The sequence below is a fragment of the Streptomyces sp. NPDC037083 genome, assembly GCF_055606485.1.
The window spans coordinates 1-57,671 of the sequence record NZ_JBVJSQ010000012.1; the positions used below are offsets into that span (position 1 = coordinate 1).

At 72.0% G+C, this 57,671-nt stretch carries 41 protein-coding genes, 6 tRNA genes and 1 riboswitch (1 of these 48 running past the window's edge); of the genes, 19 read left to right on the plus strand and 28 right to left on the minus strand.

Annotated features, from left to right (window positions below):
* Positions 1-432: 432 nt before the first annotated feature.
* Positions 433-999, minus strand: a complete 567-nt coding sequence (locus ACZ7DE_RS28475; RefSeq protein ID WP_470766090.1) for a MarR family winged helix-turn-helix transcriptional regulator — start codon at positions 997-999, stop codon at positions 433-435.
* Positions 1,000-1,148: 149 nt separating this feature from the next.
* Here ACZ7DE_RS28475 and ACZ7DE_RS28480 point away from each other — a divergent pair, with 149 nt between their 5' ends.
* The gene (locus tag ACZ7DE_RS28480; protein WP_470766545.1) at positions 1,149-2,432 is read left to right on the plus strand and encodes an MFS transporter; all 1,284 of its coding nucleotides are present in this window, start codon (positions 1,149-1,151) and stop codon (positions 2,430-2,432) included.
* Between the two features lie 95 nt (positions 2,433-2,527).
* On the opposite strand, the gene ACZ7DE_RS28485 is transcribed toward ACZ7DE_RS28480, so the two are convergent.
* From ACZ7DE_RS28485 to ACZ7DE_RS28495, 3 genes are all read right to left on the minus strand, one after another.
* Complete coding sequence (locus ACZ7DE_RS28485; protein ID WP_470766092.1) at positions 2,528-3,325, minus strand: class I SAM-dependent methyltransferase; 798 nt, start codon at positions 3,323-3,325, stop codon at positions 2,528-2,530.
* 83 nt (positions 3,326-3,408) lie between these two features.
* On the minus strand, positions 3,409-5,061 hold the full coding sequence (locus tag ACZ7DE_RS28490; RefSeq protein WP_470766094.1) for an ATP-binding SpoIIE family protein phosphatase: 1,653 nt from the start codon (positions 5,059-5,061) through the stop codon (positions 3,409-3,411).
* A 282-nt stretch (positions 5,062-5,343) separates the two neighbouring features.
* Entirely contained in the window at positions 5,344-6,723 is a 1,380-nt protein-coding gene (locus ACZ7DE_RS28495) for an NAD(P)/FAD-dependent oxidoreductase (RefSeq protein ID WP_470766096.1), read from the minus strand.
* Positions 6,724-7,104: 381 nt separating this feature from the next.
* On the opposite strand from ACZ7DE_RS28495, the gene ACZ7DE_RS28500 reads away from it, so the two are divergent.
* Both ACZ7DE_RS28500 and ACZ7DE_RS28505 read left to right on the plus strand, forming a co-directional pair.
* The gene (locus ACZ7DE_RS28500; protein ID WP_470766098.1) at positions 7,105-7,869 is read left to right on the plus strand and encodes a TetR/AcrR family transcriptional regulator; all 765 of its coding nucleotides are present in this window, start codon (positions 7,105-7,107) and stop codon (positions 7,867-7,869) included.
* Between the two features lie 267 nt (positions 7,870-8,136).
* Positions 8,137-10,089: a sigma-70 family RNA polymerase sigma factor gene (locus tag ACZ7DE_RS28505; protein ID WP_470766100.1), complete on the plus strand. Its 1,953-nt coding sequence runs from the start codon at positions 8,137-8,139 to the stop codon at positions 10,087-10,089.
* On the opposite strand, the gene ACZ7DE_RS28510 is transcribed toward ACZ7DE_RS28505, so the two are convergent.
* A complete protein-coding gene (locus ACZ7DE_RS28510) occupies positions 10,076-13,741 on the minus strand; it encodes an AfsR/SARP family transcriptional regulator (RefSeq protein ID WP_470766102.1) in 3,666 nt (1,221 codons plus the stop codon). The genes ACZ7DE_RS28505 and ACZ7DE_RS28510 overlap by 14 nt on opposite strands.
* 179 nt (positions 13,742-13,920) lie before the next feature.
* Positions 13,921-16,041 (minus strand): asparagine synthase-related protein, encoded by a 2,121-nt coding sequence (locus tag ACZ7DE_RS28515; RefSeq protein ID WP_470766104.1) that lies wholly within the window; start codon positions 16,039-16,041, stop codon positions 13,921-13,923.
* A gap of 705 nt (positions 16,042-16,746) precedes the next feature.
* Between ACZ7DE_RS28515 and ACZ7DE_RS28520 the strand changes: the two genes are divergently transcribed.
* From ACZ7DE_RS28520 to ACZ7DE_RS28535, 4 genes are all read left to right on the plus strand, one after another.
* Entirely contained in the window at positions 16,747-18,171 is a 1,425-nt protein-coding gene (locus tag ACZ7DE_RS28520) for an MFS transporter (RefSeq protein WP_470766106.1), read from the plus strand.
* A 138-nt stretch (positions 18,172-18,309) separates the two neighbouring features.
* Positions 18,310-19,527, plus strand: coding sequence for an L-2-hydroxyglutarate oxidase (gene lhgO / locus ACZ7DE_RS28525; RefSeq protein WP_470766108.1), 1,218 nt, complete (start codon positions 18,310-18,312; stop codon positions 19,525-19,527).
* Positions 19,528-19,835: 308 nt separating this feature from the next.
* Positions 19,836-20,678, plus strand: a complete 843-nt coding sequence (gene trmB, locus ACZ7DE_RS28530; protein WP_470766110.1) for a tRNA (guanosine(46)-N7)-methyltransferase TrmB — start codon at positions 19,836-19,838, stop codon at positions 20,676-20,678.
* A 49-nt stretch (positions 20,679-20,727) separates the two neighbouring features.
* Positions 20,728-22,254, plus strand: coding sequence for a PrsW family intramembrane metalloprotease (locus tag ACZ7DE_RS28535; protein WP_470766112.1), 1,527 nt, complete (start codon positions 20,728-20,730; stop codon positions 22,252-22,254).
* A 137-nt stretch (positions 22,255-22,391) separates the two neighbouring features.
* Here ACZ7DE_RS28535 and ACZ7DE_RS28540 read toward each other — a convergent pair whose 3' ends face one another.
* The 4 genes from ACZ7DE_RS28540 to ACZ7DE_RS28555 all read right to left on the minus strand — a co-directional run bounded on the left by ACZ7DE_RS28540 (position 22,392) and on the right by ACZ7DE_RS28555 (position 26,392).
* Positions 22,392-23,336, minus strand: a complete 945-nt coding sequence (locus ACZ7DE_RS28540) for an aldo/keto reductase (protein WP_470766114.1) — start codon at positions 23,334-23,336, stop codon at positions 22,392-22,394.
* A gap of 268 nt (positions 23,337-23,604) precedes the next feature.
* Positions 23,605-24,627: a M23 family metallopeptidase gene (locus tag ACZ7DE_RS28545; protein ID WP_470766115.1), complete on the minus strand. Its 1,023-nt coding sequence runs from the start codon at positions 24,625-24,627 to the stop codon at positions 23,605-23,607.
* Positions 24,628-24,636: 9 nt separating this feature from the next.
* Positions 24,637-24,803, minus strand: a riboswitch (cyclic di-AMP (ydaO/yuaA leader).
* Between the two features lie 327 nt (positions 24,804-25,130).
* Positions 25,131-25,204: transfer RNA gene (locus tag ACZ7DE_RS28550), tRNA-Met, on the minus strand.
* Positions 25,205-25,264: 60 nt separating this feature from the next.
* On the minus strand, positions 25,265-26,392 hold the full coding sequence (locus ACZ7DE_RS28555) for a dihydrofolate reductase family protein (RefSeq protein ID WP_470766117.1): 1,128 nt from the start codon (positions 26,390-26,392) through the stop codon (positions 25,265-25,267).
* 98 nt (positions 26,393-26,490) lie between these two features.
* On the opposite strand from ACZ7DE_RS28555, the gene ACZ7DE_RS28560 reads away from it, so the two are divergent.
* Both ACZ7DE_RS28560 and ACZ7DE_RS28565 read left to right on the plus strand, forming a co-directional pair.
* Entirely contained in the window at positions 26,491-27,051 is a 561-nt protein-coding gene (locus ACZ7DE_RS28560) for a MarR family winged helix-turn-helix transcriptional regulator (protein WP_470766118.1), read from the plus strand.
* 258 nt (positions 27,052-27,309) lie between these two features.
* Complete coding sequence (locus ACZ7DE_RS28565; protein WP_470766120.1) at positions 27,310-27,951, plus strand: GTP cyclohydrolase II; 642 nt, start codon at positions 27,310-27,312, stop codon at positions 27,949-27,951.
* Here the strand turns inward: ACZ7DE_RS28565 and ACZ7DE_RS28570 are convergent.
* The 9 genes from ACZ7DE_RS28570 to ACZ7DE_RS28610 all read right to left on the minus strand — a co-directional run bounded on the left by ACZ7DE_RS28570 (position 27,929) and on the right by ACZ7DE_RS28610 (position 38,464).
* The gene (locus ACZ7DE_RS28570) at positions 27,929-28,612 is read right to left on the minus strand and encodes an NUDIX domain-containing protein (protein WP_470766122.1); all 684 of its coding nucleotides are present in this window, start codon (positions 28,610-28,612) and stop codon (positions 27,929-27,931) included. The two genes, ACZ7DE_RS28565 and ACZ7DE_RS28570, sit on opposite strands and share 23 nt — an antisense overlap.
* Positions 28,609-28,977: a DUF4406 domain-containing protein gene (locus ACZ7DE_RS28575; protein ID WP_470766547.1), complete on the minus strand. Its 369-nt coding sequence runs from the start codon at positions 28,975-28,977 to the stop codon at positions 28,609-28,611. The genes ACZ7DE_RS28570 and ACZ7DE_RS28575 overlap by 4 nt, the downstream gene beginning before the upstream one ends.
* Positions 28,978-29,062: 85 nt before the next feature.
* Complete coding sequence (locus ACZ7DE_RS28580) at positions 29,063-29,878, minus strand: DeoR/GlpR family DNA-binding transcription regulator (RefSeq protein WP_470766124.1); 816 nt, start codon at positions 29,876-29,878, stop codon at positions 29,063-29,065.
* A 112-nt stretch (positions 29,879-29,990) separates the two neighbouring features.
* Positions 29,991-30,063: transfer RNA gene (locus ACZ7DE_RS28585), tRNA-Lys, on the minus strand.
* A gap of 99 nt (positions 30,064-30,162) precedes the next feature.
* On the minus strand, positions 30,163-31,716 hold the full coding sequence (locus ACZ7DE_RS28590) for an amino acid permease (protein WP_470766126.1): 1,554 nt from the start codon (positions 31,714-31,716) through the stop codon (positions 30,163-30,165).
* 48 nt (positions 31,717-31,764) lie between these two features.
* Complete coding sequence (locus tag ACZ7DE_RS28595) at positions 31,765-34,854, minus strand: FG-GAP repeat domain-containing protein (RefSeq protein WP_470766128.1); 3,090 nt, start codon at positions 34,852-34,854, stop codon at positions 31,765-31,767.
* Between the two features lie 252 nt (positions 34,855-35,106).
* Complete coding sequence (locus ACZ7DE_RS28600) at positions 35,107-37,212, minus strand: DEAD/DEAH box helicase (protein WP_470766130.1); 2,106 nt, start codon at positions 37,210-37,212, stop codon at positions 35,107-35,109.
* A gap of 262 nt (positions 37,213-37,474) precedes the next feature.
* Positions 37,475-38,017, minus strand: a complete 543-nt coding sequence (locus tag ACZ7DE_RS28605; RefSeq protein WP_470766132.1) for a hypothetical protein — start codon at positions 38,015-38,017, stop codon at positions 37,475-37,477.
* A gap of 96 nt (positions 38,018-38,113) precedes the next feature.
* Positions 38,114-38,464, minus strand: coding sequence for a metallopeptidase family protein (locus ACZ7DE_RS28610; protein ID WP_319344080.1), 351 nt, complete (start codon positions 38,462-38,464; stop codon positions 38,114-38,116).
* Between the two features lie 85 nt (positions 38,465-38,549).
* Between ACZ7DE_RS28610 and ACZ7DE_RS28615 the strand changes: the two genes are divergently transcribed.
* The 7 genes from ACZ7DE_RS28615 (at position 38,550) to ACZ7DE_RS28645 (ending at position 45,198) form a co-directional block, all read left to right on the plus strand.
* Positions 38,550-40,169 (plus strand): metallophosphoesterase family protein, encoded by a 1,620-nt coding sequence (locus ACZ7DE_RS28615; RefSeq protein ID WP_470766134.1) that lies wholly within the window; start codon positions 38,550-38,552, stop codon positions 40,167-40,169.
* Positions 40,170-40,249: 80 nt separating this feature from the next.
* Positions 40,250-40,322, plus strand: a tRNA-Glu gene (locus tag ACZ7DE_RS28620).
* A gap of 37 nt (positions 40,323-40,359) precedes the next feature.
* Positions 40,360-40,434: transfer RNA gene (locus tag ACZ7DE_RS28625), tRNA-Asp, on the plus strand.
* 23 nt (positions 40,435-40,457) lie between these two features.
* Positions 40,458-40,531, plus strand: a tRNA-Phe gene (locus tag ACZ7DE_RS28630).
* Positions 40,532-40,692: 161 nt separating this feature from the next.
* Positions 40,693-44,637, plus strand: coding sequence for an ATP-dependent RNA helicase HrpA (hrpA, locus tag ACZ7DE_RS28635; RefSeq protein WP_470766136.1), 3,945 nt, complete (start codon positions 40,693-40,695; stop codon positions 44,635-44,637).
* A 94-nt stretch (positions 44,638-44,731) separates the two neighbouring features.
* A tRNA-Asp gene (locus ACZ7DE_RS28640) sits at positions 44,732-44,806 on the plus strand.
* A gap of 191 nt (positions 44,807-44,997) precedes the next feature.
* On the plus strand, positions 44,998-45,198 hold the full coding sequence (locus tag ACZ7DE_RS28645; protein ID WP_470766138.1) for a DUF6274 family protein: 201 nt from the start codon (positions 44,998-45,000) through the stop codon (positions 45,196-45,198).
* A 472-nt stretch (positions 45,199-45,670) separates the two neighbouring features.
* Here the strand turns inward: ACZ7DE_RS28645 and bldC are convergent, their stop codons facing one another.
* Positions 45,671-45,877, minus strand: coding sequence for a developmental transcriptional regulator BldC (gene bldC / locus ACZ7DE_RS28650; RefSeq protein ID WP_003949541.1), 207 nt, complete (start codon positions 45,875-45,877; stop codon positions 45,671-45,673).
* Between the two features lie 588 nt (positions 45,878-46,465).
* A complete protein-coding gene (locus ACZ7DE_RS28655) occupies positions 46,466-47,308 on the minus strand; it encodes a DUF8083 family protein (protein ID WP_470766140.1) in 843 nt (280 codons plus the stop codon).
* 188 nt (positions 47,309-47,496) lie between these two features.
* On the opposite strand from ACZ7DE_RS28655, the gene ACZ7DE_RS28660 reads away from it, so the two are divergent.
* Positions 47,497-48,597 (plus strand): Leu/Phe/Val dehydrogenase, encoded by a 1,101-nt coding sequence (locus tag ACZ7DE_RS28660; RefSeq protein ID WP_470766142.1) that lies wholly within the window; start codon positions 47,497-47,499, stop codon positions 48,595-48,597.
* Between the two features lie 310 nt (positions 48,598-48,907).
* Positions 48,908-49,162 (plus strand): DUF3073 domain-containing protein, encoded by a 255-nt coding sequence (locus ACZ7DE_RS28665; RefSeq protein ID WP_057576334.1) that lies wholly within the window; start codon positions 48,908-48,910, stop codon positions 49,160-49,162.
* Positions 49,163-49,264: 102 nt separating this feature from the next.
* Here the strand turns inward: ACZ7DE_RS28665 and purM are convergent, their stop codons facing one another.
* The 7 genes from purM to purS form a co-directional block, all read right to left on the minus strand.
* A complete protein-coding gene (purM, locus tag ACZ7DE_RS28670; RefSeq protein ID WP_470766144.1) occupies positions 49,265-50,332 on the minus strand; it encodes a phosphoribosylformylglycinamidine cyclo-ligase in 1,068 nt (355 codons plus the stop codon).
* Positions 50,333-50,377: 45 nt separating this feature from the next.
* Positions 50,378-51,904 carry an amidophosphoribosyltransferase gene (gene purF / locus ACZ7DE_RS28675; RefSeq protein WP_470766146.1) on the minus strand — a complete coding sequence of 509 codons (1,527 nt, stop codon included), beginning with the start codon at positions 51,902-51,904 and terminating at the stop codon, positions 50,378-50,380.
* A 231-nt stretch (positions 51,905-52,135) separates the two neighbouring features.
* Positions 52,136-52,630, minus strand: coding sequence for an META domain-containing protein (locus tag ACZ7DE_RS28680; protein ID WP_470766149.1), 495 nt, complete (start codon positions 52,628-52,630; stop codon positions 52,136-52,138).
* Positions 52,631-52,680: 50 nt separating this feature from the next.
* Entirely contained in the window at positions 52,681-53,478 is a 798-nt protein-coding gene (locus ACZ7DE_RS28685; RefSeq protein ID WP_470766151.1) for a sterol carrier family protein, read from the minus strand.
* 619 nt (positions 53,479-54,097) lie between these two features.
* Entirely contained in the window at positions 54,098-56,356 is a 2,259-nt protein-coding gene (gene purL / locus ACZ7DE_RS28690; protein WP_470766153.1) for a phosphoribosylformylglycinamidine synthase subunit PurL, read from the minus strand.
* The gene (purQ, locus tag ACZ7DE_RS28695) at positions 56,353-57,033 is read right to left on the minus strand and encodes a phosphoribosylformylglycinamidine synthase subunit PurQ (protein ID WP_470766155.1); all 681 of its coding nucleotides are present in this window, start codon (positions 57,031-57,033) and stop codon (positions 56,353-56,355) included. The genes purL and purQ overlap by 4 nt, the downstream gene beginning before the upstream one ends.
* Positions 57,030-57,302: a phosphoribosylformylglycinamidine synthase subunit PurS gene (gene purS, locus ACZ7DE_RS28700; protein ID WP_190154033.1), complete on the minus strand. Its 273-nt coding sequence runs from the start codon at positions 57,300-57,302 to the stop codon at positions 57,030-57,032. The genes purQ and purS overlap by 4 nt, the downstream gene beginning before the upstream one ends.
* 363 nt (positions 57,303-57,665) lie before the next feature.
* Here purS and ACZ7DE_RS28705 point away from each other — a divergent pair, with 363 nt between their 5' ends.
* Positions 57,666-57,671, plus strand: the beginning of a protein-coding gene (locus tag ACZ7DE_RS28705; protein ID WP_470766157.1) for a histone-like nucleoid-structuring protein Lsr2. It continues 312 nt past the right edge of the window; only the first 6 of its 318 coding nucleotides appear in the window; the start codon lies at positions 57,666-57,668; the stop codon falls past the right edge of the window.

Genomic DNA, 57,671 nt, shown 5'->3' on the forward strand with positions numbered 1-57,671 from the left:
CTTTCCTCCGGGCGCTTCCCTTCGGTCTTGCGTTTCCGACTCTATCAGATCCTTTTCCGATCCGATTTCCTCGGTGCTTTCCAGGTTCCCGCTTTCGCGTTTCCCTTTCCGGCGGTTCCGACTCTATCAGATCCTTTCGGGCCTGATTCCCAGTCAGAGGGGGTTGTCCTCGCGGCCGTTGGGCCGTTCCGACGTCTCAAACCTTAGCGGATCCGTTCGGCAGTTGCTAATCGAGCTGCCGACCCCGAATCGAATTGAATTCGGGCACGCCGAAATGCAATCCCATCGGGAGATCATGCTGTGGTTTGTGTGCCGCTACTGCGGCGGAGGTGCTGTCGAAGAACCGTTACGGCTCTGCGGCAACCCGAAGAACTCTACTGACCTCGCAGGGGGGTGTCAAGCACCCTCTGTCAAGATCTTTTGCCGGTGCGGTCAGTCGAGGTCGCTGAGTCTGCCGCCGGCGTCCGGCTGGGCGTGCTCCACCCGGCGCAGGAGTCTGGTGAGCACCTCGCCGAGGGTCGTGCGTTCGTCGGCGGTGAGGTCCTGGAGAAGGTCCTCCTCGAAGACCGTCGCCATGCGCATCGCCTCCAGCCACTTCTCGCGGCCCTCGGGTGTCAGCTCCACGATCACCCGGACCCTGTTGGACTCGTCCCGTTCTCGGGTAACCAGTCCCTCGCCGACCATGCGGTCGATCCGGTGGGTCATCGCGGCCGGCGTCAGACCGAGGCGCTTGGCCAGGTCGCTGGGGCCCAGACGGTAGGGGGCGCCGGAGAGCACGAGGGCCTTGAGCACCTCCCACTCGGCGTTGCTGATCCCGAGATCGGCGGTCTGGCGGCCGTACGCCACGTTCATGCGGCGGTTGAGGCGGGAGAGCGCCGAGACGATCTTCTCGACCTGCGGGTCGAGGTCCCGGAACTCGCGCTGATAGGCGGCGATCTGCTCTTCCAGGGTCGGCTCGCCGCCGAGGCCGGTTCCGGTCGTGCCGGGGGTGTCGCCCATGGGCGCAAGTATCGCACGGGGCTCGTTCGCGTTGAAGTTCTTCGAGGTGTACAGTTTAGCTTCGAACTTTAGGTTCGAAGTCTTCGCTCCTAAGTACTGAGGCAGCAGAAGCATCGGACTTCCAGCAGCACTACCTGAGAGAGGTGAACGTGACCAGGGCGATGGGCGCAGCGATGCGCCGGATCCACGTGGGCAACGCACTCAGTGCGTTCGGGCTCGGCTTCACCGTCCCCTACCTGTACGTCTATGTGGCGCAGGTGCGGGGGCTGGGAGCCATGACGGCGGGGCTCGTCCTCGCCGTCTTCGCCGTGGCCGCGCTGATCGTGCTGCCGTTCGCCGGCCGGGCGATCGTGCGGCGCGGTCCACTGCCGGTCCTGCTCGCCGCTCTGGTCACCGCCGCGCTGGGCGCGCTCAGCCTGGGGCTCGCCTCCAACGCCACCGCCGTCCTGGCCGCCGCCGCCGCGCTCGGGGCCGGGCAGGCCGTGATGCAGCCGGCGCTGGCGACGATGATCGTGGACTGCTCGACGGCGGAGACGCGGTCGCGGGCGTTCGCGACGCAGTTCTTCCTGCAGAACCTCGGGCTCGGGGTCGGCGGGCTGATCGGCGGGCATCTCGTCGACACCACGCGCGTCTCGTCCTTCACCGTGCTGTTCGCCATCGAGGCGGCGATGTTCGTGCTGCTGGCCGTGGTGATGTCGACGGTGCGACTGCCGCGCGCCCCGCGCGTGGAGGACACCCCGCAGTCCGCGCGAGGCAGCTGGCGGCAGCTGCTCGGGAACCGGGCGATGGTGCAGCTGTGCGTGCTGGGCTTTGTGCTGTTCTTCGCCTGCTACGGGCAGTTCGAGTCGGGGCTGAGCGCGTACGGGGTCGAGGCCGCCGGGATCTCGACGTCCGCCCTCGGAAGCGCTCTCGCCGCGAACACGGCGATGATCGTGGTCGCGCAGTTCGCCGTGCTGAAGTTCGTCGAGCGGCAGAAGCGGTCGCGGGTGATCGCGGCCGTGGGCCTGATCTGGGCCGTGGCGTGGGTCGTGGCCGGGTACGCCGGGCTCGGGCACGGCAGCCGGGCGATGGCCACGGCCGCGTTCGTGTCGACGTACGCGCTGTTCGGGCTGGGTGAGGCGATGCTGTCGCCGACGGTCGCGCCGCTGGTGGCGGACCTGGCGCCGGCCGGGCTGGCGGGGCAGTACAACTCTGCTTTCGCCCTGGTGAAGCAGTTGGCGCTGGCCGTCGGGCCGGCGGTGGGCGGGCCGATGGGGGCCTCGTTGCACACGCCGTACATCGTGACGTTCCTGCTGTTCTCGCTGGGCATCACCTACCTCGCGCTGCGGCTGGGGCGGCAGCTGACCGCCGTCCAGGATCAGCCGTGGCTGGCGCGCAAGCGGGTGGTGGCCAGGGGCGGGGCGGCCGTGGAGCCCGCGCGGGCGCAGGCCTGAGGCTCACAGGGACCGGACCGAGAGGCGGCCGTCGTTCTTCGGACGACGGCCGCCTCTCCGTCTGCTCTGTCTGCGCGCGCGAGGCTCTGCCGCGCTCAGCGGGTCGCGGTCACCAGGGTCGCCGTGAACGGGAAGGTGGTCGTCGATGCGGGGAGGTGGGCGCGGATCGTGTCGGCGGCCCGGGTGAGGGCTTCGTCGCCTCCGGAGTCGACGAGGCCCTGGCCCCAGGGGATGGCGGAGAGGTGGCCGGCGACGTAGTCCTCCAGTGGGGGGAGCTCGATGGCGAAGGTGAGATCGCGTCGGGTCGTGGAGCGGTAGCCGGCGCGGTCGAGGGCGGCGGTGAGTCGGTCCGCGGCGGCGAAGGCGGCCCGGAAGTTCTCGGCCGCCTCCCGGCCGTCGAACTGCTCGAGGGTCCGGTGCTGGGCCACGAAGTACGGGGAGTCGTCCAGGCGGGCCCAGACGGTGGCGGCGAAGCGGCCTCCGGGGCGGGTGACGCGGGCCGTTTCCGTCAGGGCGGCGTCGAGGTCGGGGAAGAACTGGGCGCCCTGCTGGCAGAGCACCGCGTCGAAGGTCGCGTCGGCGTAGGGGAGGTCGTCGGCGGGGGCCGCGGTGAATTCGATGTCCGGGTAGAGGCGCGGATGGCACGCCACGGCGATCCTGAGCATGCCCTCGTTGAGGTCGGTGCCGGCGACCCGGCCGGTGGGGCCGACCTGAGCGGCGGCGGCGCGGGCCGCGAAGCCCGTGCCGCAGGCGAGGTCGAGGACGGTGGCGCCTGGGTAGAGGTCCACGGCGTCCACGAGTGCGGTGACGAAGGGCGCCATGAGGGGCGCGACGTAGTGTTCGTAGCGCTCGGGAGCGCTTCCCTTGAGGTCGAAGCCCGTTGCGTCTGCCATGGGGAGCTAGTAGCACCGAGGGGCGCGTTCGCCTAGGTGCCGCGCGCGGGGGAATGGATGTTCAAGTCCTTTCCCGGCCTCGCTCAGTCGCCCGGCTTCGGCAGGACGAACTCGCACCACACGGCCTTTCCGCCGCCCGGGGTACGTCTGCTCCCCCAGTTCGAGGCGATCGTGGCGACGATGGCGATGCCCCGGCCGGACTCGTCGCCCGGTTCCGCGCGGCGGCGGCGCGGGAGGTGGTCGTCGCCGTCGGTGACTTCGATGATCAGGCGGCGGTCGGTGCGGCGCAGGCGCAGCCGCATGGGCGGGACGCCGTGCTGAAGCGAGTTGGCGACCAGTTCGCTGGTGGCGAGGACTCCGAGGTCGTGCAGGTCGGCCGGGAAGCGCCAGCTGGTCAGGACGCCGGAGGCGAAGGCCCGCGCGCGTGGGGCCGCCTCGACTCCGCCGAGGAGCTCCAGGGCCGCGTTGCGGAACAGTTCGCCGTCGGGGCCGACGCGGGCCGGATGCTGCAGGACGAGGACGGCCACGTCGTCGTCGTGGTCGGCGGTGACGCCGGCCGAGCGGACCAGGCGGTCGCAGACGACCTGGGGGGTGCCGGTCGCGCCGGCCAGGGCGCGCTCCAGGGACGCGATGCCTTCGTCCAGGTCCTCGTTCCGGCGCTCCACCAGGCCGTCGGTGTAGAGGACGGCCGTCGAGCCGGGGCCCAGGGGGATCGAGCCGGAGGCGTGCATCCAGCCGCCGGTGCCGAGCGGCGGGCCGGTGGGTTCGTCGGCGCGCAGGACGGTCCCGCTCTCGTCCCGGACGAGGATGGGCAGGTGGCCCGCGGAGGCGTACACCAGTCGGCCCTCGTTGGGGTCGTGGATGGCGTACACGCAGGTGGCGATCTGGTTGGCGTCGATCTCCATGGCGAGGCCGTCGAGGAGCTGCAGGACCTCGTGCGGGGGCAGGTCGAGGCGGGCGTAGGCGCGGACGGCGGTGCGCAGCTGGCCCATGACGGCTGCCGCACGGACGCCCCGGCCCATGACGTCGCCGATGACGAGGGCGGTGCGGCCCCCGCCGAGGGTGATGACGTCGTACCAGTCGCCGCCGACCGCGGCCTCGGTGCCGCCGGGCTGGTAGGTGGCGGCGATGCGGAGGTCGTCGGGCTCTTCGAGCTCCTGGGGCAGGAGGGAGCGCTGGAGGGTGACGGCGGTCTCGCGCTGGCGGCGTTCGCTGGTTCTGAGGCGTTCGGCGGCCTCGGCGTGGTCGGTGACGTCGGTGGCGAAGATCAGGACGGCGCCCTTGCCGTTGTCCTCGGCGGCCGGGGTGCAGGTGAACGTGTAGTGGCGGCCGTCGGGGGCCTTGCGGGACTTCAGGGTGCGGGGCTTGCCGCTGCGCAGGGCCTGGTCGAGGAGGGGCACGAGGCCGAGGTCGCGGAGTTCGGGGAGGGCGTCGGCGGCGGGTTCGCCGCAGGCGCGTGCGCCGAAGGCCGCCCGGTAGGCGTCGTTGACGTAGGCGAGGCGGTGGTCGGGGCCGTGGACGAGGGCGACGAGGGCCGGGACGCGGTCGAGGACCTCACGGACCGGGAGTTCGTCGACCGCGGGCACCGGGGGCGGCTCGTCGGTGAGTTGTTCGGCGCGGGCCGCGGGCACGGAACCCTCGCTCCGTCGGTCGGTGGTGGTGACCGGGTGCTCGGCTCGCGCGGCGGCGCGGCGCTGCGTTCCGGGGAGCCGGGCGCTCCAGCGCGTGAAGTTCACGGATCCTTGCCTCGTGTAGTCGTCGTCGGCCGGCTCCGGGCCCGGCCTGGGCTCCGGGGGCCGCGCGGCGGTGGCCGCACATTGTTACAGCACCCGGGGTGTGGAGCACGTGGGAACGGCCTCGTGGGTCTGGCGGGGGCGGGTGGTGGTCCGCCCGGGCTCTGGAAGGGGGCTCGGGAGGGGCTCGGGGGGCTTATGAGCAGGGAGCAGTCTGGCAGTGTGGCCGCCGTCCGGGCCGACATTCGTCAGACGTGGGGACGGCCGGTGGAGTTCCTGCTGCGGTCAGGACGACCCCTTCGGGTCGCCGGGAGACTCGTCAGAAGCCTTTCCACCGGCAGCGAGTTCGAACTCCGCGCGAGGATGTTCGAGTGATCCCAGTGAGACGATCTCCCGCTTGAAGAGACCGGAGAGGGTCCATTCGGCGAGCACGCGCGCCTTGCGGTTGAAGGTGGGCACGCGGCTGAGGTGGTACGCGCGGTGCATGAACCAGGCGGGGTAGCCCTTGAGTTTGCGTCCGTAGACGTGCGCGACGCCCTTGTGCAGCCCGAGTGAGGCGACCGAGCCGACGTACTTGTGCGAGTACGTCCGGAGGGGTTCGCCGCGCAGGGAGCGTGCGATGTTGTCGGCGAGGACCTCGGCCTGGCGGACGGCGTGCTGCGCGTTGGGGGCGGTCTCCCGGCCGGGCTCGTCGGCCGTCACGTCGGGTACGGCCGCCGCGTCTCCGGCCGCCCACGCGTGCGTGACGCCGTCGAGGGTCAGCTCGGGGGTGCATTTCAGCCGACCTCGTTCGGTGAGCGGCAGGTCGGTGGCGGCCAGGAGCGGGTGGGGTTTGACGCCGGCGGTCCACACGACCGTACGGGTCGGGAAGCGGGCGCCGTCGCTGAGGACGGCGATGCGGTCGGCGCAGGACTCCAGGCGCGTGTTCAGGCGTACGTCGATGTTGCGGCGGCGCAGTTCGCTGACCGTGTAGCGGCCCATGTCGGCGCCGACCTCGGGCAGGATCCGGTCGGAGGCCTCGACCAGGATCCACTTCATGTCCTCCGGCTTGACGTTGTGGTAGTAGCGCGTGGTGTAGCGGGCCATGTCCTCCAGCTCGCCGAGCGCCTCCACGCCCGCGTAGCCGCCGCCGACGAACACGAAGGTGAGGGCGGCGTCGCGGATGGCGGGATCGCGGGTGGAGGAGGCGATGTCCATCTGTTCGATGACGTGGTTGCGCAGCCCGATGGCCTCCTCGACGGTCTTGAAGCCGATGGCGTAGTCGGCGAGGCCGGGGATGGGCAGCGTGCGGGAGATCGAGCCGGGTGCGAGGACGAGTTCGTCGTACGTCAGCTGCTGGGGGCCGGTGCCCTCTTCGTCGGTGGCGAGCGTGGTGAGGGTGGCGGTGCGTTTGGCGTGGTCGACGGCGGTGACCTCGCCGACCACGACCCGGCAGTGCGGCAGGACACGGCGCAGGGGCACGACGACGTGCCGGGGGGAGATCGACCCCGCGGCCGCCTCGGGGAGGAAGGGCTGGTAGGTCATGTACGGGTCGGGGGTGACGACCGTGATCTCGGCCTCGCCCCGGTCGAGGTCCTGTTTCAGCTTCTGCTGGAGCCGCAGGGCCGTGTACATCCCGACGTAGCCGCCGCCGACAACGAGAATGCGCGCACGTTCCTTCACCATCCCATGACGCACCGGCCGCCGGAGTTTGTCCACAGCCTCGACAAACTGTGTGACCGCGAGTCGCGCGGGCCCGGGGTTGGCCGAAAGACCGGAGTGCGGGGCAGGCGCGCAGGTCAGCGCGTGTGCGCCGGGGTGAGGGAAGGGGTGCAATCGGGGCGTATGCGACCCGTACTCCGATCGGGGGGCGCTCCGTGCGGAACCTGCCCCTTCTGAATTGACTCTCTCTCAACTATGTTCGTGTATCGACGGGGTGTCAGGGGGAAGTGCTCTGCGGGTCTGCGACGGCTGGGTCCGGAGAGGCCGTCCCCTGTGTTCCACGCCCCGGATTTTCGATGGCGGGGAGAGTCTCCGGGGGGAGACGTCATTACCGGGGGATCATTCATGACGGTTCAGAACTCGCATTGGTCGACCACGTCGGCCCTCGCACCGAGTGGCGCGATCGGCGCCGCGATGGGCGGCGGTCGTGGAGAGAACGCGCGGACGGCACCGCTGCGCGTGGACGCACAGCGCAATCTGGAACACGTACTGCGGGCGGCGCGCGAGGTCTTCGGCGAGCTGGGTTACGGCGCGCCGATGGAGGACGTCGCCCGGCGCGCGCGGGTCGGGGTCGGCACGGTGTACCGGCGCTTCCCGAGCAAGGACGTCCTGGTGCGCCGGATAGCCGAGGAGGAGACCTCCCGGCTGACCGACCAGGCTCGGGCGGCGCTCGGCCAGGAGGACGAGCCGTGGTCGGCGCTGTCGCGCTTCCTGCGGACGTCCGTGGCGTCCGGCGCCGGGCGGCTGCTGCCGCCGCAGGTGCTGCGCGTCGGGGTCGCGGAGGACGGTGCCGAGGTGGCGCCGGACGGGGCGGCACGCGTGCCGCAGCAGCGGACCCAGCCGGGCGGCGGCGAACTGCGCCTCGTTCCGGAGGACGCCGCGACGGCCGCTGTCGACGACGCCGGGGCCGCGGCGCTGCTCGAGGTCGTGGGCCGGCTCGTGGACCGGGCGCGGGAGGCCGGCGAGTTGCGCGCCGACGTGTCGGTGTCGGACGTGCTGCTGGTCATCGCGACGGCGGCGCCCTCGCTGCCCGACCCGGCTCAGCAGGCGGCGGCCTCGGCACGACTGCTGGACATCCTGCTGGAGGGCCTGCGGTCGCGGTCCGCCTGACTCGTACGGGTGACGGGGGGCGAGGCGCCGCACGGCCTTCGCCCCGCTCACCGCGCGGGACATACGCGGCATTCCGGCTGCCTGGTCCCACTCTTTTTCGCAGAACGGCAGTTGAACCTACCCCGTACGGGTGAGCCCCCGTACTGGTTTGCGACAAGTCCCCACGGACGAGTGGACGGCCCGTCGTGCAGGTCCTGACCAAAAGCCAATATGGCACTCTGACCCGCGTGGTCGGGACTGGTTCGGCAGGCGGCGGAGGCTTCCGCGATGAGCGTTGAAGGTCGGGACGAGCAGGTGCCGGGCCAGGGCGGACGCGCAGGCGGTCCGACGGACGAACCGATGGCCCGTCCGGGGCAGGGCGGACCGGTGGCGCATCCGCCGGGCGGGCCGACGCCGCAGGAGACGGTTCCGGCACAGCGCGAGCGGCGGGCCGAGGGCATCCTGCCGCCGCCGCACGACCTGCCGCCCGCCGACACCGACCTGATCGGCCGGATGCGCTCGGGCGACGACACGGCGTACGAGGAGCTGTACCGGCGCCACGCCGACGCCGTGCGGCGCTACGCCCGCACCTGTTGCCGGGACGCCCACACCGCCGACGACCTGACCGCCGAGGTCTTCGCCCGCATGCTCCAGGCGGTGCGCGGCGGCTCCGGGCCCGAGCACGCCGTCCGCGCCTATCTCCTCACCTCCGTGCGGCGGGTGGCCGCCGCCTGGACCAGGTCGGCGAAGCGCGAACAGCTCGTCGACGACTTCGCCGTGTTCGCCGCCCAGTCCGCCCGTTCCTCCGACGCCGCCGACGACGCTTCGCCCACGGGCTCCTTCGGTGCGGCGCTGGAGCTGGGCGCCGAGGTCCGCGCCATGCACGAGGCCGAGCAGTCCATGGCCATGCGGGCCTTCCGCTCGCTGCCCGAGCGCTGGCAGGCGGTGCTGTGGCACACCGAGGTCGAGGACGAGTCGCCGAGCGAGGTCGCCATGCTCTTCGGCCTCGACGCCAACGGCACGCGGGTGCTCGCCAGCCGCGCCCGCGAAGGTCTCAAACAGGCCTACCTCCAGGCTCACGTCAGCTCCACGCTCACCAGCGACGAGGAGTGCGCCCGGTACGCCGACCAGCTCGGCACCTACGCCCGTCGCCGGCTGCGCACCCGCGCCGAACGGGGGCTGCGCAGGCACCTGGAGGAGTGCGCCAAGTGCCGGCTGGCCGCCCTGCAGATCGAGGAAGTGGCCGGCAGCATCCCCGCCGTCGTGCCGGTCGCGGTCATCGGCTGGTTCGGCGCCGCCGGCTACGCCAAGGCGCTCGCGCTCATCGCCGGCGGCGCCGGGGCCGGTGCGGCGGGCGCCGCGGGCGCGGCCGCCGCGGGCGGTTCGTTCGGCGGGGCGGGCGCCGGGGGCGGTGCGGTGGCGTCGGAGGGGCTGGGCGCGCCCGTGAAGGCCGGTATCGCGGCCGGCGTGGTCACGGTGGCGGCCGCCGTGGCGGCCCTCGCGCTCGTCGGGCACGACACCCCCGCCGAGCAGCACGAGGCCAGGCCGCCTGCTTCCGCGCCGGTGCCGGTCGCGCGGCCCGAGGAACCGACGCCGACGCGTGCGCCCACGCCCACCCGGGCGAAGGAGCCGCCGCCACGGCCCGCGGCGATCGTCCCCGCGGCGGCCGCTCCGACGCCTGCGGCCGCCCCGAGCACGACGCCCGCGCGGACGCCGGCCCCCACACCCACCCCTTCGGCGACGCCGAGGCCCGCGCCGAAGCCCAAGCCCGCCCCGACGCCGCCCGCGTCCCCGCCTCCGCCCGCCCCGGCCGTCCACCAGCTGAGCCAGCTGCCCTTCGACCTCACCGGCGACGGGTCCGGGCCCGAGATCCGGCTCGGCGGCAGCAGCTGGGTGTGGCAGCGCTCCGCGCTGCGGGTAGCGGACCGGTCGTATGAGCGCGGGGTGACCGTGCACGGCGACTCCTCCGTCACCGTCGACCTCAACCGGCCGTGCACCTCGTACGACGCGTTCGTCGGCGTGGACGACCTGACGATGAGGCTCGGCAAGGTCGCCTTCGCCGTCTACGCCGACGGGAACCGGCTCTGGTCGTCCGCGGTCGTCAGGGGCGGCGACCCGGCCGTGCCCGTCCATGTGGACCTCGCCGGCCGCACGAGCGTGCGGCTGGTGGTCGAGCCGCACAGCCGCGTCGACTCATTGGCGCTCGCGGACTGGGCGGAGTCCAGGTTCACCTGCTCGTAGCCGTCCGGGAGGCGGCGGAACACGGGGCGTCCGAGGCGTCCGAGGCACCTGAGGCACCCGCTGTGGCCGCGGTGTCCGGCGGCGGGGCCGCGACCGGGTGGGCGAGCACGGCCTCGGTGAGCTCGTGCAGCGCGTCGGTCGCGGTCGAGTGCGGGGCCCGGGCGTGCTCGGCCGCGTAGCGCTCCGCGCCCAGGGCGTCGAGGGCGGCGGCCTCGGCCCACCGGGCCCAGGCTCGCTGCGGGGCGGGGCGCGGGTAGGGTCCGCGCAGCCCGTCGGCGACCGCGAGAACCCGTGCCGCACGCGGGAAGTCCCCGAGCCGGGCCAGCAGGTGCGCCGCGCAGTCCACGATCGCCGAGGTGACCGCTTCGGCGCACTGGTCGGCCACCGCCTGGCTCAGGGCGCGGGCGAGCATCGGCAGACCGTGCCGCGGGCCGGACTCGGCAGCCGTGAGCCTCGCCTCCAGGATGCCCAGCATCGACGAGAACTGGTGCGGCGGAGTGCCCTCCCCGATCGCCACCCGGGTCGCGTCGCAGAGCACGCGCGCGTGGGCTGTCTCGTCCTGGTCCAGTGCGATGTGGGCGCGCAGCAGCAGGACGAACGCTCGGACGTCCGCCAGTCCGTACCGTTCGGCGGCGCCGCTCGCCTCGTCCAGCGTGGCCCGGGCCCCGTCGAGGTCGCCCGACCGGTAGGCGATCTCGGCGAGCCGCACGACGAGGAACGGCGATTCGGCGTACGCCCCCACCTCGTGGGCGAGCCGCAGCGCCTCGCGGTACTCCCGCTCCGCCTCGGCGAAGCGGCTGCGCGCCAGCTCCGCCTCGCCCGCCACCCCACACACCTGGGCCCGCATCCAGCGGTCGCCGACGCGCAGGCCGAGCGCTCGCAGCTCCGCCAGGTCGTCGTCCACGCCGTGCAGTCCGCCGGGCGAGTCGACCACGATGTGCGTACGGAACAGCAGGGTGCAGCCGAGTTCCCAGTCGCCGCCGTGTTCACGGCAGTTGACGACGGCCGCGTCCAGCATGCCCCGGGCGTCCACCGTGTCGCGCGTCGGGAAGAGCGTCAGCGGCCAGACCAGCCCGGGCAGCCGCGCAGCCTGCGGGCCGCCGGACTCGTACCCGGCCCGGAGACGGGTGAGGTACTCCCGATGGCGCGGGTGCGCCGCGACGTCCTCCGGCGCGGACTCGGACAGCAGGAACAGGTTCAGCATCCGCAGGTTCATCCGCCGGGTGTGGCGTGGGTGGCCGTCGTCCACGTCGGCGGGAGTGTCGAGGAAGGCGTCGACGGGGCGGGCTGCGTCCATGCGGGCCACGAGGTCGGCGGACACTTCGGGGACGGGGACGGATCGGCAGGTCAGGGCGGGTGCGGGGGCGAGGGCGGGTGCGTCGTCCGTCGCGGAGGGGTGAAGGGTGTCCAGGACCGTGCCCAGGCGCAGGACGTGGTCGGTCCATTCTGCGCCCTCGCGGCGGTAGTTGCGCAGCCACCAGAACCAGCCCATGCCCAGGCAGACGGCGGCGGCCTCCTCCTCGTCGCACGCCATGACCGCGCGGTGGAGGCCCACACGGATGTTGTCCAGCTCGGTCTCGAGGCGGGAGATCCAGGGAAGTTGCTCGGCCGACCGCAGCAGCGGCTCGGCCCGCTCGACCAGCGCGCGCACCCACGCGCGGTGTCGCCGTTCGGCCGCCGTGCGGCACTGCGGGAGTTCGGCCGCGCGGGCGACGGCGTACTCGTGGATCGTCTCCAGCATGCGGTACCGCATGCCGACGCTGCCGGTCCCCTCGCACGGGGCGGCCACGACCAGGGACTTGTCGACGAGCGCCCCGACGCCGTCGGCCACCGGGCCGCTGCACACGGCCTCCGCCGCTTCCAGGTCCCAGCCGCCCGCGAACACGGACAGCTCGCGCAGCAGCATGCGCTCCGATTCGTCGAGCAGGTCCCACGACCAGTCGACGACGGCCCGCAGGGTCTGCTGGCGGGGCAGGACCGTGCGGCTGCCGGAGGTGAGGAGGCGGAAGCGGTCGTCGAGGCGGTCGGCGATCTGACGCGGGGTGAGCAGCCGGAGCCGGGCGGCGGCCAGCTCGATGGCGAGCGGCAGCCCGTCCAGCCGCCGGCAGATCTCCGCGATCGCCTCCTCGTCCCGCGGGGCGGCGGCCGCGTCGGGGCGGACGGCGGCAGCGCGCTCGGTGAACAGGCGGTGCGCCTGGTCGGGGAGGAGGGGCTCGACCGGACGGACCGACTCGCCGGGGACGCCCAGGGGTTCACGGCTGGTGGCGAGGATCGTGAGCCCGGGGCAGCGGGTGAGGAGGGTCTCGGCGAGGGCGGCGGCCGCGCCGATGACATGTTCGCAGTTGTCAAGGATCAGGAGTTGGCTGCGCGGTGCGCAGTACTCGACGAGCAGGGCGACCGGGTCGTCCTGCGGGGTCGTCAGCTCGGTGGTCAGCAGCACGGTCTCGCGCAGACCGAGGGCACTGACCACCGCGCCCGGCACTGCCTCCGGCCGGTCGAGCGGCGCCAGCTCGGCCAGCCACGCCTGCGGAAGCCCGGCGGCGGCTTCCTCGGCGAGGCGGGTCTTGCCAGAGCCGCCCGGTCCGGTGAGCGTGACGAGTCGGGCCCTGTGCAATTCGGAACGGATGGCGTCGAGCTCGGGTTCCCGGCCCACGAAAGAGGTAAGACGCGGACGGATGTTGCCGGTCCGTTCGGGGAGCCGCAGCGGCGGGAGGGGCGTGGACGGGAGGGGCGGCGCGGAGCGGCGCAGGGGTTCAGGACTGTTGTGTTCCGGGCGGTGGTGTTCCGGGCGGGTCGTGGCCGGGAGGGCCGGGTCCGCGAGAGCCGCTTGCGGGCGGGCCGGGTCCGGGCTGGTCGCTGCCGAGAAGGCCGGGTCCGCGAAAGCCGCTTGCGGGCGGGCCGGGTCCGGGCTGGTCGCTGCCGAGAGGGCCCGGTCCGGGCGGTTCAGGAGTTCGGTGTGCAGGGCTCGCAGTTGCGGGCCCGGGTCGGTGCCGAGGCCGTCGGCGAGGGTGCGGCGGGCGGACTCGTACGCGGCGAGGGCGTCGGCGTCTCGGCCGGTGTCGCGCAGGGCGCGGATGAGAAGGGCGTGCAACGGTTCGTCGTAGGGGTGCGCGGCGGCGAGTTCCGTCAGGCGCGGGACGACGTCGCGGGCGCGGCCGAGGAGGAGGTCGGCCTCGGCCCGGGCGCGGGCGGCCTCCAGGTGGAGGGCTTCGGGACGGGCGGCCGGAGTGCGGTCGGGGAGGTCTGCGAGGGCGGGGCCGCGCCACAGCGCGAGGGCGTCCTCCAGGGCGCGTGCGGCCGTGGGGGCGTCGCCCCGCCGCAGGGCCGCGGTGCCCTGACCCACGAGTCGCTCGAAGACGAAGAGGTCGACGTCGTCCCTGGTCGCGGCGAGCCGGTAGCCACCCGGTGCGGAGACGACGGCGTCCCGGCCGACGGCGCGGCGCAGACGGCCGATCAGGGCCTGGAGGGCGGCGGGGGCGTCCTGGGGCGGGTCCTCGGCCCAGACCTCGTCGATGAGGGTGTCCGGGGCGGTGAGGAGGCCCGGGCGCAGGGCCAGGGCCGTGAGCAGGGCCCGCAGCCGGGCGCCGGGGACGGGTACGGCTGTCCCCTGGTCGTCCTCTGTCTGGGTGACGCCCAGGATTCTGTACCGCACCCGCACATTGTCGCCGGGGGCGGGCCGTGAGGCACGGGGGTTTCGGACGCCGTTCCCCGCCGAAGCGCAGAGCCGCCGAGCCGCCGAGCCGCCGAACCGTCGAACCGCACAGCACCAGCGCGGGGGCAGACGCCGGTGCGGGTGCACGCCTGATGCCAGGGACGGGCGGAGCGGGACCCTCACCCGCCCGACGAGACCGCCCGTCTCTGGGGTGCGATGCCCGCCGGTACGGCGCGGGCGCGTGCCGGTGTGCCGGTCCAGCAGGTTCCTCTGCGGGACAGGAGGCGGCGGAGCCAGAGTTCCAGGGAGATGAGGTCGGCGAGACCGTCCAGGGGGAGGGGTTCGCCTGCCGCCGCGGCGCGCAGGGCCTTGCGGACCACCCTTGCCTCGACCAGGCCCGCCTCGGCCAGGAGCGGGGCTTCGAAGAGGGTGAGGAGAGGGTCCATGGCCATGCGCAGCCCGGCCCGGGCGGCCGCGGTGGCGGAGGCCTGGGAGGGCGCGCCCCAGCCGTGCGGGAGGTCGGTGACGCCCGCCCCCTTGAGGACGGTGCGCAGGATCGCGGCGCGCGCCCCGGGTTGCACGCGCAGCGTCTCGGGGAGCGCGCGGCAGGCCCGTACGACCTGGTTGTCGAGGAAGGGCGCGTGCAGACGCTGGGATCGGACCTCGGCGGCCTGTTCCAGGACGCGTACGTCCATGGCGTGCCGGGTGAGGGCCGCCCGCGCGCGGTAGTCGCCCGGACGCTGGCCGGGGCCCACGCCGGTGCGGTGCGCGGCCCCCTGCAGGCGAACCGATACTTCAGCCAGCGCCTCCCCCGTCAGCCAGCGTGCGGCCGGCCCCGCTCCGCCCCAGGTGAGGGCGGCCAGGGAGGCCCCGACGGCGCCTGCGGGGTCGTCGAAGCTGAAGCTGCGGTGCAGGAGCCGGTCGGCCAGGCCCTCCAGGCCCGCACCGTACGGCGTACGGGCGAGCCGTCTGGCCGCGCCGTACACACGCGCGGGGACGAGCACGGAGCCGTCCGCCTTGGTGAGCGCGGCGACGGGTCGCACGAGGTGGCGACGCTTGCGGTCCATCAACAGGTCGGCGAGGCGGGCCGGGTGGGCGTCCAGGACCTGGCGGGCGCCGTAGCCGGTGAAGTGGTCCGCGCTGCCCGCCGCGAGGCGCGCGCGATGGCGGGCGGCCACGACCAGGCTCGGGCCGGGTTCGTCGGTGAGCGGCCCGTCCAGGTCGGCGTACGGCAGGGTCTCCTCGCCGGCGGCCACGACGACGTGGTGCAGGCGCGGATTGGCCGCGAGCGTGCCGGCCCGCTCCAGTTCGGCCTCGCGGCCGCCCACGGCCAGGTCGTTGAAGGTGACGGCCAGCAGCCGCTCGCCCGCGCCGGTGCCGTGGCCGAGCAGCGTGCCCGGTCTGCCGGGCAGGCCCGCCGCGAGGAGCGCCAGCGTGCCGGAGGCCGGACCGCCGGAGAGGTCCGCGCCGATGCCCGGAACGGGCATCCCGCGCGCGGCGCGCCGTTCGGCGGGTCCCATGCCGGGGACGGGCCCGGGGTCGATGTCGGGGACGTGCCGGGGCGCGGACAGCCGCGCGCGCACCGCCTCGACGAGCGCGTCGCGCACGGCGTCGACCGCGCTGTCCGGGTCGGCCGGGGGCGCTGCCACGGCCAGCGAGGCGACCGGCTCGTACCCGGCGATCTCGCGCGCCCCGGCGCGCAGGATCAGCGCGTGCCCGGGCGGAATGCGGCGCACGCCGTCGTACGGGGTGGAGTCGTGCAGGGCCGCCGGCACGTCGGGGGCGGCGAGGAGGGCCGCCAGGTGGCCGAAGTCGAGGTTGGCCTCGATGAGGTCGGCCAGCGGGAGCGCGGCCGTGGCATAGGCCGTGCCGCCCGCCCAGGGGGTGTGGAACACCGGGCGCGCGCCCGCCAGATCGCCGCAGACGGTGATGCGGCGACCGACCTGGGCGATGGCCGTGTAGCTGCCCGGCCAGGCCGTCAGATGCCGAAGTGCCCCTCCGCGCGCGGCGAACAGCCCGACGCGCAGTTGTTCGTCGGTCGCCCCGCACGTGCCGAGGACGGCGATCCGGGTCTGTGCGTCGGCCTTCACCACCCGCACCTCGTCGGGGCGCCAGTCGCCGACCGCCCACAGCGGATCGGGGTCGCCCCACAGGAGTTGGGAGCCGACGGGCTGCAAGGTCTCGCCCTCGTAGCCGACTTGGCCCCCGTACGCCGCGCCGTCGCCCTGACGGCCGTCGTAGCCGACGGACCCGCCCAGCGCACCCGCGGCGGTGCTGCTCCATCCCACCAACCACCGCATCGACGCCTCCACAGGCTGTGGACAAACGAGTGCACCGTACGAACGGTTCACCATGCTGCCACGAAGAACGCGCCACAGAGGGAGGCGGCACCGCTTGTGATCCGGGGAGTGCGCCCGTGTGTTGACGTCGGCGCCGACCCCTGCGACCGCGCGCACCCCGGTGTCTGCGACCTGAATGCGCCCCCGGTACGCTCCCCCAGGACGCCCCGCGCGCCCTCGATTTCCGTGGTGAGAGGCGTTGCCCCCCACGGAACACAGGGTCGCTTTTCGGCCAAATCCCGGGCGTACGTCCGGCGTTGGGAACGTGCCGAGCAGGCTTCGCACACGCTCCGTACACACGCGCGTGCCTCGAAGGCCCGCGCCGGCCCGGGAGGCGGAGTTCGCCCCCCGGACCGCTCCGCCGCCCGCGGGGATGAAGGCGGCGGTGTCCCCCAGCCCACTGGATCCAGTACAGCGGGCCGACCCACGCACGGCCCATGGAACCGCTCCCGAGGTGGCCGGAGAAGAGCGCACGGCCGGGCGCACGGCCACACAGCGGGAGCACGATGCAACGGTCCGTACCTGCGCCCGTACTTCCGTACGGACCACAATCCCGCCAACCGGAAGAATGCCCCTTAACGCTTGGGATGCGGCGAACTACGCTGGGTTTACGAATGCCGCATGGTTATGCCAGCGCGGCAGCCGTCTGTGTCGAGGGGTGGCGCAATGTCCAGGGAGCAACGCGGGCCGAACGAAAAACTCGGCGCCGTTCTCGCCCTCGCGGGAATCAGCAACGCAGGACTCGCACGACGCGTCAACGACCTTGGCGCTCAACGCGGGTTGACTCTTCGCTACGACAAGACGTCCGTGGCGCGCTGGGTGTCGAAGGGCATGGTGCCGCAGGGCGCCGCGCCGCACCTCATCGCGGCCGCCATCGGACAGAAGCTCGGTCGCCCGGTGCCGCTCCACGAGATCGGCCTGGCGGACGCGGATCCCGCGCCCGAAGTGGGTCTCGCCTTCCCCAGGGACGTCGGACAGGCGGTGCGCTCCGCCACGGACCTCTACCGTCTCGACCTCGCGGGCCGCCGGGCCGGCTCCGGAGGCATCTGGCAGTCGCTGGCCGGATCGTTCGCAGTAAGCGCGTACGCGACGCCTGCCTCCCGGTGGCTGATAACCCCGGCCGACAGTTCGGTGGCGCGTGACGTACACCTCGTGGAGGAGTCCGGCGCACCGCTCAAAGTCGGCCACAGCGATGTGCAGAAGCTGCGGGAGGCCGCCGAGGACGCCAGGCGCTGGGACTCCAAGTACGGAGGCGGCGACTGGCGTTCGTCCATGGTCCCGGAGTGTCTGCGGGTGGAGGCGGCGCCGCTGCTGCTCGGCTCGTACTCCGACGAAGTGGGACGTGCGCTGTTCGGGGCGAGCGCCGAGCTGACCCGGCTGGCGGGGTGGATGGCCTTCGACACCGGTCAGCAGGAGGCCGCACAGCGGTACTACATCCAGGCGCTGCGGCTGGCCCGCGCGGCGGCCGACGTCCCCCTCGGGGGCTACGTCCTGGCCTCCATGTCCCTGCAGGCCACCTACCGCGGGTTCGGCGACGAGGGCGTCGACCTCGCGCAGGCCGCCCTGGAGCGCAACCGGGGGCTGGCCACCGCGCGCACGATGAGCTTCTTCCGGCTCGTCGAGGCACGCGCGCACGCACGCGCCGGGGACGCGCACGCCGCCGGCGCGGCGCTGAAGGCGGCCGAGAGCTGGCTCGAGCGGTCGCGTGAGGGCGACCACGATCCGTCGTGGCTCGGCTTCTACTCCTACGACCGCTTCGCCGCCGACGCCGCCGAGTGCTACCGCGACCTGAAGGCGCCGCGACAGGTGCGGAGGTTCACCGAGCAGGCGCTGTCCCGGCCGACGGAGGAGTTCGTGCGGTCGCACGGGTTGCGCCTGGTGGTCTCGGCGGTCGCCGAACTGGAGTCGGGAAACCTCGACGCCGCCTGCGAGCAGGGCGTACGGGCGGTGGAGGTCGCCGGGCGCATCTCTTCCGCGCGGACCACGGAGTACGTCAAGGATCTCCTGCACCGGCTGGAGCCGTACGGCGACGAGCCTCGGGTGGTGGAGCTGAGGGAGCGGGCACGGCCGCTGCTCATGACTCCGGCGTAGGGCGGGGCTCCGGCGTAGGGCGGGGCTCCGTGACGGCTGAGCCGCACACCGTCACGGCCCCGCGCCCGTGACCGGCACGACGTCCGGCCCGGGTTTGAAGGCGTTGTCAGTGGCGCAGTGCACTATCGGAGCCGGGAGGTGGTGCACGTGCCGAAGATCGCTTACGACTGTGATGTGCTCGTGGTCGGCGGGGGCGTCGTCGGGCTGTCCACGGCGTACGCGATCACGCGGGCCGCACCGGGCACGCGGGTGACCGTGCTGGAGAAGGAGCCGGCGCCGGCCCGGCACCAGACCGGGCGCAACAGCGGAGTCATCCACAGCGGGATCTACTACCGGCCGGGCTCGCTGAAGGCGCGGTACGCGGTCCGGGGCGCCGCCGAGATGACGAAGTTCTGCGCCGAGTACGGCATCCCGCACGCCGTCACCGGCAAGCTGATCGTCGCCACCGACCGGGCCGAGCTGCCCCGGCTGCACGCGCTCGTGCAGCGCGGCCGGGAGAACGGCCTTGCGGTGCGGGAGCTGGGCCCCGGCCAGATCGCGGAGTACGAGCCCGAGGTGCGGGGGCTCGCCGCCATACACGTCCGCACCACCGGGATCTGCGACTACTCGGCCGTCGCGCGGCAGCTGGGCAGCGCGTCCGGGGCGGAGATCCGGTACGGCGCGCGGGTCGTACGGATCGACCGGCGGCCCGAGCGCGGGGTGGCCGTGCTCACCGAGCGCGGGGACGTCGTACGGGGGCGGGTCCTGGTGAACTGCGCCGGCCTGTACTGCGACGAGATCGCCAGGCTGACCGGGGACGAGCCCGAGGTGCGGATCGTGCCGTTCCGGGGCGAGTACTACGAGCTGGCGCGGCCGGAGCTGGTGCGCGGGCTGGTGTATCCGGTGCCCGATCCGGCGTTCCCGTTCCTCGGGGTGCATCTGACCAGGGGCATCGACGGAGGCGTGCACGTCGGGCCCAATGCCGTGCCGGCCCTGGCCCGCGAGGGGTACGGGTGGGGCGTCGTGAACCCCCGGGAGGCCTTGGCGACGGCGGCGTGGCCCGGGGCGTGGCGGATGGGACGCCGGCACTGGCGGTACGGGATCGGCGAGCTGCGCCGGTCGGTGTCCAAGGCGGCGTTCGTGGACGCGGTGCGTCGGCTGCTGCCGGCGGTGGAGGAGGGGGACCTGGTGCGGGCGGCGGCCGGAGTACGGGCGCAGGCGGTGCTGCGGGACGGCGGACTGGTGGACGACTTCCTCATCAGGGAGGCGCCGCGGGCCGTCCACGTGCTGAACGCCCCCTCCCCGGCGGCCACGGCCTCACTGCCGATCGGGCGGGAGGTGGCACGCAGGGCACTGGAGTCCCTGGCGAGCGCATGAGCCGCGGCTCCGCCACGCAAACGGCACCGTCACCAGCACCAGCACCAGCACCAGCACCAGCACCAGCCGACGCACCGCGCCACGCGAACGGCACCAGGTCCTGCGAGCGGGCCCAGGGCCTGCGAACGGCTCCCGGCCGCGCGACCGCGCCCTGCCATGGAACGCCACCGGCACCGGCACCGGCACCGGCCACGCGAACACGCCCTGGACGTGAGCGGGGGCACCGCCCCCCGCTGATCCGGCGTGGGCGGGCGGGCGGCGGCCTCCTCCGCGTCCGCCTGGCCGGTCCCCGTAAAATCGACCCCACTGTGTCTGATTCCGTGAACACCCCCGAAGCCCCCCAGCCCTCCCCCGACGGTGAGCACCACCCGGGTGAGTCCGTTCGGCACACCCGCGCCAAGGGGGAGCCCCGCTTCCCCGACGGGCCCAGGGCCGACCCCGCCGGTTCTCACTTCGAGCGGCGGATCCGGAGCTTCCAGCCCCGGCGCAGCCGGGTGACGGCCGGGCAGGCGGACGCGTTGCAGCGGCTGTGGGCCAAGTGGGGGCTGGACATCGACGGCCGCCCCCTCGACCTCGCGGAGCTGTTCGGCAACGACCGCCCGGTCGTGCTGGAGATCGGCTTCGGCATGGGCGAGGCCACCGCGCAGATGGCGGCCGCCGACCCGGAGACCGGCATCCTCGCGGTGGACGTGCACACGCCCGGCCAGGGCAACCTGCTCAACCTCGCGGACCGCAACGGGCTGACCAACGTCAGGGTCGCCAACGGCGACGCGATCATCCTGCTGCGCGAGATGCTCCCGGCGGACTCGCTCGACGGGCTGCGCGTCTACTTCCCCGACCCCTGGCCCAAGAAGCGCCACCACAAGCGGCGCCTCATCCAGCCGGAGTTCCTCGACCTGGCCGCGACGCGGCTCAGGCCGGGCGCGATCGTGCACTGTGCCACGGACTGGGAACCGTACGCGGAGCAGATGCTGGAGGTGCTGACCGCGCACCCCGACTTCGAGAACACCAGGGCCGACGGCGGGTTCGCGCCCCGGCCCGAGTTCCGGCCGCTGACCCGTTTCGAGGGACAGGGGCTGGACAAGGGTCACGTGGTGAACGATCTGCTCTTCCGACGCGTACAGCATCGCGTCCAGCACGGGGCTCGCTGACCGCCCAACGCCCTCCACCACAGTCCCCTCCCTCGTTAGGGTCGATGCCGTGGCCATCAGTCCCCCGTTTCCGCCCTGTCCGCCGTATCCCGGCGGCGCTCCCGAGGACGGCGAGCTCAGGCACGCGCACTGGTGGCAGCACAGGTGGGTGCGGTACGGCGCGCTCGTCACGCTGCTCGTGCTGTCCGGGCTGGTCATCCTCGCGCTGGTGCGCGAGCAGACCGGCACGGAAGGCTTCCTGGTCGGGCTCGGGCTCGCCGTGCTGCCGGTGCCGCTGCTGGTCGCCGCCTTCCGGTGGCTCGACCGGGTCGAGCCGGGACCCTGGCGGAACCTGGTCTTCGCCTTCGCCTGGGGCGCGTGCGCGGCGGCGCTGATAGCCATCGTCGCCAACAGCTTCGCCACCAGATGGATAGCCACCGCGACGGCCGACCCCTCCAGCGCGGACACCCTGGGCGCGACCGTCATAGCGCCGGTCGTCGAGGAGTCCGCCAAGGCGGCGGCCGTCCTGCTCGTGTTCCTCTTCCGCAGGCGGGACTTCACCGGGATCGTCGACGGCGTGGTCATAGCCGGGGTCACCGCCACCGGCTTCGCCTTCACCGAGAACATCCTCTACCTCGGCACCGCCTTCGGCACCGACCAGCTCACGGGTGACACCGGCATCGCCTCCGTCACCGCCGCGACGTTCTTCGTGCGCGTCATCATGTCGCCCTTCGCGCATCCCCTGTTCACCGTGCTGACCGGCATCGGCTTCGGCATCGCCGCGCTCTCCGGGGTCCGTCGGCCCGTTCGGCGTGTGCTGCTCCCCCTGTGCGGGCTGCTTCTCGCGATGGGCATGCACGCCCTGTGGAACGGCTCGTCGACGTTCGGCGAGTTCGGCTTCTTCGCGGTGTACGCGGCGATCATGGTGCCCGCGTTCGGACTGCTGACCTGGCTGGTGGTGTGGACCCGGCAGCGGGAGCTGCGCACCGTCCAGGAGGAGCTGCCCGTCTACGCGGCCGCCGGATGGCTCACCCCGGCCGAGCCGTACGCGCTCGCGTCCATGCGGGCCCGTCGCCTGGCCAGGAAGTACGCCGGCCGCCACCTGGGCAGGCCGGCGGCGCGGGAGGTGGCGCGCTACGAGGCGTACGCGACGTCTCTCGCGTTCCTGCGGCACCGGGGCCGACGAGGCCGGGCCGACGCCGACTTCGTCGTCCGGGAAGGGGAGTTGCTGAACGAGCTGTGGCGCCGCAAGGACGTCGCCCGTCCCGCGCTGGACCACGCGGCACGGATGACGGCCCCTCCGGTACGGGTGGCTCCGCCGCCCTGGCCGGTGTACGGGGCGTACGGGTACGGCCCCGGTCCCGGCCAGGCCCCTCCGTACGGCCAGGTCCCCGGTCCCGGACCGGGATACGGGTACGGACAGGGGTACGGCTACGGGTATCCGGCGGGCCCGACGCCCGGGAACCCGGCAGGGCCGGCCCCCGGCCGTCCCTCAGGCCACGGCGGGTACGGCGGCCAAGCGGGGTACGGCGGGCACGATCACGCGGGGTACGGCTACCCAGCGGCCCCGAACCCCTCCCCCAACCCCTACCACTAGCCACAGCCACAGGTACAGCCACAGCCCTCGGTCCTGCCCTCCGTCCCAGCCCCGCCTGCCAGGCAGCACCGGGCCGAGCCGCGGTGGGTCGGGGCGGTCCCGGTCGGGTGGGGTGGGGTCGAGTCAGGGTGGGCAGATCAGGCCGAAGCCTCCGTCAGCCGGGTGATCTCCGCGCTCGTGAGTTCCAGGTCCGCCACACCCAGCAGCGCCGGCAGCTGTTCGGCCGTCCGCGCGGAGGCGATCGGTGCGGCCACGGTCGGCTGTGCGGCGAGCCAGGCGAGGGCGACCGTGGCGACCTGGGCGTCGCGGGCCTGGGCGATCTCGTCCAGGGTGGTCAGGACCCGGCGGCCCCGCTCGGTGTCGAGGTGCTTGGCGGCGCCGGCGGAGCGGGCGCTCTCCACCGTCGCACCGGGCCGGTACTTGCCGGTGAGGAATCCGGAGGCCAGCGAGAAGTACGGCACGGCGGCGAGGCCGAAACGGGCGGCGAGGTCCTGCAGGCCGCCCTCGTAGGTGTCACGCGAGACCAGGTTGTAGTGGGGCTGCAGGGCGACGTACCGGGCCAGGCCCTCCCGGTCGGAGAACTCCAGGGACTCCTGGAGGCGTTCGGGGGAGATGTTGGAGGCGGCGATGTGGCGCACCTTGCCCGCCTTCACCAGCTCGTCGAGCGCGCCGATGATCTCCTCGACGGGCACCTCGGTCTTGTCGAAGTGCGTGTAGTACAGGTCGATGCGGTCGGTGCCCAGCCGACGGAGGGAGGCGTCCGCGGCGGCCTTGATGTTCCCGGCGGACAGGCCGGGGAACTCGGGGTGCTGGCTGACCTTGGTGGCGATGACGAGGTCGTCGCGGTTGCCGCGCTGCTTCAGCCAGTTGCCGATGACGGTCTCGGACTCGCCGCCCGAGTTGCCCTCGGCCCAGGAGGAGTAGGAGTCGGCGGTGTCGAGGAAGTTGCCGCCGGCGGCCGCGTAGGCGTCGAGCACGGCGAAGGAGGACGCCTCGTCCGCCGTCCAGCCGAAGACGTTGCCGCCGAGGGAGAGCGGGAAGACCTCGAGGTCGGAGGAGCCGAGTGTGCGAAGGGAAGTCATGTGTCATCTCAACGGTCACACGGGCCACGCCCATTCCACGCGGCCTGCGAAGAACGCGTGAACGGCGTGTGGCCCGACAGACCGGCAGCCCTGACGTCGGGGGTGGCCGTCAGGGCTGCCGGGGACCGGTCAGGGTTCCCCGATGAGGTCGTACGGAGTGCCCCGCGTCGTACGGGTGTCCCGCGCCGTACGGAGTCTCCCCGAAGGGACGTCTCCCGGACGTCTCCGGGACGTCTTCGGGAGTTCTCCGGGACGCCTCAGGCACGTCTCAGGGGTTGAGGCCCTTGCTGCGCAGCCACGCCGCCGGGTCGATGCCTTCGGAGCTGCCACCCGGGTGGACCTCGAGGTGGAGGTGGGCGCCGGTGACGTTTCCGGTCGCGCCCACGCGGCCGATCACATCGCCGGTGGCGACCTTCTGGCCGACGCTGACGTTGATCGACGACTGGTGGCAGAACCAGAGCTCGGTGCCGTCGTCCAGCGTGAGGATGGTGCGGTAGCCGTAGGAACCGGCCCAGCCCGCCTCGGTGATGGTGCCGCTGTGGACGGCCTTGATGAGCGTGCCCGTGGGCGCGGCGAAGTCGAGACCGGTGTGGTACCCGGAGGACCACAGGGAACCGGCCTGGCCGAAGGTCGAGGTGATCGTGTACGAGGAGGTCGGCAGCGTGTACTGCTTGGCCAGTTCGGCCAGGCGCGCGGCCTCGGCCTTCTCGGCTGCCTCCTCGGCGGCCTTCTTCTTCGCGGCGGCGGCCTCGGCCTCCGCCTCCTTCTCGGCCTTGGCGGCGGCGTCGGCCTCGGCCTTCTTGGCGGCCTCGGCGGCCTTGACCTCGAACTGGGTCTGCTGCGACTCGGCCTGCGCCATGATCCGGCTGCGGAGGGCCTCGCCGGCGTCGGCGGCGCTCTCCTCGGTGTCGACGGCGGTCTCGGACCCGAAGCTCGCCAGGGCGGGCGCGGCTTCCTGGGCGGGGTCCTCGTCGGAGATGAGGGAGCCCACGTTGGGCATGTCCGGCATCGAGATGGAGACCGGGGCCTTGCCGGTGTTGGCGCTCGCCATTCCGCCCGCGCTGACGGCGGCGATGACGCCGACGCCGAGGACGGTGGAGCTGCGGGCGAACCCGCCGCCGCGCTGCTTGGCGACCCGGTGCTTGCCCCGGACCGGGCGAACGGACTCCGCGGTGGGGTTCCATTCCTCCCAGGGGCCCTCGTCGGTGCGGTAGCCGCCGTAGCCGAAGGTCTCGGTGGACCGCTGGCTCGGCGCGTACGGGGCCTCGGGGGCAGGCGGGTTGGACGCCACGCGGGCGCGCTCCTTTCCTTCCGTCGCCTACCGGGTTAGCTGACGGGTTCGGAGCGGGAAGGTCTCCTACGCGCGTATACCGACCGTGGACTCTGCGAGTTCACGGTGACTTCCGCGCGATTCACCCCAAGTTGGTGGTTCCCCGGTTCCCTTGCGGGATTCGGCGCGTGCGCACGGAGCCGACTCTGGTGCCGGCTGGGACGACCGCGCTGCGTTATCGAACGTTAATAGACCCAGGGGTGGGTTTCCAAGCTGTTCTGCTTGATCAACAACATTTCCGGCCTGGACTTTCGGGCCACCAGCGGTGAAAAACGGGCGAGTTGACCTGCCTGCCGCACACCTCGGCAGTCACAGGCGTTTTGATGGCGACTCAACCTTGATGCGCAGGGCGGTCACCTGGTCACCATGCGTAAGAAAGTGAGGGGGAAAGGTGGGCGCGAGGCATACGAGACGGAATACACCGAGGGCCGGAACCCTGTTGGATTCCGGCCCTCGGCCTTCAGTAGCGGGGACAGGATTTGAACCTGCGACCTCTGGGTTATGAGCCCAGCGAGCTACCGAGCTGCTCCACCCCGCGTCGTTGTGACTCCAGTGTACGTCATCTGCGGGAGGTGAAACACCACGGTTGACCGCGGCCTCACGCCAGGTGCCGGTTCGGTGCCTTCGCCCGCTCCTCGTACTCCGGCAGCACGACGACGTCGACGCCCGCGGCCGTCAGCATTCCGGTGCCGTCCGCCGCCGTCACGAAGGTGTCCGGCTCGCGCCAGGCCGTGACCACCCGGCGCACGCCCGCGTCGAGGATGAGCCGAGCGCAGGGCGAGGGGCGCGAGGAACGGCGGGCGCAGGGTTCGAGGCTGCTGTAGACGGTGGCCGTGGGCAGCCGCGGGTCGGCGGGGTCGAGCTTGGCGAGGGCCGCCTCCTCGGCGTGCACGACCGGGTCGCCCCCCTCGCGGGAGTGGCCGCGTGCCAGTTCCGTGCCGTCGGCGGCCACGATCACCGCCCCGACGCTGAAGGCGGTCCGCGAGGGCGGGCACAGCTCGGCGAGCTCGCAGGCGAGGGACAGCCAGTGCCGGTCGGCCGCGGCGGGCAGCGGTCCGGCGCCGGGTGCGGTGGGCTCGTAGCGGTTCAGGACGACGTCCTCGATGCGCCGGGTCTCCACCAGGCGCAGACGTCCGCCCTGGTAGCCGCCCGGCCCGAACAGGCGGGGGGCGTCCGGGTCGCCGACGAACAGGGGGGCGACGACGAGCTGGAGTTCGTCGGCGAGGCCCTGCTGGAGCAGCTGGGTGTGGACGGTGCCGCCGCCCTCGACCATGAGACGGCGTACGCCGAGGACGTCGTGGAGGTGTTCGAGGAGGCGGCGCCAGTCGAGTTCGGGGCCGAGCGGGACGACGTCCGCGGCGATGCCGAGGGCGCGGGCCCGCTCGGCGCCCTTCTCCGTGGTGTAGACGGCCTTCTCGCCGCCGGTGTGCCAGAAGTTGGCCTTCGGGTCCAGGTCGCCGGAGCCGCTGACGGTGACCTTGAGGGGGTACGGCGGCAGTCCTGCGGCGACGCGGGCGGCGCGGCGCTCGGGGGAGTTCACGAGGAGCCGCGGATTGTCGGCGCGGATCGTGCCGGCGCCGATGAGGATGGCGTCCACGGAGGCCCGTACCTCGTCGACGCGGTCGAAGTCGGCGCGGCTGGACAGCAGCAGGCGCTCGGGCGTGGTGTCGTCCAGGTAGCCGTCGAGGGAGACGGCTGCGGACAGCAGGACGTACGGGTACGGCATCGGCGTGCTCCCCGGGCTCGGTCCGACGGCGGCTGGTGTGACGGTGGTCCCGCGACGGCACTCTTGGTTCAAGTTTGAAACAAACTTACACTGGCCGCATGACGACTCGTTGGCTCACCCCCGAGGAGCAGCGCGCCTGGCGCGCCTACGTGGCCGGGTACCTCCTCCTGGAGGACGCGATCGACCGGCAGCTCCAGCAGGAAGCCGGCATGCCCCACCTGTATTACTCCATCCTCGCCAACCTCTCCGAGACCCCGGAGCGGCGGCTGCGGATGACCGACCTCGCGGAGCAGCTGAAGATCACCCGCAGCAGGCTGACCTACGCGGTGTCCCGGCTGGAGAAGGACGGGCTGGTGCGACGCGAGGAATGCCGCTGGGACAAGCGCGGCAGCGTGGCGGTCCTGACGGACGAGGGCATGGCGGTCCTGCGGAAGGTCGCGCCCGGCCACGTCGAGACCGTCCGCGCCGGCCTGTTCGACCGGCTCACGCCAGAGCAGGTGGGGCAGCTGGCGGAGATCTTCACGCAGGTCGCCCGAGGGTTCCAGGGGGACGGCGGCGACGAGGCCGCACCCGAGGACCTCCCGTGGCGCCGCCGCTCAACACCCTGCAGCGGCCCCTCCGGACCTTCCCAGCCCTCAGAGCCCACCGAGCCCTCCTAGCCCGCCGGGCCTGCCAAGCCTGCCGAGTCCCCTGAGCCTCCTCAGCCCTCCGAGCCGTCGCCCCCCCCGGGCCCCGCACCCCGGCGCATAGCGATCGGGGCGCTTCGTGGGCGGGCGCATCGTGAGCCGTGCCACAAAGCAGTTGCTTCAACTTTAAAGCACGAGGTAGGGTCTCGCTTCGTCGGATCTGCTTCAAATCTGAAACAGCGACCGGCCTGGCACCACCCTGTCATCGCCCTCCGGACCCGGGAGACCCGCATGCCCGCCACCCCCGCCGCCACCCCGCGCGCCCGCGTCCGAGTACCGCTGCGCTTCCCCGACGGCTACTCCGTGAACGCCGAACTGGTCACCTTCCACGGTCTGGCCGACGGCCAGGAGCACGTCGCCGTCGTCCTCGGCGAGCCCGCGCCCGGCGCCACCCCGCTGGTGCGGCTGCACTCCGAGTGCCTCACCGGCGACGTCTTCGGCTCCGCCCGCTGCGACTGCGGGCCGCAGTTGCGCGAGGCGGTCGAGCGCATAGCCGTGACGGGCGGGGTGCTGCTCTACCTCCGCCAGGAGGGCCGCGGCATCGGCCTCTACAACAAGCTCGACGCGTACGCCCTCCAGGACCAGGGCCTGGACACCTACGAGGCGAACGCCGCCCTCGGCCTGCCCGAGGACGACCGCGACTACACGGCCGCCGCCCAGATGCTGCGCGCCCTGGGCATCACGAGCCTGGACCTCCTGTCCAACAACCCGGACAAGGCCGACCAGCTGCGAGGGCTGGGCATCGACGTCCACGACCGTGTCCCGACGGGCGTGTTCACCACCCCGCACAACGTCCGCTACCTGCGCGCGAAGGTCCTGCAGACCCAGCACACGCTGCCGCTGGCCGATCTCACCGTGATCGGCGTGGGCTGACCGCGGACGGCCCGAACGGCCCGTCCAGCGCGGCCCACTGGAGCAGCATGATGGTCTTGGCGTCCGCGATCGCACCGGTGCGGACGAGGTCGAGGGCCTCGGCGAAGGGCAGTTCGACGACGGTGATGTCCTCGCCCTCCGCCGGCACGCCCGCGGTGTCGACGCCGGGGACGGAGGCGTCGTAGGGGGCGGCGAAGAAACTGAGGCGCTCCGTGACCGAGCCCGGACTCATGAACGCGTCGAACACGTGCTGGACGTCGTGAACGGTGCGTCCGGTCTCCTCCGCCGCCTCCCTGCGGATGGCCTCCTGCGGGTCGTCGCCGTCCAGGAGTCCGGCGGCGGTCTCCAGCAGCATGCCGTCGGGGTGCCCGTTGACGTAGGCGGGCAGCCGGAACTGACGGGTCAGCAAGACCGTGCGCCGGTCGGGGTCGTAGAGCAGGATCGTCGCGCCGTCGCCCCGGTCGTAGGTCTCGCGCCGCTCGCGGCTGACGTGGCCGTCGCCGTGGCGGTAGTCGAAGGTGGTGCGGCGCAGGACGGACCAGTCACAGGCGAGAACCTCCACATTCAGGATGCGGACACGGTCGTTGCCGGTCAGGTCGCGTCCCTGCTGGTCGAGCCCGGTACGGCCGCGGGCGTCGGGCGTGTCGATCCCGGCGGTCATCGCAGGCCCGCGGGCCGCGCGTCGGGAACCTCGGCCGGCTCGCGGTAGATCCGCTTGCCCTGCTCGCGGGCCCGCTCGACCATCCGGTCCGCTCCCTGCGAGGGGCCGCCGATGCGCAGGACCGCGTCGCAGCGGTCCAGCAGACGTTCGGCGACGGGATGGAAGAGCTCCTCGAAGAGCGGGTCGCCGGGCCCGGCGGCGCCCGCCGTCTCCAGCAGGGGCAGCGCGAGCGCCTCGCCGGTGACGGGCAGATGCCCGGCACGGAACAGGACGAGGGCTGCCTCGTTCATGGCCCGGACGTTGGCCGCGAGCTTCACGGCGTCGTCGCCGGCGCCCGAGCGGTACGGGCCGGCGACCAGGATCATCAGCGGTGTCACGGTCTTTCTCCCAGGCAGGACTGAGGGGCTACGGGACTCAGGGGCTACGGGACTCAGGGGGCCCGGCGCGGGTCTAGGCCAGGCGGGTGTCGACGCCCGCCTCGTTCAGGGCTTCCAGGGTCCGGGGGCCGCCGGGATGGGTGCCGGGGTCGGCCGCTGCGGCGTCGGTGACGAACGTGTGCACGGCGTCCAGCGGAGCGACCTGACTGAACGCGCGCACGCCCAGCTTGGTCGCGTCGGCCACGGCGACCGTACGGCCGGCCTGGCCGAGCCCCGCCTGCTTGACGGCCGCGTCCTCCAGCGAGAACTCCGACCAGCCGTGCACGGCGTGCACTCCGCCGATCGACATCACGAACACGTCGAAGGCCAGAGCCTCCAGAGTGCGCAGGGCCAGCGGCCCGACGAGGGAGCGCTCGCCGGGGCGGGAGCGCCCGCCGACGACCAGCAGCTCGATCCCGGGCCGGTCGGCGAGTCGCACCGCCGCCTGCAGACTGAGCACCGCGACGGTCAACGGGCCCCGCGCGGCGAGGTGTTCGGCCACGTGCACGGTCGTGGTCCCGGCGTCCAGCAGCACCCGCGACCCCGCCTCGACCAGCCCGGCGACGGCCGCTCCGAGCCGGTCCTTGGTGGTCGCCCGCCACGCCTGCCGCGCCTCGAAACCGCCGCCCTCCTCGCGCGCCCGCCCGGCCACGGCGCCGCCGTGCACCCGCCGCACCAGCCCCCGGCGCTCCAGCGCGTCCAGGTCCCTGCGCACGGTCATCTCCGAGACGCCGAGCCGCTGAGCGAGCTCGGCGACGGATACCCGCCCCTGCCCCTGAACCTGGCCCTGCTCTCGTCCCTGCCCCTGCACGAGTCGGAGGGTCAGGTCGAGTCGGTCGGCGACATCCATGACGCCATTTCTACCACGCTGATGTGCGAACGAACATCGACATGTTCGCCACGAGGTCCCGGACACGACGACGCCCCCAGCTCGAAGTTCCTCCGAGCTGGGGGCGTTTCGGTAGGCCCTGTGGGACTCGAACCCACAACCAATGGATTAAAAGTCCACTGCTCTGCCAATTGAGCTAAGGGCCCAGGCGATGTTGCCTCCCCGAGCATAGCCGGACGTGGCCGTGTCTCCGATCGGGTATCTGAGACACGGCCACGTCGCGGCCCTCACGCGAGGGGAAGAGGTCACCGATCCGGCAGTTCGTCGGGCGCGCCCACGCGGGCCGCCTCGCGGGCGATGGTCCGTTCGTGCTCGGGGTTGAGGAACCAGTTCCGGGCCGAGACCTGCCACCACACCCCCGCGAAGCCCAGGACGACCAGGACGGCGACCGGGGCGTAGTTGAAGGTCTCCCAGGTGACCGGGGAGACCTGCGGCAGCATGAACAGGACCGTGATGACGGCCACCCACGCCACCGACACCACGCCGATCGCTCTGGACCAGCGGCCCAGGTGCCAGGGACCCCGCTCGAACGCCTCGCCCCTGCGCAGGCGCAGCAGCGTCGGGATGACGTACGCGATGTACAGGCCGATGACGGCGATCGACGTGACGGCCGCGTACGCGGTCACGTTGATCAGGTACGGCAGGCCCAGCACCAGCGCGCCGCCGGCCGCCAGCCAGACCGCCGCGACGGGCGTGCGGGTGCGCGGGCTGACCGTGTGCCAGACGTGGGAGAAGGGCAGAGCCCCGTCCCTGGAGAACGCGTAGATCATGCGGCTGTTGGCGGTCACCGACGCCATCCCGCAGAACAGCTGGGCGCCGATCACCACCAGCAACAGCAGCTTGCCGGCGGTCGCGCCGAGCGCGTCGAGCAGGATCTGCGCGGGCGGCGCTCCGGTCGGCGAGCCGAGCGCGGCGTCGTAGGACTGGATGGCGTAGGTGAAGCCGAGCAGGAGGACGAAGCCGGCTATCCACGAGGTCCAGATGGACCGCACGATCCCCTGCGGGCCGGCCGTCGACGCGTCGTGCGTCTCCTCGGTCATGTGCGCGGAGGCGTCGTAGCCCGTGAAGGTGTACTGGGCCATCAGCAGGCCGAGGAGCACGACGTACACCCCGCTGCCCCAGCCCGTGTTGTTGACGAACTCGCCGAACACGAAGGACGTCGACTGGTGCTTGTCGGGGACGAAGGCCAGCGCCCCCACGATGACGCCCACGCCCAGCACGTGCCACCACACGCTGACGCTGTTGAGCAGGGCGACGATCCGCACCCCGAAGGTGTTCAGCAGGCCGTGCAGCACCAGGATCGCGGCGAAGAGCAGGACCGTCCGGCCCGGCGTCACCTCGAAGTCGAACTGCAGGTTCAGGTACGCGCCGAGGAAGGACGCGGCCCCGAAGTCGATGCCGGCGGTCACCGCGACCTGGCCCAGCACGTTGAACCAGCCCGTGAACCAGGCCCAGGCCGCCGCCGATCGCGGGGGCGCGAGCCGGTGCGCCCAGAAGTACAGGCCGGCCGAGGTCGGGTACGCCGAACAGATCTCGGCCATGGCCAGGCCGACGAACAGGGTCATCAGACCCACGGCGACCCAGCCCCAGGTGATCACCGCCGGGCCGCCCGTGTTCATGCCGAACAGGTACAGCGTCAGACAGCCCGACAGGACCGAGATGATCGTGAAGGAGACCGCGTAGTTGGAGAACGCCGACATGCGGCGGGCGAGAACCTGCGTGTAACCGAGCTGGGCCAGCCGCTCTTCGTCCGAGAGATTCCCGGGGGAGCGCCCGCCCGCTGTGCCGTCATCTGTCATGCCCCCAGCAATTCCCTTGCGGAGGGCGTGACACACGTCACAACTTGGCTAGAAAATGCCCTTGTAGCCCTGCCAGCCGGAGCCGATCTTCACGCGCGAGGTGAAGGAGCCCCTCCCGTTGCCGGGAATCCGGTAGAGCGCCCCGGCCGTGTCCCGCGCGACCAGGTCAGCCGTCCCGTCCCCGGTGATGTCGCCGACGCCGACGACCGCGTTGTACGGAGCGCCCCAGCCGGCGAACAGCTTCACACCCGAGCCGAAGGTCCCCCTCCCGGTCCCGTAGAACCGGTACAGGTTGTTCGCCTTGTCCTGCGCGAGCAGGTCGCCGACGCCGTCGCCGTTCAGGTCCCCGGCCCCGACGACCCTCTTGTACGTCTTCCAGTTCGCGTACAGCTTCACGCCGGACGCGAACCTCCCCGCGGCGGTCCCCTTGTAGAGGTACACCGCGCCCGTCGTGGCGTTGCGGGCGATCAGGTCCGGACGGCCGTCCCCGCTCACGTCGCCCGGCGAGGTGAGCACGTCGAACTGGTTCCAGCCGGAGGTGGCGAGGGTGGCGTACGGCGTCGACGGGGTGATCGCCTTCCCGCACGCCTGCTTGTACAGACGCAGCGCCCCGCTGCTCAGCCGCACCAGGACGTCGTTGCAGCCGTCCCCGTACAGGCCGCCGTTGAGATCGCCGAGCGGTACTGCCGTGACGGACGCGGGCCATCCGCCGCCGGCTGCCTTGCCGGAGAAGGTGCCGTTCCCCGTGCCCTGCTGGAACGCCAGCGTGCCCGAGGAGGTGAGGGTCAGCAGGTCGCCGACGCCGTCCGGCAGCGCCCCAGGACCCACGAAGTCGCGGAACACCGGTCGGCCGTTCACCTGCCGGACCGTTCCCCGTAGGTCCAGCGGGTCGCCGGAACCGTCCGCGGGGACGATCGAGAGGGTCCAGCCGTACCGGCCGTTGGGCAGGCCCAGCCCGAGGCCGCCCGAGACCCATCTGGCTCTCAGGGGCCCGCGCACCGGGCCGCCGTCCGTACCGGAAACCACCTTTCCGGTCGCCTCGCTGCGCACGGTCAGGCTCCAGCTGGCGGCCGGCTTCGACAGCAGCACGGAGGTCACCGGGCCCGTGCTGCCCGAGACCTGGGCCGCGTTCCGCGGCGCGCTCAGCGCACGCAGCGGCTGCTGTGCCACCCCGGACGGCACCAGGTGCACCTGTTCCCCGTCGTCCACGTAGGCCGCGTTCGCACCCGACTCGTCGACCGTCCAGCGCACGTCCCGCTGCGACACCCCGGTGTCGGGCAGGTCGCCGATCACCCGGCTCGCGGGCGTGCCGTCGGCGACCGCCGTCAGGGTCAGCTTTCCGGCCCGCTTGTCGTGCGTGACGACGTATCCGTCGCCGAGCTCGGCCTCGTCGGCCGGGACCGCCACGGACTTCTCGGCCGTACGGTCGTACACCCCGGCCCTGTCGCCGCAGTTCCAGTAGAGCCAGCGGCCCAGCGCCTGGAGTTCGGTGGGCGTGCAGTCGGCGTCGACGGCGAGCGTCCCGGTGGTCTGCTTCGACGTCAGGTCGTACGCGGTGAGCGTGCCGGGGGTGGTCCCGGCCGTCCACAGGACGTCGCCGGAGAGGGCGGCGGGGCCGGGAGCGCGGGTGACGACCGGGGCGCCGTCGTCGCCGATCCTGTAGACGTTCTGCGTGCCGGGGCCCGTGTAGAGCAGGAACTCGCCGGAGACGTCCGTGATCCGCCCGCCCGGGGACAGCCCGGTGCGCTCCCAGAGGCCCCCGGTCTCCTCCGGTCCGTGAACCCTGATCCGATCGGTGCTCCCGTCGTGCTCGAGCCAGGCGATCCGGCCGTCCGCCGTGCCCCGGACCTGGGCGCAGGCGACGTCGGTGGCGGCGCAGGAGGCCATGCGGACATCGGTGGTGAACGCGCTGCGCTTGCCGAACAGGGGCGTGCCGGCCGGGGCGACGGTCCGGTTCCAGTCGGCGCGCAGACCGCCGGGCAGGAGGTCCATGCCGACAAGCCGGCCCTGGTCCAGGGACAGGCCCTGGATCTGCATCGGCGGTCGAGGCAGGGGCTTGACCAGCGTCACGACGGGCGGTGCGCCGTCCAGACCCGGGGTGATGCGCTGGATGCCCCGCTCCCCGGCGCCGGTGCCGATCTTCACGGCCGTGCCGCCGGGGCCGGCCGCGGTCCCGTACTGAGAGGTGCGCAGCAGGGTCACCGGCTCGCCGCCCGCGAGGGACTGCGCGGTCGTGGAGGCGACGCCGTTGATCAGCCAGTCGCCGACGACGGCCAGGTCGTGCGTGGCGTTCGCCCCGTCGCTGACGCCCTTCAACGCGACCTCGACGGGGGCGCCCGCCAGATCGCGCGGAAACACCAGGACCGTGGCCTTGTCGGGGGCGGCGACGACGACGTGCCCCCCGCCCAGTTCCACCTTGCTGTACGCCAGGGGGAGCGCGCCGCTCCAACCGCGCACCTCGCCGGTCGTCCGGTCCACGGCGGCGAGACCCGTCTGTCCGTCCACGGAGGCGCGGAAGTACAGCGTTGCCGCGTCCGCTCCGGCCGCCTGTCCCAGCTTGATGCCCGAGGGGCCGCCCGTGACCTTCAGGTCCGCGGTGGTCCCGGCGTCGCCCGGTGTCAGCAGGTGCAGGATCCGGTTGGCCGTGCCGTCGGCGCCGGTCACGCTCTCGTAGGCGATCGTCAGGTTGTCGTAGGACGTGAGGTAGCCGAGTCCGGCCGGGAGCCGCAGGGAGCGCATGGCGCCGTCGGCGGCGTCCCAGAAGTCGATCCGGCCGTCGGCGTACTTGTACGCGAGGACGTCGGTGCCGGTCGTCATCGGCGACGTTCCCGGAGGCGACGCCGGCACCTTCACGGACTCGCCGTCCGCGTAACGCGTCCACAGCAGGCCACCGCTGCCCTCCAGCGTGTGGAACACGCCCTGCGCTCCGGCGGCGTCGTGACCGCTGTGGGTGGACGACGCCCGGAACAGCGCGTCCAGGCCGTAGGAACGCAGTTCGGCCGGCACCACCGTCTCCGTCGGTGTGTCCGCGACCGCGGTGGACGGGAGCAGTGGGGTCAGGCCGGCCGCCAGGACGGCGGAGGCGGCGACCAGAGGCAGGCGCAGACGTACGAAGCCACGGTGGGCCGAGCGAGCCAAGAGAGTCCCTCCCCGGGAACGGAGACGGACTGGACGCTCTGTGGCGCCTGCGGCCCCCCGGCCTTCACATCCGTCTCACAAGTCGGCTGATCCTACAGTCACTTCACAGCTCCGGAGAAAGGGGTTTCCGCCCTGCCGACCGCGCGGGCGCGCGTGCGCGGACGCCGTACGTGCGCGAAAACGCCGTGGCCCCCACCGGTGTTCGGTGGGGGCCACGGCGTTCACTCAGCTGAGCCGGCGTGAGGCTTCGCGTCAGCCGTTGCGCTTCCAGCGCGGCTTGTCGTCGCGACGGCCGTGGGCGCCGGGGCCGGTGCCACGGTGGTCGTCACGACGGCCGTAGGGGCGGTCGTGACCGGCGGAGCGGAAGCCCGGGCGGTCGTCACGACGGTCACGGTTGAACGGGCGGTCGCTGCCCCGGTGTCCACCGCGCTCGTCCCGGCGGAAGCCGCCGCCGCGGTTGTCGTCACGACGCTCGAACGAACGGCCGCCACGGTCGTCGCGGTCACGGTTGAAGCCGCCGCGGTTGTCGTCACGACGCTCGAACGAACGGCCACCGCGGTCGTCACGGTCGCGGTTGAAGCCGCGGTTGTTGTCACGGTCGCGGTTGAAGCCACCGCGGTCACCGCGGTTGTCGTCACGACGCTCGAACGAACGGCCGCCACGGTCGTCACGGCGGTCACGACGCTCGTACGACGTCGTCGAGGCCGGACGCTCCTCGCGCGCCGGACGGTCCGCGTCACGCACGACCGCCTGCTCCGGCGCCGCGGCCGCGACGACGGTCTCGGCCTGGGCCGCCTCCGTCACCGGCGCCTGGACGTCGGCCACCGCGGCCGGCGCCTCGGACGGCACGGTCTCACCGCGCTCACGCGCCACGCGGGCCACCAGGCGGTCCGCCTCCTCGCGCAGCTCGGTCGCCCGGCGCTGCGCGCGCTCCAGCTCCTTGGTGAGCTCGGAGACCTCGCGCTCGGCCTGCTGCGCCGCGTTGCCCGCGGACTCCGCCTGGACCTCGGTCATCGACCGGGCGCCGGTGATCTCGGCGACCTCGGGGTCGAAGGCGGCGCCGCCCTGGATGATGTGACGCCCGGCGTCGACGCCCGCGTCCTCCATCAGCCGGAAGATCTGACGGCGCTGGTGCGGCAGGGACAGGGAGACGACCGTGCCGGTGCGACCGGCGCGCGCCGTGCGGCCCGCGCGGTGCAGGTAGTCCTTGTGGTCACCGGCCGGGTCCACGTTCAGGACCAGGTCGATGCCGTCGACGTGGATGCCGCGGGCGGCGACGTCGGTCGCGACGAGCGCGTTGACGTAACCGTCCTTGAAGTCGGCCAGCGTGCGGGTACGCGCGCCCTGGGTCATGCCGCCGTGCAGCGCGTCCGCCTTCACACCGGAGTCGCGCAGCTGCTCGGCGATACGGTCGGCGCCGAGCTGGGTGCGGACGAAGATGATGGTGCGGCCCTTGCGGGAGGCGATCGCGGCGGTGACCGGCGCCTTGTCCTTGGGCTTCACGATCAGGATGTGGTGGGACATCGTGGTGACGTTGCCCTGGGCGCTGTCGACCTCGTGCGTGACCGGGTTGCTCAGGTAGCGCTTGACCAGCGTGGAGATCTCGTTCTCCATCGTGGCGGAGAAGAGCATGCGCTGGCCGCCGGCCGGGATCTGGTCGAGCAGCTCGGTGACCTCGGGCAGGAAGCCCAGGTCCGACATCTGGTCGGCCTCGTCGAGGACGGCGATCCGCACGTTCTCGAGGGAGCAGGCGCCGCGGTTGATGATGTCGCGCAGGCGGCCCGGGGTGGCGACGAGGACGTCGACGCCGCGCTCCAGCGCGTAGATCTGGTTGCTCATCGACGTACCGCCGCAGACGACCTTCATCTTCAGGCCGAGGACGTCGCCGTAGGGCTGCAGCGCGTCCGCGACCTGCATCGCCAGCTCACGCGTCGGCGTGAGGATGACGGCGCGCGGCTTGCGCTTCTCCGTGTGGCCGCCGGCCAGCGTGGCCAGCGTCGGCAGACCGAAGGAGAGGGTCTTGCCGGAGCCGGTGCGACCGCGGCCGAGGATGTCCTTGCCGGCCAGGGCGTCCGGGATGGTCGCGGCCTGGATCGGGAAGGGGCTCGTCACGCCGTTCTGCGCGAGCTTGCGCACGACGCCCTCGGGCAGACCGAGGTCGGCGAAGGTGAGTTCGGGGGTCTCGGGCGTCTCGGGGGTCTCGACGACGGCCTGCGCGGCCTCAGCGGCCTCAGCGGTCTCGACGGCCTCAGCGGTCTCGATGACCTCGGCCGTCTCGGTGACCTCGATCGCCTCGAGGGTGATCGGCTCGTCGTTGTTCTCGGACACGACGGAACGATCAGTACTGGAAATGGACATGCGAATGCGAAACCTTCCGGAGTCTCGTCGGCACGCGCCCGTCAACTCCGTGTTCGCATTGCAAGGACCGCCTCTATGCGGTCAGCCACGGCAAGGGAGAGTACGCGCCACACGGCGCGCTCTGCGGTGGCGCCGGGCAAATGGGATCAAACGATCTACTACCATACGCACCCTGTCCGGGGAAGGCAAACCGAGCCCATCGTCGCAGCTCAGCAGCCTGGCAGTGCGGCCGTCGCGCCGAACCCCCGGCTCCCGGGCGCCGTCACCCGGCCGGCGAGCCCGCCTCCGGCGCCGGCTCCCGGTCCACCAGCTGCGGCACCGAGCCGCCCCCGCCCTCGTGCGCCGACGACGACGGCTCCGCGACCGTCGGCTCCGCCGAGGGCGACGGGGGCTCCGGCGAGGGGGCGGGCGGCTCCGGATCCGGCGAACGCGTGGGCGCGGCGGTCTGCGCCCCGGTCGGCGTCGGGATCCCCGGCCGGTCACTGCTGCCCGGCTTCACCGCCCCGGGCGAGGCCGGCGCGCTCCCGCCCTCCGAGGGCGAGGCCGACCCGGACGCCGACGCGCTCGCCGCGCCCCGGCCGCTCTTCCCGTGCCCGTGCTTGCCGTCCCCGCCCGCCGGGCCCATCCCGGAGCCGCCGCCGGCTCCCGCCGAATCCCCGTCCGGCGCCTCACCTGCCCGCTGGCCGGCCGAGTGCGACGGCCTGGCCCGGCCGCCCTCCTCGTCTCCCACGCTCATGCAGCCGGCGGCCGCGGCGACGGCCATGACCGTCGCGGCCAGACGAACGGGTACGTACAAGGGGCGCACGGGGCCACCTCCGGGGCAGACGCAAGAGTCGACGTGCCCAACTCCCCCCGCCCGCAGGAGGACACGCGCGGGGCCGCGCGCCGCCCGTCGGACGGCTCAGCCGTAACCGAGGGCGTGCAGCCGCGCGTCGTCGATGCCGAAGTGGTGGGCGATCTCGTGCACCACCGTCACCTCCGTCTCCGCGACGACCTCCTCGCGGGACGCGCACATGCGCAGCGTCGGCCCCCGGTAGATCGTGATCCGGTCCGGAAGCACCCCCGCGTACCACTCCCCGCGGTCCGTCAGCGGCGTCCCCTCGTACAGCCCGAGCAGCTCGGGATCCTCCGCCGGCGGCTCGTCCTCGACGAACACCGCGACGTTGTCCATCAGCCGCGTCAACTCCGGCGGAATCCGGTCCAGGGCCTCGGCGACCAGTTCCTCGAACTCCTCGCGCGTCATCTCCAGCACAGGCCCCATTGTCCGGCAAGAAGCCGCCGTGCGGAGGGCACGAACCATCCGCATACCCAGGTCCGGACCGGGGCATACGGCACCAATGGCCCGCGCCCGCGTCCCCGCCGCAGCCCTGAACCGCCTCAAGCCCGCCACGCGCGGGAACCGCACGAACCCCACCCCCGAGCTCGCCGCCCGCCCCAACCCCTGGGCCCGTGCCCTCGGCATGACCGTCGTCGTCGTCCTCGGCGCCTGGCTGGGCCTGCTGGTCGTCGGCAACGTCCGCGTCCCCGTCGGCCCCATGGACACGACGATGACCCTGCGCCCGTCCGTCACCGGCGGCACGAAGATCAACGTCTCGCCCCTCGGCGCGCTCACCCTGGACAGTCACAACGCCCCGGTCCGCCTCGACGTGAACGTCGACCAGCTCGACCCCGTCCGCTCCCAGGCCCTCGTCGACCACCCCGAACGCCTCTCCGGCCTCCAGGACGAGGTCGCCCGCGACGTGGAACACGGCACCCTCGACCTCGCGCTCCGCTCCTGCGTCGCCGTCGTCACCGGCGCCACCGCCCTCGGCCTCGCCGTCTACCGCCGCCCGCGCCGCGCCCTCGCCGCCGGCGGCCTCGCACTCGCCCTGCTGGCCGCCTCGGGCGCGACCGCGTACGCCACCTGGAACCCCAAGTCGGTGCTGGAGCCCCGCTTCTCGGGCCTGCTGTCCTCGGCGCCCTCCATCGTCGGCAACGCGCGCAGCATCGTCACCGAGTTCGACGTCTACCAGCAGGAACTCGCCCGTCTGGTCACCAACGTGACCAAGCTCTACGACGTCACCTCCACGCTCCCCGCCTACCAGCCGGACCCGACGACCGTCCGCGTCCTGCACGTGTCCGACATCCACCTCAACCCCGCGAGCTGGAAGATCATCGCCTCGCTGGTGGAGCAGTACAAGGTCGACGTGATCGTGGACTCCGGCGACACCATGGACCACGGCACCGCCGCCGAGAACGGCTTCCTGGACCCCATCGCCACCCTGGGCGCGCCGTACGTGTGGGTCAGGGGCAACCACGACTCCCGCGTCACCCAGCGCTACCTGGAGGGCATGAAGAACGTGCACGTCCTCGACGACGGGCGCGCGGTCACCGTCGCCGGAGTGCGCTTCGCCGGCATCGGCGACCCCCAGTTCACCCCCGACCGCTCCGCCGCGCCGGGCGCCGAGGAGAGCCAGGAGGCGGCGGGCGCCCGTCTGGCCGAGGCCCTGCGCGCGCAGCGGGCCGCGGGCACCCCGGCCGACGTGGCCATCGCCCATGAGCCCTCCGCCGCCCGCGGCACGGACGGCGAGGTGCCCCTCGCCCTGGCCGGCCATCTCCACCACGAGGGGATGGAGATCATGAAGAAGGGCACCCGGCTGCGGACCGAGGGCTCGACGGGCGGCAGCGGCCTGCGCGCCGTCGAGGGCAAGTACCCCGACCCCATCGAGGCCTCGGTGCTCTACCTGGACCGCGCCACCCGCCGTCTGCAGGCCTGGGACGAGATCAAGCTCGGCGGCCTGGGTCTGACGACGGCCGAGGTCAGCCGCCACCTCCCGAAGGAGAACCAGCCGGGCGCCGTCCCGACGCCGGCCCCCTCCCCCAGCCCGTCCGGGAGCCCTGCCGGCAGCCCGTCCGGGAGCCCGTCTCCCGGCCCGTCCGCCGGCACCTCCGGGACCGCCTCCAGGAGGGTCCCGTAAACCGTTTTGGCGATACCCCGCGCCATCCCATATGCTCATGACGTCCCCGACGCGCTGAGAAGCGCCCAGGCGGGCCGATAGCCCTCATCGTCTAGCGGCCTAGGACGCCGCCCTTTCAAGGCGGTAGCACGGGTTCGAATCCCGTTGGGGGCACGCAACACCGTGTGCGACACTGTCGTACACAAAGCTTGGTCCTGTGGAGCAGTTTGGAGTGCTCGCCACCCTGTCAAGGTGGAGGCCGCGGGTTCAAATCCCGTCAGGACCGCTGGAGTTCCTCGTGGACTCCTCGGCTGGGTAGCTCAGTTGGTACGAGCGACCGCCTGAAAAGCGGTAGGTCGCCGGTTCGACCCCGGCCCCAGCCACAGCACAGGCCCCGATCCCCGGATCGGGGCCTTGTTGTATGCCCGCGCCGTGCCCGCGCCGTGCCCGGGCCGCAGGCCGCGCTGCATGCCCACGACGCCGTCGCCGTCGCGGACAAAAGGGTTCGCCACGAATTTCGCCGAGGTGAGATCCTGGTTCCCGTATGTCTACGCACCCTGCCCCCGCCCTCGGCGCACTCGCCCCCCGCCTGGCCGAACTGTCCCTGCGCGACGCGCACCGGCTCGGACGCAGGCTCGAAGGCGCGCGCAAGATCCGCAAGCCGGAGGCCCGTGCCGCCGTCCTCGCCGAGATCGAGGCGGAGGTCACGAAGGTCGAGGAGCGGATGGCCGTCCGGCGCGGCCTCGTGCCCGCCGTCTCCTATCCCGAACAGCTGCCGGTCAGCCAGAAGAAGGACGAGATCGCGGCCGCCATCCGTGATCACCAGGTCGTCATCGTGGCCGGTGAGACCGGGTCCGGCAAGACCACGCAGATTCCCAAGATCTGTCTCGAGCTGGGGCGCGGCGTCCGCGGCATGATCGGGCACACCCAGCCCCGTCGTATCGCCGCCCGTACCGTCGCCGAGCGCGTGGCCGAGGAGCTGCGCACGCCGTTGGGCGAGGCCGTCGGATGGAAGGTGCGGTTCACCGACCAGGTGAACCCGGACGCCACCTTCGTGAAGCTGATGACCGACGGCATCCTGCTCGCGGAGATCCAGACCGACCGCGAGCTGCGCGCCTACGACACGATCATCATCGACGAGGCCCACGAGCGGTCCCTCAACATCGACTTCCTGCTGGGCTACCTGGCCCAGCTGCTCCCGCGCCGCCCGGACCTCAAGGTCGTCATCACCTCCGCGACCATCGACCCCGAGCGTTTCTCCCGGCACTTCGGCGACGCCCCGATCGTCGAGGTCAGCGGGCGGACGTACCCGGTGGAGGTGCGCTACCGGCCGCTGCTGGAGGAGGACTCCGAGGACGCCGACCGGGATCAGATCACCGCGATCTGCGACGCCGTCGAGGAGCTGATGGGCGAGGGGAAGGGCGACATCCTCGTCTTCCTCTCCGGCGAGCGGGAGATCCGGGACACCGCCGACGCGCTCGAGAAGAAGAAGTACCGGTTCACCGAGGTGCTGCCGCTCTACGCCCGGCTCTCGCACGCCGAGCAGCACCGCGTGTTCCAGCAGCACACGGGGCGCAGGATCGTTCTGGCGACGAACGTCGCGGAGACCTCCCTCACCGTCCCGGGCATCAAGTACGTCATCGACCCCGGCTTCGCCCGCATCAGCCGCTACAGCCACCGCACCAAGGTCCAGCGGCTGCCGATCGAGGCGATCTCGCAGGCCAGCGCCAACCAGCGCAAGGGCCGCTGCGGCCGTACCAGCGACGGCATCTGCATCCGGCTGTACGACGAGGACGACTTCCTCGCCCGCCCGGAGTTCACCGACGCGGAGATCCTCCGCACGAACCTGGCGAGCGTCATCCTGCAGATGACCGCGGCCGGCCTCGGCGACATCGAGAAGTTCCCCTTCATCGACCCGCCGGACCACCGCAACATCCGTGACGGCGTGCAGCTCCTCCAGGAGCTGCACGCGCTGGACCCGACCGAGAAGGACCCGCGCAAGCGGCTCACCGAGACCGGCCGCAAGCTGGCCCAGCTGCCCGTCGACCCCCGCCTCGCCCGCATGGTCCTGGAGGCCGACAAGAACGGCTGTGTGCGCGAGGTCATGGTGATAGCCGCCGCGCTGTCCATCCAGGACCCGCGCGAGCGCCCCGCCGACAAACAGACGCAGGCCGACCAGCAGCACGCCCGCTTCAAGGACGAGACCAGCGACTTCCTCGCCTACCTCAACCTGTGGCGGTACGTCCGCGAGCAGCAGAAGGAGCGCGGTTCCTCCTCCTTCCGGCGTATGTGCAAGCAGGAGTACCTGAACTTCCTGCGCATCCGTGAGTGGCAGGACATCTATACGCAGCTGCGAACGGTCGCCAAGCAGATGGGCATCCATCCGAACGAGGAGGACGCGGCCGAGCAGAGTGTCCACGTCTCCCTTCTCGCCGGTCTGCTCTCGCACATCGGCATGAAGGACGTGAAGGACGGCAACAAGAACGAGTACCTGGGCGCGCGCAGTGCCAAGTTCGCGATCTTCCCGGGCTCGGCCCTGTTCAAGAAGCAGCCGCGGTTCGTGATGTCCGCCGAGCTGGTGGAGACGAGCCGTCTGTGGGCGCGCGTCAACGCGAAGGTCGAGCCGGAGTGGGTCGAGCCGCTCGCCGGCCACCTGCTGAAGCGGACGTACAGCGAGCCGCGCTGGGAGAAGGACCAGGCCGCCGTGATGGCGGACGAGAAGGTCACCCTGTACGGCGTGCCGATCATCGCCCAGCGGAAGGTCAACTACGGGCGGATCGACCCGGAGACCTGCCGTGACCTGTTCATCCGCAACGCGTTGGTCGAGGGCGACTGGCGCACGCACCACAAGTTCTTCTCCGACAACCGCCGGCTCCTCAGCGAGGTCGAGGAGCTGGAGCACCGCGCCCGCCGCCGGGACATCGTGGTCGACGACGACACGCTCTTCGACTTCTACGACCAGCGGGTGCCCGAACACGTGGTGTCCGGCGCGCACTTCGACTCCTGGTGGAAGCACAAGCGGCACGAGCAGCCCGACTTCCTCGACTTCGAGCGGGAGATGCTCATCCGGGAGTCGGCGGAGGCGGTCACCAAGGCCGACTACCCGGACACCTGGCGGCAGGGCCCGCTGAAGTTCCGGGTCACCTACCAGTTCGAGCCGGGCGCGGACGCGGACGGCGTGACCGTCCACATCCCCCTGCAGGTGCTCAACCAGGTCACGGACGAGGGCTTCGACTGGCAGATCCCGGGCCTGCGGGAGGAGGTCGTCACGGAGCTGATCCGTTCCCTGCCGAAGCCGATCCGCCGCAACTACGTGCCGGCCCCGAACTTCGCGAAGCGGTTCCTGGACCAGGCGGTACCCCTGCAGGAGCCGCTCACCACGGCCATGGCCCGCGAGCTGAAGCGGATGGTGGGCGTTCCCTTCGAGGCCGACGACTTCGACTGGTCGAGGCTCCCCGAGCATCTGAAGATCACCTTCCGGATCGTCGACGAGCGGCGTCGCAAGCTGGCCGAGGACAAGGACCTGGAGTCCCTGAAGCTCCGGCTGAAGCCGAAGGCGAGGCAGGCCATCTCCCAGGCGGCCGCGGCCACCGCCGAACGCCGGGGCGGCGAGTCCCTGGAGCGCTCGGGCCTGACGGACTGGACGATCGGCACGCTCAGCCGCGTCTTCGAGACCCGCCGCGCGGGCCAGCCGGTGAAGGCGTACCCGGCGCTGGTCGACGACGGCGACACGGTCTCCGTACGCCTCTTCGACACGGAGGCGGAGCAGGCGGAGGCGATGTGGAAGGGCACCCGCCGGCTGATCCTGCGCAACATCCCGGTCAACCCCGCGAAGTTCGCGTCCGAGAAGCTGACGAACGCCCAGAAGCTCGCGCTGTCCGCCAATCCGCACGGCTCGATCCAGGCGCTGTTCGACGACTGCGCGATGGCCGCGGCGGACCGGCTGATCGCCGACTTCGGCGGGCCGGCGTGGGACGAGGAGTCGTTCCGCAAGCTGTACGACAAGGTGCGCGCGGAGATCGTCGACACGACCGTGCGGACGGTCGGGCAGGTGCAGCAGGTCCTGGCCGCCTGGCAGGCCTGTGAGCGCCGTCTGAAGGGCGTGCGCAGCCCTGTGCTGCTGGCGAACCTGACGGACGTCCGGGCGCAGCTGGACGCTCTCGTGAAGCCCGGCTTCGTGACCTGGGCGGGGCTGCGGCGGCTGCCCGACCTCATGCGCTACCTGGTGGCCGCGGACCGGCGCCTGCAGCAGATGCCGACCGGCGTGCAGCGGGACACCAGCCGCATGGAGAAGGTCCACGAGATGCAGGACGAGTACGCGTGGCTGCTGGAGCAGCTGCCGCCGGGCCGGCCGGTTCCGCAGCAGGTCCTGGACATCCGGTGGATGATCGAGGAGCTCCGGGTCAGCTATTTCGCCCATGCGCTGGGCACGGCGTACCCGGTCTCCGACAAGCGGATCGTGAAGGCGATCGACGCCGCCGCGCCGTGACGCGTCCTGTACGCAGGGTGAGTTCGACCAGCGGGCTCACCCTCCTGTACAGTCCTTCTCGCAGCACAACGCAGCATCAAGTGCCGCAAAACCTGGTCCTGTGGAGCAGTTTGGAGTGCTCGCCACCCTGTCAAGGTGGAGGCCGCGGGTTCAAATCCCGTCAGGACCGCAGTGAACGAAGAAGGCCCGCGTCCCCGCAAGGGACGCGGGCCTTCTTCACTTCCCGGCCCACATAGGAGAGCCCCGGTCCCCGGACCGGGGCTCTTCGGCGTTCCCGCCGCGCTCTTGACGGCGTCACATCCGGCCGGTACCCCAGAACTACAGGGCCCGTTCCTCGCGGCGCCCCGGTGGAGGTGGCGTATGGCGGCATCGGTCAGGCACGAGACGCGGGCACTGCTCCGCGCGCATCTGTCGGCCGCGTCGTCCTACCGGCATCTGACCCGCCACTGCCCGATCTGCCACCGCTTGCAGCGGCTGGCGATGGACGGCGGCACACGGGGCGGCCAGGCCCCCGAGGAGGCCGCGGAGGGCGAGGGCCCCGCCGACGACCTGGCGGTCTGACGGCCCGGCCGTCCGGCGGGGCGCGGCACGACCGCCCGCGGCGTCAACGGCCTTACCTGCGCGGGGTGCTGGAGTGGGTGCTTCCTCTAACCCACGCGAGCCGACGGCAACAAGAGCTCCGTCATGTGACGGGTGTCACTGTATGAGTTTTGAAAAACCGGGTTCTTACCCATCTCCTACAAGTAGTCAATTTTATATGTGCAATTGCACCACTCCGGAGGATGCCCCCCAGAACCCTCCCAGAGCCTCCCCAGACTCCGACAAGGGCGCTCACAGAGCCACCCGATACTGCTCGGCAGACGCCCTCAAGCGCACAAAAAAGACCGCGCCGGACTCGGCGGAGTCCGGCGCGATCGACGACGTTCCCAGTGGGCGAGGGGCCTGTTGGGGCAGGACCCACGTCGCTTGGAGCTAGGTTTCGGGCGTCCGCACAGATTGGGGGACCTGACGTGTTGCCCGGCTATTCACTTGTTCAGGCCTCGCTGCGCTGCTGCGGGATGCCCGCGAGCAGTGCGCGGACCTCAGCCTCGCGATAACGGCGGTGTCCGCCGAGCGTGCGGATCGACGTGAGCTTGCCGGCCTTCGCCCACCGCGTGACCGTCTTGGGGTCGACGCGGAACATGGTGGCGACCTCAGCCGGGGTCAGCAGCGGCTCAGCATCAGGGGTGCGAGCGGTCATGAGCGGCCTCCTCGGGAGAACCGAACCTTCTCGGTTCTTTCCTCTAAATTCTGCACCTTGACCCGCGTTGCCCGAAATGGCGGACGCGAGTCGAGTCGGTTATAGGACGAACGGCTTGTCCTCGGCACTACAACTACACCATCTGTCCAGCCGCGTCGGCCAAACCGATGGAATTGCCCCCCAGGTGTTCATCGGCGACGGAAGCCGATGGACCATGCCATAGCGGACAGTCACGCCCCTGTGACGATCAGTCACAGGGGCGCTCAGGAGTCACAGAACCCCCAAAGCAGCGCAATACCGAGATTCCCCCCACGATGGAGCATAAGTAGGCGGACGGAGCCCTCCCCGGACTCCTTGTCCTATTTTGGCACGAGGAGGGGCAAGCGACGCAAGGGCCGTGTACGTGCGGTCCGTCACCCTTGGGACATAAGCCCGGATCGGGACCTACGTCCCGTGAGTTCCGTGAAGTGCCGCTGACCGTACGCTGTTCGAGCGCTTTGTGGCCGTGACGCACGTCACTCGCGTCAGCGCTGTAGCGTCTGTCACATCGTCAGCTCATCGCGGCAGGCCTCGTCGCGGGGGCCCGCGTCAGTTCGCGGAGCGCCGGTCCCGGACCGAACGCCACCGCTCCACGAGCCGCGCGTACGCCTCGCCCGCCGCCGCGCCGTCGCCCATCCGCAGCGCCTCGATGCCGTCGGCCACGTCCTTCGCCGAGCGGTCGTCCTCGAGATCGCCGGCCGGCAGCACGTGCACCAGACCGCCGTAATCCAGTTCCACCAGCGAACGCGGGTGGAACTCCTCCAGCCAGCGGCCGACGTCCACCAGACCGTCGAGGAGCGGTCCCTCGTCGACGGCGTCCTTCAGCGTGCGCAGCGAGCGCGCCACCCTGCGGCGCGCCTGCACCATCGGCGTGCGGTAGCGCAGCACGGGAGCCACCTCCGCCGTCCCCTTGTCGTACTCGCGCTCCTCGTCGGAGACCAGCACGAACCAGTGGAGCGGCACCTGCCAGACCGCCGTGCGGATCCACGGACGCGCGTCGGGGTTGCGCTCCAGCCACCGCTCGTGGTCCTTGGCGGCCTGCAGGCGCACGACCTCGGGGAGCGCCGCGTCCAGGACCGGCCGGGGCAGTTCCTCGTCCAGCTCCGCCAGGGCCAGCCAGCCGCGCAGCCGGGTGCGCCAGGGGCAGACGCAGAGCACGCCGTCCACCTCGGCCACGAAGGCGTCGGCGCTCTCCTGCACCGGCACCGCGACCGGCGGGGTGGGCAGCAGGTCGGCGAGCGAGCGGCGCAGCTCGTCCTGGCAGGAGGGAAGCCCGGGACGGCGGGCGTAGCGCGCCCAGTGGGAGCGCTCGGGCTCCGCGAAGGCGGCCAGCGGCTCGTACACGCGCAGATAGACCGCGTACGGAACGATCACCGAGGACACCTTGGGCACGCCTGCTCCATCCCCCTTCGGCCGACCGGGAAACCCTGCGAATCGTCCCATGGCGGTACTCCACACGTGGGTGATCCCCGACACTGCGGGATCAGCGGGCCACGCAGGCTCTACCCTCTGACCACGGGCCCCGCCACCCTTACGGGGCCTGCGCCCCGACCGCCGCTAGTTACCCGGGAGTCACCACAGTGACCGACGTATCCGGCGCACCTGCTGATGTTCTGCGCACCCTGTTCCACTCGGACCAGGGGGGTCATGAGCAAGTCGTGCTCTGCCAGGACCGCGCGAGCGGCCTCAAGGCCGTCATCGCCCTCCACTCCACCGCTCTGGGCCCCGCCCTCGGCGGTACCCGCTTCTACCCGTACGCGACCGAGGCGGAGGCCGTCGCCGACGCGCTGAACCTCGCGCGCGGGATGTCGTACAAGAACGCCATGGCCGGTCTGGACCACGGCGGCGGCAAGGCTGTGATCATCGGTGATCCCGATGTGATCAAGACCGAGGAGCTGCTGCTCGCCTACGGCCGTTTCGTGGCCTCGCTCGGCGGGCGCTACGTGACCGCCTGCGACGTCGGCACCTACGTCGCCGACATGGACGTCGTGGCGCGCGAGTGCCGCTGGACGACCGGGCGCTCGCCGGAGAACGGCGGTGCGGGCGACTCCTCGGTGCTGACCGCGTTCGGCGTCTACCAGGGCATGCGGGCCTCCGCACAGCACGTGTGGGGCGACCCGTCGCTGCGCGGGCGCACGGTGGGCATCGCGGGCGTCGGCAAGGTCGGCCACCACCTGGTGGAACACCTGCTGGCGGAGGGCGCCCGGGTCGTGATCACGGACGTGCGCCGGGAAGCCGTGGAGCGGATCGCCGACCGGCACCCGTCGGTGGGCGTGGTCGCCGACACCGAGCGGCTGATCGAGATCGACGGGCTGGACGTCTACGCCCCCTGCGCGCTCGGCGGGGCCTTGAACGACGCCTCCGTGCCGGTGCTGACGGCGAAGATCGTCTGCGGTGCGGCCAACAACCAGCTCGCCCACCCGGGCGTGGAGAAGGACCTCGCCGACCGCGGGATCCTCTACGCGCCGGACTACGTGGTGAACGCCGGCGGGGTCATCCAGGTCGCCGACGAGCTGCACGGCTTCGACTTCGACCGGTGCAAGGCGAAGGCCGCGCAGATCTTCGACACAACGCTCGCGATCTTCGCACGTGCGAAGGCGGACGGCATTCCGCCGGCCGCGGCGGCCGACCGCATCGCCGAGCAGCGGATGCACGAGGCGGCCCAGTCACGCGGCTGGTGACGTCCGGGCAGAGCTCCGCGACGCCCCGTCCGAGGGTTTCGGCGGTACCGGCCGGTGGAAAGTTGGAGAGAACTCTCACTCTTCCCGGCGGGTCGCCCGCCGATAAGTGGTTAAAATCGCCACTGACCAGCGAGGACGGGGCGTTCGAAAGGTGCTGCGCATACGCGCGTGGTACGGGCGACGTACCGTAGGGGCGCGGGCTCAGGTACCGTGGGAGCCCTACGACGGGCTCTCCATGGAGAGGCCGTCCTGGATCATGAACGCGTGTCAACCTGGGGCCGTCGAGCCCCGTCGTTGAGGGGGTCGAGCCATGGGGCGCGGCCGGGCCAAGGCCAAGCAAGCGAAGGTCGCCCGCCAGCTGAAGTACAACAGCGGCGGGACGGATCTCTCACGCCTGGCCGAAGAGCTGGGCGCATCGCCATCGAACATTCCGCCGAACGGTCAACCGTTCGAGGATGATGACGATGAGCAAGACGACGACCCGTACGCACGGTACGCCGAGCTGTACGGGGACGATGACGAGGATGACGGCGAGGACTCCTCGCAACACCGTCGCGGCGCTTGACCTTGTACTGAGCACTCACCCGGTCGGTGGCTTCGGTCACCGACCGGGTCTTGTGCTGCCCACTCGGTCCGGCAGGCCTCCCGGCCCGCAGGACCGGTGGGCTCAGCTCGCGTAGTCGCCGACGAGTTCGGCTCCTGCGGCGTGCTCGCCGCGCTCGGTGATCTCGCCGGCGACCCAGGCCTCGACGCCGCGGTCGGCCAGTGTGGTCAGGGCCACGTCCGCCGACTCCGCGGGCACGATCGCCATCATGCCCACGCCCATGTTCAGGGTCTTCTCCAGCTCCAGGCGCTCGACCGAGCCGGTCCTGCCGACCAGGTCGAAGATCGGAGCCGGGGTCCAGGTGGAGCGCTCCACCCGCGCGTGCAGCCCGTCCGGGATCACTCGGGCCAGGTTGGCCGCGAGGCCGCCGCCGGTGATGTGCGAGAAGGCGTGGACGTCCGTGGTGCGGGTGAGCGCCAGACAGTCCAGGGAGTAGATCTTGGTGGGCTCCAGGAGCTCCTCGCCGAGCGTGCGGCCGAGGTCGTCGACGCGCGCGTCCAGCGAGAGGCCGGCCTGGTTCAGCAGGACGTGCCGGACCAGGGAGTACCCGTTCGAGTGAAGCCCGGAGGCCGCCATGGCGATCACGGCGTCACCCGTGCGGATACGATCCGGGCCGAGCAGGCGGTCGGCCTCCACGACGCCGGTGCCGGCGCCGGCGACGTCGAAGTCGTCCTCGCCCAGCAGGCCCGGGTGCTCGGCCGTCTCGCCGCCGACCAGGGCGCAGCCCGCGAGCACACAGCCCTCGGCGATGCCCTTGACGATGGCGGCGACCCGCTCGGGGTGGACCTTGCCGACGCAGATGTAGTCGGTCATGAACAGCGGTTCGGCGCCGCACACCACGATGTCGTCCATGACCATGGCGACCAGGTCGTGGCCGATCGTGTCGTACACGCCGAGCCGGCGGGCGATGTCGACCTTCGTGCCGACGCCGTCCGTGGCGGAGGCGAGGAGCGGGCGCTCGTAACGCTTGAGGGCGGAGGCGTCGAAGAGGCCGGCGAAACCGCCGAGGCCGCCGAGGACCTCGGGGCGCTGCGTCTTCTTCACCCACTCCTTCATCAGCTCGACGGCGCGGTCGCCCGCTTCGATGTCGACGCCCGCGGCTGCGTAGCTGGCACCAGTTGTCTCAGACATGGGTGGTGAGAACCTTCGTGTCGTACGGCAGGTGTGACGGGCCGTCTACGGGCGACGGATCGCGTCGGCGGCGGCCGTGGCGGCCGGACCGGCGGCCAGCTCCGTCTCCAGGAGCTGCTTGCCGAGCAGCTCGGGGTCGGGGAGGTCCATCGGGTACTCGCCGTCGAAGCAGGCGCGGCAGAGGTTCGGCTTGGCGATGGTGGTCGCCTCGATCATGCCGTCGATGGAGATGTAGGCGAGGGAGTCGGCGCCCAGGGAGGTGCCGATCTCGTCGATGGTCATGCCGTTGGCGATGAGCTCCGCGCGCGTGGCGAAGTCGATGCCGAAGAAGCAGGGCCACTTCACGGGCGGCGAGGAGATCCGGATGTGGACCTCGGCCGCGCCCGCCTCGCGGAGCATGCGGACCAGGGCGCGCTGGGTGTTGCCGCGCACGATCGAGTCGTCGACGACGACCAGACGCTTGCCCTTGATGACTTCCTTCAAGGGGTTCAGCTTCAGGCGGATGCCGAGCTGGCGGATGGTCTGCGAGGGCTGGATGAACGTCCGGCCGACGTACGCGTTCTTCACGAGACCCGCGCCGAAGGGGATGCCGGAGGCCTCCGCGTAACCGATGGCGGCCGGGGTGCCGGATTCCGGGGTCGCTATGACCAGATCGGCCTCGGCCGGCGCTTCCTTGGCGAGTTTGCGACCCATCTCCACGCGCGAGAGGTACACGTTCCGGCCGGCGATGTCGGTGTCCGGGCGGGCCAGGTACACGTACTCGAAGACACAGCCCTTGGGCTTCGCTTCCGCGAATCGGGAGCTGCGCAGACCGTTCTCGTCGATGGCGATGAACTCGCCGGGCTCGATCTCACGGACGTACGCGGCGCCGCAGATGTCCAGGGCGGCGGACTCGGAGGCGACCACCCAGCCGCGCTCCAGCCGGCCGAGGACCAGCGGACGGATGCCCTGCGGATCGCGGGCGGCGTAGAGGGTGTGCTCGTCCATGAAGACGAGCGAGAAGGCGCCCTTCACCTGCGGGAGGATCTGGTGGGCGGCTTCCTCGATGGTCAGCGGCTTGCCGTCCTCGTCGACCTGGGCCGCGAGCAGCGCGGTGAGCAGGTCGGTGTCGTTGGTCGCCGCGACGCGCGGGGTACGGCCCTCCTGCTTGGGCAGGTCGGCGACCATGTCGGCGAGCTGCGCCGTGTTGACCAGGTTGCCGTTGTGGCCGAGCGCGATCGAGCCGTGCGCGGTGGCGCGGAACGTCGGCTGGGCGTTCTCCCACACGGAGGCTCCGGTGGTCGAGTAGCGGGCGTGTCCGACCGCGATATGACCCTGGAGCGAACCGAGCGAGGTCTCGTCGAAGACCTGGGACACGAGGCCCATGTCCTTGAAGACGAGGATCTGGGAGCCGTTGCTGACCGCGATTCCCGCGGATTCCTGACCCCGATGCTGGAGGGCGTAGAGCCCGAAGTAAGTGAGCTTGGCGACCTCTTCACCGGGAGCCCAGACTCCGAAGACGCCGCAAGCGTCCTGGGGGCCTTTCTCGCCGGGGAGCAGATCATGACTGAGTCGACCGTCACCACGTGGCACGCATCCGAGTGTAGGCGAGATCGACCACTGGTCCGAATTGGGGATACCCGCGGGTAACTGGATCACTCCAGTGTCGCCCCGGCCATGATCCCGTTGTTTTCGCAGGTCAGCGTATGAATCTGATGATCCACCGGAAGGTCGGACGCACCATGGGGGCGGCCGGGCAAGGGGCCGTCCCCCATGGGTGAGTGAGGTGTCGCACACCAATGGGACCGGTGGCGCGGACCGGTCTCACTTCCTGGTCAGCCTGACCAGGTCGCCGTCGGCCGTGCCGAGCGTCAGCGTGTCGCCCTTGACCTCGGTGGTGAGGGCGCCGTCGGCGAGGGTGCCGGCCAGCGTGCGCTCGAAGGCCATGGGTTTGCCCTGGCAGGCCATCCTGGTCGCCCTGGCGTCGCTGAAGCGGACGCTGCCGCCCTCGACGACGGCCGTGGCGGTGAAGGTGTTGCAGCCGTAGCTGCCCGCCGCCTTGCCGTCGTCGATCCTGAGGTGCGCGCCGTCCGGCGCCCGGTGCGTGGCGCCGTCCACGGTGACGCTGTCGACCTTCCAGCGCACGCCGGTGACCGGCTGCTCGGCGCTCACCGCACCGCTGCCGGGCCGCTCGCCGTCCGCCTTCTCCTCGCCGCAGGCCGCGGCGAGCGGGGCCAGCAGGAGGACGACCGCCAGGGCCGGCGCCGACCTCGCGCGCCGCGTGTACGTGCGGGTGGGGCTGTGCCTGTGCCTGTCCATGCCGGTTCGACGGGGCGGGTGGGGTGGACGGTTCCACCGGGGGGGCCGGATCAGGACAGGAGCGGCAGCAGGGCGGCCAGGTCCGCCCGCTCGCCGCTCGCGGCGACCTTCGCCTCCTCGACGGCGTCCTGCCAGGTCACCCGGCCGGTCGCCAGCCGGATCCAGGTCAGCGGGTCGGTCTCGACGACGTTGGGCGGGGTGCCCCGGGTGTGCCGGGGGCCCTCGACGCACTGGACGACGGCGTACGGCGGGATCCGCACCTCGGTCGCGCCCCCGGGGGCCCTGGCGGCGAGGGCGTCGGCCAGGAGCCGGGTGGCGGCGGCGAGGGCCTGCCGGTCGTACGGGACGTCCAGGCCGGGCACGGCGTCGTTGAGGTCGTCGGTGTGGACGACGAGTTCGACGGTGCGGGTGACGAGGTAGTCGGCGAGGGTCATGGCGCCGGTGCGGGCGGCGAGCAGCCGGTCGCCCTGAGCGGCGGCGAGGGCCGCGGCCAGGCGCTCCTCGGTGCGGGCGTACAGGACGTCCAGGTCGGGGTGGGCCGCGGCCAGGTCCAGGGTGCCGTCGGAGATGTCGGCGGCCCGGGCGGCGGTGGCGAACGGCCACTGCAGGAGCGTGAGCTCCGCCCTCGCGGGCTCGTCCCGGTCCAGGTTGCGGCTGACGGTCTCCACCGCCATCGTCACGTGCGCGGCCAGATCCCGCACGGTCCAGCCCGCCAGCCGCGTGGGCAGGGCGAGCTGCTCGGGAGTGAGCGTGCCCACGGCCCGCCGCACGTGGCCGAACTGCGCGGCGACGGCGGCACGGATCTTGACGGGGTCGTAGGCACGCACACGCTTCTTGGCCGGAGGCATGGCGCTGAGCCTAGGGCCTGCCCGACACGGAAGGAGGCGCCGGGGACCCGGTGGGGGCGCGGGGGCCCGGGGGATGCCGGGGGCGCGGGGGATGCCGGGGCGCGGGAGTGCCGGGGGTGCGGGAGTGCCGGGGGTGCGGGAGTGCCGGGGGTGCGGGAGTGCCGGGGGTACGGGAGTGCCGGGGGTACGGGAGTGCCGGGGGTACGGGAGTGCCGGGGGTGCGGGAGTGCCGGGGGCGCCCGGGGGCCTGAGGGCCCGGAAGCCTGGAGACCTGAGGGCCCGGAAGCCCGGGGACCCGGAGACCCGAAGACCCGGAAGCCCGGGGACCCGGAGACCCGGAAACCCGAAGACCCGGAAGCCCGGGGACTCGGAGGCCGGGGAACTCGGAGGCCGGGGGCCAGGGACTCGGGGGGCCAGGGACTCGGGGGGCCAGGGACTCGGGGGGCCAGGGGAGGGTCGGGGCAGCGGCGGAGCGGGCAGGCGGGGCAGGCGGGGCACCGGTACTCCGCGAGGCCGGGACCGCGGCGGTGTGATGCGCGCGGCGAAGGCCCCGCCCGTGGGAACGGACGAGGCCTTCGACGCCGTGCCGGCACCGCGCGGACGCGGGTGCTGCCGGTGGTTACGCGAGCAGCGCCGGGATGGTGTCCTCGTGAGCCTTGCGCAGCTCCTCCAGCGACAGCTCGAACTCGCCCTGGAGCTCGACCGTGTCGCCGTCGACGACGCCGACGCGGGTGACGGGCAGGCCGCGCGCCCCGCACATGTCGTTGAAGCGGAGCTCCTCGGAGCGCGGGACGGCGACGACGGCGCGGCCGGCCGACTCCGAGAAGAGGAAGGTGAAGGCGTCGAGGCCGTCCGGCACGATCAGCCGCGCGCCCTTGCCGCCGAGCAGCGCCGACTCGACGACCGACTGGATCAGCCCGCCGTCGGACAGGTCGTGCGCCGAGTCGATCATGCCGTCGCGGGAGGCGGAGATCAGGATCTCGGCGAGCAGCCGCTCCCGCTCCAGGTCGACCTTCGGGGGCAGCCCGCCCAGGTGGTCGTGGACGACCTGGGACCAGGCCGAGCCGCCGAACTCCTCACGCGTGTCGCCGAGGAGGTAGAGCAGCTGGCCCTCCTCCTGGAAGGCGACCGGCGTACGGCGGGCGACGTCGTCGATGACGCCCAGCACCGCGACCACCGGGGTCGGGTGGATGGCCGCCTCGCCGGTCTGGTTGTAGAGCGAGACGTTGCCGCCGGTCACCGGGGTGCCCAGCTGCTGGCAGGCGTCGGCCAGGCCGCGGATGGCCTCCGCGAACTGCCACATCACCGCCGGGTCCTCGGGCGAGCCGAAGTTCAGGCAGTCGGAGACGGCGAGCGGCTTGGCGCCGGTCGTCGCCACGTTCCGGTAGGCCTCGCAGAGCGCCAGCTGCGCGCCCGCGTACGGGTCGAGCTTGGCGTACCGGCCGTTGCCGTCGGTGGCGATGGCGACGCCGAGGCCGGTCTCCTCGTCGATCCGGATCATCCCGGAGTCCTCGGGCTGCGCGAGGACGGTGTTGCCCTGCACGAAGTGGTCGTACTGCGAGGTGATCCACTTCTTGGACGCCTGGTTGGGCGAGGCGACCAGCTTGAGCACCTGCTCCTTGAGCTCGGCGCCCGTGGTGGGCCGGGGCAGCTTGTTCGCGTCGTCCGCCTGGAGAGCGTCCTGCCACTCCGGGCGGGCGTACGGGCGCTCGTAGACGGGGCCGTCGTGGGCCACGGTCCGCGGGTCGACGTCGACGATCTTGCCGCCGTGCCAGAAGATCTCCAGCCGGTCGCCGTCGGTCACCTCGCCGATGACGGTGGCGATGACGTCCCACTTGTCGCAGATCTCGAGGAAGCGGTCGACCTTGCCCGGTTCGACGACCGCGCACATGCGCTCCTGCGACTCGCTCATGAGGATTTCCTCGGGCGAGAGGGTCGAGTCACGCAGGGGGACGTCGTCCAGCGTCACGCGCATGCCGCCGGAGCCGTTCGACGCCAGCTCGCTCGTCGCGCAGGACAGGCCGGCCGCGCCGAGGTCCTGGATGCCGACGACCAGCTTCTCCTTGAAGGCCTCCAGGGTGCACTCGATGAGGAGCTTCTCCTGGAAGGGGTCGCCGACCTGCACGGCGGGGCGCTTGGACGGCTTGGCGTCGTCGAAGGTCTCGGAGGCGAGGATCGACGCGCCGCCGATGCCGTCGCCGCCCGTGCGGGCCCCGTACAGGATGACCTTGTTGCCCGCGCCGGACGCCTTGGCGAGGTGGATGTCCTCGTGCCGCATGACGCCGATGGCACCCGCGTTGACCAGCGGGTTTCCCTGGTAGCAGGCGTCGAAGACGACCTCGCCGCCGATGTTCGGCAGGCCCAGGCAGTTGCCGTAGCCGCCGATGCCGGCGACGACGCCCGGCAGGACGCGCTTGGTGTCGGGGTGGTCCGCCGCGCCGAAGCGCAGGGGGTCGACCACGGCGACCGGGCGCGCGCCCATGGCGATGATGTCCCGCACGATGCCGCCGACGCCCGTGGCCGCGCCCTGGTAGGGCTCCACGTAGGACGGGTGGTTGTGCGACTCGACCTTGAAGGTGACCGCGTAGCCCTGGCCGACGTCGACGACGCCCGCGTTCTCGCCGATGCCCACGAGCAGCGCGTCCGACTGGGGCGCCTTCTCGCCGAACTGGCGGAGGTGGACCTTGGAGGACTTGTACGAGCAGTGCTCGGACCACATGACGGAGTACATGGCGAGCTCGGCGCCGGTCGGGCGGCGGCCGAGGATCTCCACGACCCGCTCGTACTCGTCCTTCTTCAGGCCGAGTTCGGCCCAGGGCAGCTCGACGTCGGGGGTCTCGGTCGCGTGCTCGACCGTGTCCAGAGGCGTCCGGCTCATGCGTTGACCAGCTTCTTGAGGATCGAGGTGAAGAAGGGGAGACCGTCGGTGCGGCCGGACCCGATGAGGGGTTCGACGGCGTGCTCCGGGTGCGGCATGAGGCCTACGACGTTGCCGGCCTCGTTGGTGATGCCGGCGATGTCACGGAGGCTGCCGTTGGGGTTGACGTCCAGGTAGCGGAAGGCGACCCGTCCCTCGGCCTCGAGCTGGTCGAGGGTGTACTCGTCGGCGACGTACCGGCCGTCCATGTTCTTCAGCGGGATGTGGATCTCCTGGCCGGCCGAGTAGTCGGTCGTCCAGGCGGTGTCCGCGTTCTCCACCCGCAGCTTCTGGTCGCGGCAGATGAAGTGGAGGTGGTCGTTGCCGAGCATCGCGCCCGGCAGGAGGTGGGCCTCGGTGAGGATCTGGAAGCCGTTGCAGATGCCGAGGACCGGGAGGCCGGCCTTCGCCTGCTCGATGAGGGGCTCCATCACCGGCGAGAAGCGGGCGATGGCGCCGGCCCGGAGATAGTCGCCGTAGGAGAAACCACCGCACAGCACCACGGCGTCGACCTGGTGGAGGTTCTTGTCCTTGTGCCAGAGGGCGACGGGTTCGGCGCCCGCGAGGCGGATCGCCCGCTGGGTGTCCCGGTCGTCCAGGCTGCCCGGGAAAGTGACGACGCCAATACGAGCGGTCACTTCGCGGCTCCCGCGACTGCCTCTTCCGACTCGACCTTGACGGTGAAGTCCTCGATCACGGTGTTGGCGAGGAAGGATTCCGCAAGATCGTGGATGCGGGCGAGGACGGCCTCGTCGACCGGACCGTCAACTTCCAGTTCGAATCGCTTTCCCTGACGGACGTCGGAGATGCCTTCGAAACCCAGCCGCGGCAGTGCGCGCTGCACCGCCTGGCCCTGGGGGTCGAGGATCTCCGGCTTGAGCATGACGTCGACTACGACGCGTGCCACTGGCACTCCCGGTGGTGTGGTGCTGAGCAGGTTCCTGCAGGTGTCTCCAACAGGTGTCTTCAGACTACCCGTACAAAATTTCTACGCGGGTAGAGTTGTAGGAATCTACGTGAGCGCCATCACGATCAGGTATCGGACCAGTGCCTTCGCGAAAATTTCAGGGAAAGATCCGGGGTGCACCCGCGTTCCCTATTGCCCTGGGACACGCGGACAGATTTAGTCGGGCTTCACATTGCAATGGCGGGCACTGTACAAATGAATTGGCAATAGCCGATACTTTGCCCCATAACAGGCGGACAGTCGACATCTCCGTGACGTCTTGGCACGTCATCGCAGAGCTGTCGCACGAAGGGACCGATATTCGTGGCG

Bases quoted from the DNA above. Each gene is read 5' to 3' on its own strand.
- ACZ7DE_RS28590 (WP_470766126.1), bottom strand. From the start codon at position 31,716: ATGACAGATGACGGCACAGCGGGCGGGCGCTCCCCCGGGAATCTCTCG.
- ACZ7DE_RS28575 (WP_470766547.1), bottom strand. From the start codon at position 28,977: ATGATCCTGGTCGCCGGCCCGTACCGCTCGGGCGCCGGCGACGACGCC.
- ACZ7DE_RS28600 (WP_470766130.1), bottom strand. From the start codon at position 37,212: ATGTCCATTTCCAGTACTGATCGTTCCGTCGTGTCCGAGAACAACGAC.
- ACZ7DE_RS28560 (WP_470766118.1), top strand. From the start codon at position 26,491: ATGACGACTCGTTGGCTCACCCCCGAGGAGCAGCGCGCCTGGCGCGCC.
- ACZ7DE_RS28485 (WP_470766092.1), bottom strand. From the start codon at position 3,325: ATGGCAGACGCAACGGGCTTCGACCTCAAGGGAAGCGCTCCCGAGCGC.
- ACZ7DE_RS28505 (WP_470766100.1), top strand. From the start codon at position 8,137: ATGAGCGTTGAAGGTCGGGACGAGCAGGTGCCGGGCCAGGGCGGACGC.
- ACZ7DE_RS28665 (WP_057576334.1), top strand. From the start codon at position 48,908: ATGGGGCGCGGCCGGGCCAAGGCCAAGCAAGCGAAGGTCGCCCGCCAG.
- ACZ7DE_RS28580 (WP_470766124.1), bottom strand. From the start codon at position 29,878: ATGGATGTCGCCGACCGACTCGACCTGACCCTCCGACTCGTGCAGGGG.
- ACZ7DE_RS28500 (WP_470766098.1), top strand. From the start codon at position 7,105: ATGACGGTTCAGAACTCGCATTGGTCGACCACGTCGGCCCTCGCACCG.
- ACZ7DE_RS28685 (WP_470766151.1), bottom strand. From the start codon at position 53,478: ATGCCTCCGGCCAAGAAGCGTGTGCGTGCCTACGACCCCGTCAAGATC.
- purL (WP_470766153.1), bottom strand. From the start codon at position 56,356: ATGAGCCGGACGCCTCTGGACACGGTCGAGCACGCGACCGAGACCCCC.
- ACZ7DE_RS28555 (WP_470766117.1), bottom strand. From the start codon at position 26,392: ATGCCGTACCCGTACGTCCTGCTGTCCGCAGCCGTCTCCCTCGACGGC.
- ACZ7DE_RS28570 (WP_470766122.1), bottom strand. From the start codon at position 28,612: ATGACCGCCGGGATCGACACGCCCGACGCCCGCGGCCGTACCGGGCTC.
- ACZ7DE_RS28475 (WP_470766090.1), bottom strand. From the start codon at position 999: ATGGGCGACACCCCCGGCACGACCGGAACCGGCCTCGGCGGCGAGCCG.
- ACZ7DE_RS28615 (WP_470766134.1), top strand. From the start codon at position 38,550: ATGGCCCGCGCCCGCGTCCCCGCCGCAGCCCTGAACCGCCTCAAGCCC.
- ACZ7DE_RS28680 (WP_470766149.1), bottom strand. From the start codon at position 52,630: ATGGACAGGCACAGGCACAGCCCCACCCGCACGTACACGCGGCGCGCG.
- ACZ7DE_RS28495 (WP_470766096.1), bottom strand. From the start codon at position 6,723: ATGGTGAAGGAACGTGCGCGCATTCTCGTTGTCGGCGGCGGCTACGTC.
- purM (WP_470766144.1), bottom strand. From the start codon at position 50,332: ATGTCTGAGACAACTGGTGCCAGCTACGCAGCCGCGGGCGTCGACATC.
- ACZ7DE_RS28515 (WP_470766104.1), bottom strand. From the start codon at position 16,041: ATGCGGTGGTTGGTGGGATGGAGCAGCACCGCCGCGGGTGCGCTGGGC.
- ACZ7DE_RS28520 (WP_470766106.1), top strand. From the start codon at position 16,747: ATGTCCAGGGAGCAACGCGGGCCGAACGAAAAACTCGGCGCCGTTCTC.
- hrpA (WP_470766136.1), top strand. From the start codon at position 40,693: ATGTCTACGCACCCTGCCCCCGCCCTCGGCGCACTCGCCCCCCGCCTG.
- ACZ7DE_RS28645 (WP_470766138.1), top strand. From the start codon at position 44,998: ATGGCGGCATCGGTCAGGCACGAGACGCGGGCACTGCTCCGCGCGCAT.
- ACZ7DE_RS28540 (WP_470766114.1), bottom strand. From the start codon at position 23,336: ATGACTTCCCTTCGCACACTCGGCTCCTCCGACCTCGAGGTCTTCCCG.
- ACZ7DE_RS28565 (WP_470766120.1), top strand. From the start codon at position 27,310: ATGCCCGCCACCCCCGCCGCCACCCCGCGCGCCCGCGTCCGAGTACCG.
- bldC (WP_003949541.1), bottom strand. From the start codon at position 45,877: ATGACCGCTCGCACCCCTGATGCTGAGCCGCTGCTGACCCCGGCTGAG.